Annotated in this window: 32 protein-coding genes (1 of these 32 only partly in view); 14 read left to right on the top strand and 18 right to left on the bottom strand. The window is 72.6% G+C overall.

Going from position 1 to position 50,782, the window contains the following annotated elements:
* From ACIQ9E_RS24205 to ACIQ9E_RS24180, 6 genes are all read left to right on the top strand, one after another.
* Positions 1-924 (top strand): beta-ketoacyl reductase (locus tag ACIQ9E_RS24205; RefSeq protein ID WP_403710238.1); only part of this gene is annotated, 924 nt, incomplete at its 5' end.
* A gap of 101 nt (positions 925-1,025) precedes the next feature.
* A complete protein-coding gene (locus tag ACIQ9E_RS24200; RefSeq protein ID WP_403710237.1) occupies positions 1,026-2,063 on the top strand; it encodes an ornithine cyclodeaminase family protein in 1,038 nt (345 codons plus the stop codon).
* A complete protein-coding gene (locus ACIQ9E_RS24195) occupies positions 2,057-2,935 on the top strand; it encodes a 3-hydroxyacyl-CoA dehydrogenase family protein (protein WP_403710236.1) in 879 nt (292 codons plus the stop codon). The genes ACIQ9E_RS24200 and ACIQ9E_RS24195 overlap by 7 nt, the downstream gene beginning before the upstream one ends.
* Positions 2,932-3,192: an acyl carrier protein gene (locus ACIQ9E_RS24190; RefSeq protein WP_403710234.1), complete on the top strand. Its 261-nt coding sequence runs from the start codon at positions 2,932-2,934 to the stop codon at positions 3,190-3,192. The genes ACIQ9E_RS24195 and ACIQ9E_RS24190 overlap by 4 nt, the downstream gene beginning before the upstream one ends.
* On the top strand, positions 3,185-4,285 hold the full coding sequence (locus tag ACIQ9E_RS24185) for an acyl-CoA dehydrogenase family protein (RefSeq protein ID WP_403710233.1): 1,101 nt from the start codon (positions 3,185-3,187) through the stop codon (positions 4,283-4,285). The genes ACIQ9E_RS24190 and ACIQ9E_RS24185 overlap by 8 nt, the downstream gene beginning before the upstream one ends.
* Positions 4,286-4,295: 10 nt before the next feature.
* Positions 4,296-5,384: an HAD-IIIC family phosphatase gene (locus ACIQ9E_RS24180; protein WP_403710231.1), complete on the top strand. Its 1,089-nt coding sequence runs from the start codon at positions 4,296-4,298 to the stop codon at positions 5,382-5,384.
* On the opposite strand, the gene ACIQ9E_RS24175 is transcribed toward ACIQ9E_RS24180, so the two are convergent.
* From ACIQ9E_RS24175 to ACIQ9E_RS24155, 5 genes are all read right to left on the bottom strand, one after another.
* Positions 5,362-6,030, bottom strand: coding sequence for an O-methyltransferase (locus ACIQ9E_RS24175; RefSeq protein WP_403710230.1), 669 nt, complete (start codon positions 6,028-6,030; stop codon positions 5,362-5,364). The genes ACIQ9E_RS24180 and ACIQ9E_RS24175 overlap by 23 nt on opposite strands.
* 128 nt (positions 6,031-6,158) lie before the next feature.
* Positions 6,159-7,319, bottom strand: coding sequence for an acyl-CoA dehydrogenase family protein (locus ACIQ9E_RS24170; protein ID WP_403710228.1), 1,161 nt, complete (start codon positions 7,317-7,319; stop codon positions 6,159-6,161).
* Positions 7,316-8,653, bottom strand: a complete 1,338-nt coding sequence (gene ccrA, locus ACIQ9E_RS24165; protein ID WP_403710226.1) for a crotonyl-CoA carboxylase/reductase — start codon at positions 8,651-8,653, stop codon at positions 7,316-7,318. The genes ACIQ9E_RS24170 and ccrA overlap by 4 nt, the downstream gene beginning before the upstream one ends.
* The gene (locus ACIQ9E_RS24160; RefSeq protein WP_403710224.1) at positions 8,650-11,019 is read right to left on the bottom strand and encodes a beta-ketoacyl synthase N-terminal-like domain-containing protein; all 2,370 of its coding nucleotides are present in this window, start codon (positions 11,017-11,019) and stop codon (positions 8,650-8,652) included. Before ACIQ9E_RS24160 ends, ccrA begins: the two co-directional genes overlap by 4 nt.
* Before the next feature lie 7 nt (positions 11,020-11,026).
* Entirely contained in the window at positions 11,027-12,322 is a 1,296-nt protein-coding gene (locus tag ACIQ9E_RS24155; RefSeq protein WP_403710223.1) for an acyltransferase domain-containing protein, read from the bottom strand.
* Between the two features lie 800 nt (positions 12,323-13,122).
* Between ACIQ9E_RS24155 and ACIQ9E_RS24150 the strand changes: the two genes are divergently transcribed.
* The 4 genes from ACIQ9E_RS24150 (at position 13,123) to ACIQ9E_RS24135 (ending at position 16,854) form a co-directional block, all read left to right on the top strand.
* The gene (locus tag ACIQ9E_RS24150) at positions 13,123-13,989 is read left to right on the top strand and encodes a lytic polysaccharide monooxygenase (protein ID WP_403710221.1); all 867 of its coding nucleotides are present in this window, start codon (positions 13,123-13,125) and stop codon (positions 13,987-13,989) included.
* Positions 13,990-14,392: 403 nt separating this feature from the next.
* Positions 14,393-15,094 (top strand): hypothetical protein, encoded by a 702-nt coding sequence (locus ACIQ9E_RS24145; RefSeq protein WP_403710219.1) that lies wholly within the window; start codon positions 14,393-14,395, stop codon positions 15,092-15,094.
* Between the two features lie 185 nt (positions 15,095-15,279).
* Positions 15,280-15,975 (top strand): sigma-70 family RNA polymerase sigma factor, encoded by a 696-nt coding sequence (locus ACIQ9E_RS24140; protein WP_403710217.1) that lies wholly within the window; start codon positions 15,280-15,282, stop codon positions 15,973-15,975.
* A gap of 219 nt (positions 15,976-16,194) precedes the next feature.
* On the top strand, positions 16,195-16,854 hold the full coding sequence (locus tag ACIQ9E_RS24135) for a DJ-1/PfpI family protein (RefSeq protein ID WP_403710215.1): 660 nt from the start codon (positions 16,195-16,197) through the stop codon (positions 16,852-16,854).
* Here ACIQ9E_RS24135 and ACIQ9E_RS24130 read toward each other — a convergent pair.
* The 11 genes from ACIQ9E_RS24130 to ACIQ9E_RS24080 all read right to left on the bottom strand — a co-directional run bounded on the left by ACIQ9E_RS24130 (position 16,796) and on the right by ACIQ9E_RS24080 (position 30,349).
* The gene (locus ACIQ9E_RS24130; protein WP_403710213.1) at positions 16,796-17,599 is read right to left on the bottom strand and encodes an ABC transporter ATP-binding protein; all 804 of its coding nucleotides are present in this window, start codon (positions 17,597-17,599) and stop codon (positions 16,796-16,798) included. The two genes, ACIQ9E_RS24135 and ACIQ9E_RS24130, sit on opposite strands and share 59 nt — an antisense overlap.
* A complete protein-coding gene (locus ACIQ9E_RS24125; protein ID WP_403710260.1) occupies positions 17,596-18,561 on the bottom strand; it encodes a FecCD family ABC transporter permease in 966 nt (321 codons plus the stop codon). The genes ACIQ9E_RS24130 and ACIQ9E_RS24125 overlap by 4 nt, the downstream gene beginning before the upstream one ends.
* Before the next feature lie 74 nt (positions 18,562-18,635).
* Positions 18,636-19,664 (bottom strand): ABC transporter substrate-binding protein, encoded by a 1,029-nt coding sequence (locus ACIQ9E_RS24120; RefSeq protein ID WP_403710211.1) that lies wholly within the window; start codon positions 19,662-19,664, stop codon positions 18,636-18,638.
* 71 nt (positions 19,665-19,735) lie between these two features.
* Positions 19,736-24,004, bottom strand: coding sequence for an amino acid adenylation domain-containing protein (locus ACIQ9E_RS24115; protein WP_403710209.1), 4,269 nt, complete (start codon positions 24,002-24,004; stop codon positions 19,736-19,738).
* Complete coding sequence (locus tag ACIQ9E_RS24110) at positions 23,991-24,248, bottom strand: phosphopantetheine-binding protein (RefSeq protein WP_389892318.1); 258 nt, start codon at positions 24,246-24,248, stop codon at positions 23,991-23,993. The genes ACIQ9E_RS24115 and ACIQ9E_RS24110 overlap by 14 nt, the downstream gene beginning before the upstream one ends.
* A 63-nt stretch (positions 24,249-24,311) precedes the next feature.
* Positions 24,312-25,904 carry a long-chain-fatty-acid--CoA ligase gene (locus ACIQ9E_RS24105; RefSeq protein WP_403710207.1) on the bottom strand — a complete coding sequence of 531 codons (1,593 nt, stop codon included), beginning with the start codon at positions 25,902-25,904 and terminating at the stop codon, positions 24,312-24,314.
* A 177-nt stretch (positions 25,905-26,081) separates the two neighbouring features.
* Positions 26,082-26,618 (bottom strand): FcoT family thioesterase, encoded by a 537-nt coding sequence (locus ACIQ9E_RS24100; protein WP_403710205.1) that lies wholly within the window; start codon positions 26,616-26,618, stop codon positions 26,082-26,084.
* Position 26,619: 1 nt separating this feature from the next.
* Complete coding sequence (locus ACIQ9E_RS24095) at positions 26,620-27,504, bottom strand: TauD/TfdA dioxygenase family protein (RefSeq protein WP_403710203.1); 885 nt, start codon at positions 27,502-27,504, stop codon at positions 26,620-26,622.
* A gap of 50 nt (positions 27,505-27,554) precedes the next feature.
* On the bottom strand, positions 27,555-27,794 hold the full coding sequence (locus ACIQ9E_RS24090; protein WP_403710201.1) for an acyl carrier protein: 240 nt from the start codon (positions 27,792-27,794) through the stop codon (positions 27,555-27,557).
* Positions 27,791-28,852 carry a beta-ketoacyl-ACP synthase III gene (locus tag ACIQ9E_RS24085; RefSeq protein WP_403710258.1) on the bottom strand — a complete coding sequence of 354 codons (1,062 nt, stop codon included), beginning with the start codon at positions 28,850-28,852 and terminating at the stop codon, positions 27,791-27,793. Before ACIQ9E_RS24085 ends, ACIQ9E_RS24090 begins: the two co-directional genes overlap by 4 nt.
* A gap of 102 nt (positions 28,853-28,954) precedes the next feature.
* On the bottom strand, positions 28,955-30,349 hold the full coding sequence (locus ACIQ9E_RS24080; protein WP_403710256.1) for an MFS transporter: 1,395 nt from the start codon (positions 30,347-30,349) through the stop codon (positions 28,955-28,957).
* 784 nt (positions 30,350-31,133) lie between these two features.
* On the opposite strand from ACIQ9E_RS24080, the gene ACIQ9E_RS24075 reads away from it, so the two are divergent.
* On the top strand, positions 31,134-33,488 hold the full coding sequence (locus ACIQ9E_RS24075) for a heavy metal translocating P-type ATPase (RefSeq protein ID WP_403710199.1): 2,355 nt from the start codon (positions 31,134-31,136) through the stop codon (positions 33,486-33,488).
* Positions 33,485-34,012 (top strand): copper chaperone PCu(A)C, encoded by a 528-nt coding sequence (locus ACIQ9E_RS24070; RefSeq protein WP_403710197.1) that lies wholly within the window; start codon positions 33,485-33,487, stop codon positions 34,010-34,012. Before ACIQ9E_RS24075 ends, ACIQ9E_RS24070 begins: the two co-directional genes overlap by 4 nt.
* A gap of 53 nt (positions 34,013-34,065) precedes the next feature.
* Here ACIQ9E_RS24070 and ACIQ9E_RS24065 read toward each other — a convergent pair whose 3' ends face one another.
* The gene (locus ACIQ9E_RS24065; protein ID WP_403710195.1) at positions 34,066-34,818 is read right to left on the bottom strand and encodes an aspartyl/asparaginyl beta-hydroxylase domain-containing protein; all 753 of its coding nucleotides are present in this window, start codon (positions 34,816-34,818) and stop codon (positions 34,066-34,068) included.
* A gap of 609 nt (positions 34,819-35,427) precedes the next feature.
* Here ACIQ9E_RS24065 and ACIQ9E_RS24060 point away from each other — a divergent pair.
* Entirely contained in the window at positions 35,428-37,512 is a 2,085-nt protein-coding gene (locus tag ACIQ9E_RS24060; protein ID WP_403710193.1) for a BTAD domain-containing putative transcriptional regulator, read from the top strand.
* Positions 37,513-37,583: 71 nt separating this feature from the next.
* On the top strand, positions 37,584-39,089 hold the full coding sequence (locus ACIQ9E_RS24055; protein WP_403710191.1) for an RICIN domain-containing protein: 1,506 nt from the start codon (positions 37,584-37,586) through the stop codon (positions 39,087-39,089).
* A 48-nt stretch (positions 39,090-39,137) separates the two neighbouring features.
* On the opposite strand, the gene ACIQ9E_RS24050 is transcribed toward ACIQ9E_RS24055, so the two are convergent.
* On the bottom strand, positions 39,138-50,782 hold the 3' portion of the coding sequence (locus tag ACIQ9E_RS24050) for a hypothetical protein (protein WP_403710189.1). 2,089 nt of this gene lie beyond the right edge of the window; 11,645 of the gene's 13,734 nt are visible here — the last part of the coding sequence; its start codon lies off the right edge, out of view; it ends in the stop codon at positions 39,138-39,140.

Below are 50,782 nucleotides of genomic sequence, written 5' to 3'. Positions count from 1 at the left end.
CGCATCCACACCGTCCTCCAACCCAAAGCCGACGCCGCCTGGCACCTCCACCACCACACCCGCCACACCGACCTCGCCGCATTCGTCCTCTACTCGTCGGCGGCGGGTGTGCTCGGTACCCCCGGGCAGGGCAACTACGCCGCCGCCAACGCCTTCCTCGACGCCCTCGCCGAACACCGGCGCACCCTGGGGCTGCCGGGGCTGTCCATCGCCTGGGGCCTCTGGGACCAGGCGACCCGTCTGACCGGTGAGCTGACCGATACCGACCGGCGCCGTATGCGCCGAGGAGGGGTGAGCGCCCTCACCGCGGAGCAGGGCATGCGGATGTACGAGGGAGCAGTCCGGGCGGGCACGGGCAGTGTCGTCGCCGTGGCGGGCGAACTCCCCTCGGATCTGCCACTGCTGCGCGGACGCCCCAAACCGGTACCCCGCCGGGTCACCCGGGACGAGGACCGCACGGGCGATCTGCTGACGCTCGTACGGCAGAAGGCGGCGGCCCTGCTCGGACACGCAGGGCCGGACGACATCCCCGAGGGCGCGGCCTTCCGGGAACTCGGCGTCGACTCGCTGATCGCGGTCCAACTCCGCAACGGCCTCAACGAAGCGACCGGCCTGAAGCTCGCCGCCACCCTCGTCTTCGACTATCCGACGCCCCGCGCGCTGGCCGGCCGCATCCGCGAACTCCTCTCCCCGGACGATCCGGCGACCGCGGCGACCGCGGCGCTCGCGCAGCTCGACCGGCTGGAGGCGCTGGTCGCCGGCGTCGACCCGGGCGACCGCAGGGCCGACCCGATCGGAACCCGCCTCGCGGCCCTGCTCGACCGCTGGCAGCGCGCGGCCCGCCCGGCCGCACCGGCCGGCGTGCTGTCCGCGGAGGCGACCGCGGACGAGATCTTCGACCTCATCGACCGGGAGCTGCGATGAGACGTACGGCGGCCCCCCACCCGGCAGCCCCGGCCGAAGGCACCACCACAACACCCGGACCGCAGAGAAAAAGAACCCTGACCAAGAAAGGAGGGTGACCCATGCAGACCAAGATCCTGCGCCAGCGCGACATCAAGCAGATCCTCTCCGTGGTCGGCCGCGACACGATCATGGACCGGCTGATCCAAGAGCTGTACGACGGCTTCGCCGCGCTCGGCCGGGGCGAACTCGCCGAGGCGCCGCCACGCAGCGGCTTCGCCCGGAGCGGCGAGATCCCCGGCGTCATCGAGTTCATGCCGTACCGGGTGCCCGGTGTCGCCGTAACCATGAAGACCGTTTCGTACAGTCCGCACAACTACCAGCGATTCCGGCTGCCGACGGTCGTCGGCACAGTGTCCCGCGTCGACGACGACAGCGGCAGTCTGATCGCGCTCGCCGACGCGGGTGTGATCACCGCGATGCGGACCGGCGCGGTCTCGGCCGTCGCGAGCCGGCTGCTGGCCAGACCCGACAGCTCCACCCTCGCGCTGGTCGGCGCCGGAGCCCAGGCGGTGACCCAGGCCCACGCCCTCAGCAGGGTCCTGCCGGTCGAACGGATCCTGGTCAGCGATATCGACGCGGCCCACGCGGCGTCCTTCGCGGGCCGTATCGCATTCCTCGGACTGCCCGTCGAAATCACCGGCCCCGCGGAAGCGGTCGCCGCCGCCGACGTCCTCAGCACCGTCACCTCGGTACCCGCAGGCCAGGGCCCCGTGCTGCCCGCCGAACCGCGCCTGGAACATCTCCACGTGAACGCGACCGGCGCCGACGAACCGGGCAAGACCGAACTGCCGAAGGCCCTGCTCGACGACGCGTTCATCTGCGTCGACCACCCCGGGCAGGCCCGTGCCGAAGGCGAGTTCCAGCAACTGCCCGACCGCCCGCTCGGGCCGTCGCTGGCGAGCCTCTGCGCGGACCCCTCCACAGCGGCGAACCACATCGGCAGCCTCAGCGTCCTCGACTCGACCGGCAGCGCCTACGCCGACCACATCGCGTTCGATGTACTCCTCGGCTTCGCCGACGAACTCGGTCTCGGCCGCAAGGCCGCGATCGGTGCGACACCGGACGACGTCCTCGACCCCTACTCGCTGCCGTGGTGACGCCGACCGCGGGCGCCGGAACGGAACAACGGATCCTCGTACTCGGCGCGGGAGTGATGGGCACCGGGATCACCACCCTCGCGCTGCGCCACGGCGTCCACGTGACACTCGTCGACACGTCGGCCCCCATTCTGACGGAGGCGCGGAAACGGATCGCCGCCGAACTCCGCATGGCTCACCTCCTGACGGGTCCCGCCGAGGCCGACCCCGGCGAACTGACGACGGCGACCTCGGCGGCGCACGCGACCGGCACAGCCACCGCGGTGATCGAAGCCGTCGTCGAAGACGCGACGGTCAAAGCGCAGGTGCTCGCCGCCGTCTCGGCTGCGGTACCGCCCGGCACCCCGATCATCACGAACACCTCGTCGATCCCCGTCGACGAACTCGCCGACGCCGTCGCCCGGCCGGAGGACCTGCTCGGCACGCACTTCATGAACCCGTCGTACGCGATCCCGATGGTCGAAGTGGTCCGGGGGCCCCGCAGCGGCGATGCGGCCATGGCCGCCGCGGCGGATCTGCTCGCCGTCCTCGGCCGCAAGGCGATCGTCGTCCGGGACGCGCCCGGTTTCGTCACCAGCCGCCTGCTCCACCCGATGATCAACGATGCGGCGCGGGTCGTCCAGGAGGGCACGGCGTCCGTCGAGGACGTCGACGCGCTGATGACGGGCTGCCTCGGCCACCCGACCGGCCCGCTGCGCACTGCTGACCTCATCGGTATCGACAACCTCGTCGACGCACTGCGGGTGCTGCACAAACGCACCGGCGACGAGCGCAGCCGCCCCTGCGACCTGCTCCTCGGGAAGGTCCGGGACGGACACCACGGCCGGAAGACCGGCCGTGGCTTCTACCACTACGAAGAGGTGTTCCGGTGACCGTTCCCGTCCAAGACGACCCTGTCGCCCACGAGCTGGTCGCCTTCCTGGAGAAGAAGACCGGTTCGCCCTGGTCGGTGGAGCGCGACCTGTTCGCGGAGGGCGGCCTCTCCTCGCTGTTCGCCCTGGAGCTGGTGGTGTTCCTGGAGAAGACGTTCAGCGTCACGATCAGCGGACCGGACCTCCAGCTCGTGAACTACCGCAGCGTCGTGTCCATGGTCGGCCTCGTCCACCGGCTGCGGACCGGCGATGCCTGATCACCAGGCGCTGCTGACCGGCCTCGTGGGTGACCGGGCCGCCGGCTGGGACGTCTCCGGCGAGCTGCCGCGCGACCTCCTGGTCCGGCTCGGCGCCGAAGGCCTGCTCTGCGCGGAGGTCGAGGCCGGATACGGCGGCCTCGGCCTCGGCAGCCGCGGCAACGGCGAGCTGACCGCCCACGCCGGGAGTCTCTGCAGCTCGCTCCGGAGCGTCATGACATCGCAGGGGATGGCCGCGTGGACGGTCCTCCGGATCGGTGACACCGGCCAGCGCGAGGCCTATCTGAAGGAGCTGACCGGCGGAAAACTCGCGGCCGTCGGCTTCAGCGAGCGGCAGGCGGGCAGCGACCTGTCGGCGATGCGGACCCGGGTGCGGACCGAAGGAGACACCGCCGTCGTCGACGGCCACAAGGTCTGGACGACCGCGGCCGCCTACGCGGACCACCTGGTCGTCTTCGGCCTCCAGGACGACGGCTCAGGCGCGGTCGTGGTCGTACCGTCGGACGCCGAGGGCGTACGGATCGAACGGGTCCCGAACCCGTCGGGATGCCGCGCCGCGGGCCACGCCGACCTGTACTTCGACGCAGTGCGGGTGCCGGTGGGCGCGGTCCTCGCCGGCTCCGGGGCAGCCCTCCCGATGCTCGTCGCCGTATCCCTCGCGTACGGCCGTACCTCCGTCGCCTGGGGCTGCCTCGGGATCCTGCGCGCCTGCACCGCCGCCGCGACAGCCCATGCCAAGAGCCGGGAACAGTTCGGACAGCCCCTCGCCGGCCATCAGCTCGTCGCCGGGCATCTCGCCGACCTGTGGACCGCCGAGCAGATCGCGGCGCGCCTGTGCGAGCACGCCAGCCGCCTCTGGGACGAAGGTTCACCCGACGCGGTCACCGCGACGGTCCTCGCGAAGCACGTCGCCGCGGAGCGGGCCGCCGCGGGCGCCGCGCTCGCCGCCCAGGTACTCGCGTCGGCCGGGGCGATCGAAGGACACATCGTCGAGCGGGCGTACCGCGACGCCAAGCTCATGGAGATCATCGAAGGCAGCAGCGAGATGAGCCGGATGATGCTCGCGCGGCACGCGCTGGCCCTCCCGGCCTGAGAGGACGGCCATGACCACCACGACCATCGTCAAATGCCTGGTCTGGGATCTGGACAACACCCTGTGGCGGGGCACCGTGCTGGAGGACGCGGACGTGGTACTCACCGACGCCGTCCGCGAGGTCGTCCGCACCCTCGACGGCCGCGGCATTCTCCAGGCGGTCGCCAGCAAGAACGACCACGACCTCGCCTGGAAGCAGCTGGAACGGCTCGGCGTGGCCGAGTACTTCGTACTGCCGCACATCGGATGGGGGCCGAAATCGCAGTCCGTCCGCGAGATCGCGGAACGGCTGAACTTCGCCCCGTCGACGCTCGCGTTCGTCGACGACCAGCCCACCGAACGCGCCGAGGTCGCGTTCCACCTGCCCGAGGTGCGCTGCTACCCCGCCGAGCAGGTGACCGCGCTCCCGGCCCTGCCGGAGTTCAGCCCGGCGGCGTCCACGGTCGACTCGCGCCGACGACGCCTCATGTACCAGGCCGGATTCGAGCGCGACCACGCCCGAGAGGCCTGGTCCGGACCCGACGACGACTTCCTCCGCTCCCTCGGCCTGAAGATGACGATCGCGCCCGCGGGCCCCGAGGAGATCACCCGGGTCGAGGAGCTGACCCTGCGGACCAGCCAGATGAACGCGACCGGGGTGCACTACTCCGACGCGGCACTGCGGGCGCTGCTCGCCGACCCCGGACACGAGGTCCTCGTCGTCACTCTGGGCGACCGCTTCGGCCCGCACGGGGCCGTCGGCATCGTCCTGCTGGCGACGCGGCCGTCGGTGTGGCACCTGAAGCTGCTCGCGACGTCCTGCCGGGTCGTGTCGTTCGGTGCCGGTGCGGTACTCCTCGACTGGCTGACGGACCGGGCCGCCCGCGCCGGGGTGCACCTGGTGGCGGACTTCCGGCGCACGGAACGCAACCGTCTGATGGAGGTCGCCTATCGGTTCGCCGGGTTCATGGAGAGCGGCTGTGCCTGCGCGTCGGCCCTGGGGAATCCGGCCGGTGGCGTGGAGCGGCTGCATCTGGAGCCCTCGCCACGGCCGGGGCCGAGGACGATGACGCTGACCGCCGCGGACGGCATCCCGTTCACCGCTTCCGCAGCAAGGTGATGCCGTCGGCCGACGCCAGCATGGCCAGATCCACCCGATCGTCGTCGCGCAGCCCCGCATTGAGTGCGCGGATCGCCTCGGTCTCCGGGTCCGCCACCGTGTCATCGGCGACACGCCCGAAGAAGAGCGTGTTGTCGACGACGATCAGGCCGCCGCCGCGCACCAGCGGCAGCGCCGCCTCGTAGTAGGCCGGATAGTTCGCCTTGTCAGCATCGATGAACACGACATCGAACGACTCCGGCCCCGCGCCGGTCTCGTCGAGCAGTCCGGCCAGCACGTCCAGGGCCTCCCCGATCCGTACGTCGATCAGCTCGGCCACCCCGGCCCGCTCCCAGTAGGGCCTGCCCACCTCCGGCCACTTCGCCGTGAGGTCGCACGTCACCACCCGGCCCCCGGGCGGCAGCCCGCGGGCCAGACAGAGCGTGCTGTAACCGGTGTACGTCCCGACCTCCAGCACCTGGCGGGCGCCGGTCAGCCGCACCAGGAATTCGAGGAACTGGCCCTCTTCGGCGGAGACCGGCAGAGCACTGCCCCCCGGCAGCCCGGCCGACTCCGCCCGCAGACCGCTCAGTACCCCGTCGTCCCGCAGCGACACCTTCCGGACGTATGCGAGCAGCGCGTCGGACACGGTCACCTGATTCGCCATGCCCGGAATGCTAGGCGGGCATCCCGCCCCCCTCCCGGCCCGGACCCTCGGCCCAGGGGGATCCAGGGGGGTGGAAAGGGGGGTCGCGGTACGGCGCCGGGACACCCCGGCGCCGTACCGGACAGGGGTCAGGTGCGTTTCGCGGCGGGGACGACGAAACGCTGGTAGACGAGATCGCGCAGGACGTCGTCGCCGCCTTCGATGATCGAGGCGTGCCGCACGTCCCGCAGCAGCTTCCCGATCACCATGTCGTGCGTGTACCCGAGGCCGCCGAACATCTCCGACGCGGTGGACGCGATCTGCCAGGCGGTCTGTCCGCAGAACATCTTCGCGGTCAGCGCCGACTTCTGGGCGCCCTGCCGCAGCAGCACCCTGGCGGCGTCCGGCCGGGCCGCGGTCGCGTCATAGACCCGCGCGGCCGCCAGACACTGGTTCGCCATCACGTCGATCTGCATCTCGAACTGGCCGAGCCGCCCGCCGAACACGCCGTCCTTGACGAGCGCAGCGCCCTTCAGGGACTTCGTCTTCGCGTACTCCATGCACACGTCGCGGATCCTGCGGGCGACCCCCAGGGCGGATGCGGCGATCAGGATCCTGCTGGCGTTGAGGCCGATCTCCAGCAGCCGCAGCCCATGGCCGTCGAGCGCGTTACCCCCGGGCACCCGGCAGCCGGAGAACGACACCTGGTAGGTCGCGGAAGCACGCATCCCGATGACGTCCCAGCGTTTGTCGACCCGCAGCCCCGGCGCGTCCCGCGGTACGGTGACCGCCGTGTACCGGCCCGGGTCGTCCGCCGAACGGGCGATGACGACGAGGAACCGGGCGAAGTCGGTGCTGGTGGAGAAGGCCTTGGTGCCGTCGAGTACGAGGGTGTCGCCGTCCCGGCGCACCGTGGTGGAGATCCGGGCCAGTTCGCTGCCGGCCTCGTGCTCGCTGCCCAGTGTGGCGCAGAAACCCCCTCCGGCGGCGAGAGGGCCGAGGAATCTCTCCTTCAGTTCCTCGCTGCCGTACCAGCCGATCATGCTGGTCGTCAGGATGGGCAGGAACAGGGTGAACGCCACCCCGGCATCCCCGTAGGCGAGTTCGGAGACGATCCGTACGCTCTCTTCGAGGCCGAGCCCCGGGCCGCCGTGTTCCTCGGGCAGCCACCAGTTCATCAGGCCCGTCTCGGCGAAACGCCCGTACAGGGCCAGTGGCGCCTCCGCCAGCGAGTCGAGATGGCGTTCGCGGCCCAGGATCTCCCGGGCGACGAACTCCTTGACGGTGTCGAGTCGTTCGGATGCGCTCATCGGGGCTGTCCCTTCCGGAACAGGTCGATGCTGTCGAGCTTGCGGGCCCTCAGCTCGGGATCGCGTATACCCATGCCGGGGCGGTCGGCGAGGCAGAGCACACCCACTTTGCCGTGGTGGCTGTTGTTGGCGACGGCATGGGTGGCGTCGCCCACGGCGTCGAGGGGGTAGGCCCGGGAGAGCACGGGGTGGATGCTGCCCCGTGCGACGAGTTCGTTGGCGGCCCAGGCCTCCCGGTAGTTCGCCATATGCGAGCCGATGATGCGTTTGACGCGCATCCACAGATGGCGGTTGTCGTAGGTGTGCTGGTAGCCGGTGGTCGACGCGCAGGTGACCACCTTTCCGCCCCGGGCGGCGATCATGACGCTGACGCCGAAGGTGTCCCGGCCGGGGTGCTCGATGACGATGTCCGGGTCGTCGCCCGCCAGGGAGCGGACGGCACCGCGGAAGCGGCTCCACTCACTCAGCCGCGGGCGGTCCCGCCCCGCCCAGAAGGAGAAGCCTTCCGCGGCACGGTCGATGACCAGCTCGGCGCCCATCCGGCGGCACAGGTCGGCCTTGGCCTGCGACGACACGACGCAGATGGGGATGGCGCCGCCGTTGAGGGCCAGTTGGGTCGCGTAGGCGCCGACGCCGCCGGCAGCGCCCCAGACCAGGACCCGTTCGCCCTGCTTCATGTCGGCCCCGTGGTGGGACACCAGCTGACGGTAGGCCGTGGAGAGCGCCACACCCAGCGAGGCGGCTTCCTCCCAGGTGAGATGGGCGGGTTTCGGCATCAGCTGGTTCGCTTTGACCAGGGAGATCTCGGCGAGGCCGCCGAAGTTCGTCTCGTAGCCCCAGACCCGCTGGCCGGGGTCGAGCAGGGTGTCGTCGTGTCCGCCCGGTGTCTGGAGGTCCGGTTGCAGGCAGTGTGCGACGACCTCGTCGCCGGGTTTCCACTCCCGTACGCCCGGTCCGGTGCGCAGCACGACTCCGGACAGATCGGAGCCGAGGACATGGTAGGGCTGGTCGTGGCGGGCCGCCTCCGGCGAGGTCCGGCCGAGGGTGCGCAGGAAACGGAAGGTGGGAACGGGCTCGAAGAGCGCCGACCATACGGTGTTGTAGTTGATGGAGCTGGCCATGGTGGCGATCAGCACCTCGCCGTGGTCCGGCTCGGGGGTGGGGACCTCCTGCACATGGACCGTCTTGCGGGGGTCCCGGTCGGCGACGGGGGTCCCGGCGAGTGCCTGGTGATCGGCCGCGAGGACGACGGCGGCCCGGTAGTCGGCCGGGACCTCGCAGGCGGCGATGGCCTGCGGGTCGTCGGTGGCCGCGACATCGCGAACGTGGGTCATCGGCTGGTCCTTGTCTGCCGAAGAGGTGAGCCGTCGGCGGGGGAGAGGGTAATGACCGGGCCCGGTCCGCCGTCCCCGGGCCCCACGGTGACGCCGGACGCGGCGGAGGGCAGGGCACGGATCACGGCGAGGACGCCGTCGGCGCCGAGGAAGGTCCGCTCCGGCGCACCGGGCCCGCCGAGAGCCGCCCGGGGGCTGCTGTTCCAGGCTGTACGGAGGCGGACGAGGGGGGTCAGGCCGTGCGCGCGGGCGACGGACTCGCGGCTCAGCGCGAGGAGGAAGGCCCCCTCCACGATCCGCTCGGCCTCGACGCCCATGAAACGGGCGAACTCGGGCCGGCCGGTCGCACTGACACCGAGGACGAGTGCCATGTCGACGCCCCCGGAGGCGAGTTGGCGGACGGCCGTGTGCACTGCGGTGAGCCCGCTGGTGGTGCCCGTGTCGACCAGCATGGTGGGACCGCCCAGGTCGTAGCGGTTGGCGATACGCGCCGGGATGATGTTGGGCAGCAGTCCGGGCAGCGTGTCCTTGGTGGTCGCCGGGGTCGTGGACCGAAGATCGGAGAGCCAGTCGGTGAACGCCGCCCGGTCCGGTCCGTCGAGAATGCGCTGCACATCGTCGGCATGGCAGCGCACCAGGTGGTCCATGGAGGACGGCGGCGGACCGGTGGCGGCCGCGAAGACCCCGGTGGTCGCCCGTACCGGCGCCCACAGCTCACCGTGCTCCGCCGCGAACAGGCCCGCCGTGCGCAGGGCCATGAGCTGGCCCGCGTCCGTGGCCCGTACGGTGGGCGGCGGGAGACGGACGTCCTGGAACGGGGGCGCCGGATAGCGGGGGCCGAAGGTACGCGGCCCCGGGAAGCGGCCTTCGCGCACCAGCCGTTCCGCGGCCGCGGGACCGGGGTCGCCGGGCAGATGGGCGGTCCAGGCGAGGACGACCACCGGATCGGGCCCGGTGCGGGCGGGGCGCGGGCCGGTCCGCGCGGGCTCGCGGTCGGTGATCAGCAGATGGGCGTTGGTGCCGCCGAAGCCGAAAGCCGAGACGCCGGCGGTCCTGGGGCGCGGGCCGCCCGCCCGCCAGGGCACGTCGGCGGTGGGTACGCGTACCCGGTCTCCGGTCTGCGCGGTGAGCCCGGGTCCGGTGAAGCGCCGCTGTGCCGGTATCGTGCCCTGCCGCAGCGCGGTGAGCGCCTGGACGACCGAGACCACCCCGGAACTCCATCCGGTATGACCGAGCAGGGACTTGTTGGATCCGCACCAGACGCCCCCCGGACCGGTGGCGGCGGCGAGGGTCCGGAGTTCCACGGCGTCACCGACGGCCGTGCCCGTCCCGTGCGCGATCACCCAGTCGACGGCGTCCGCGGTCAGACCCGATGCCTGCCGGGCGCGGTCCAGACAGCGGCGCTGACCGGCGGGATTGGGGGCGTAGATCGCCGTACCCCGGCCGTCCGACGATCCCCCGAATCCCGCCAGGATCCCGAAGACCGGGTCCCCGTCCTCGACGGCCCGGTCCAGGCGCTTGAGTGCGACCACGCCCGCTCCGTCGGAGAACAGCGTTCCGTCGGCACCGTCGTCGAACGCGCGGACGTCCCCGCCGCGGCTCAGCCCCTGCAGTTTGGAGAACGTGACGTTGTAACGCGGGGTCACTGCCGACACCCCGCCGCAGTAGGCGATATCGCAGGCGCCCGCCAGCAGGCTCGTCACCCCGAGACCGATCGCGTACAGGGAGGACGAACAGGCCGCGTCGACCACGGAGAACTCGCAGCCGTCCGGCAGCAGCCCGGCGGCCGCGGCCCGTGCGACCCGGTCGGGCAGGGTGTCCCGCGGCTCTTCGGCGCCGTATCCGTGGTGGCGCCCGAGGAGGGCGCGCAGCCGTTCCTCGGCCCGGTCCCTGCGGGCGGGCTCGTCGGGGTGCAGGCGCTCCGCCACGGCCCGGGGAACGCATTCGGCCAGGACCGCTTCGTCGGTGCGCTGTCCGACCAGGGTGCCGGCCCCGACGTAGTAGGCGTACCGGTCGGTGCCGCGGGCGGTGACGGTCTCCCGCGCCTGGAGCAGGCAGTGCCGCAGCCAGAACGGATTCTGTGCGGCGGCCGGGACTGCTCCGGCCGCCGGCTCCGCGGGATCCGGCCGCAAGCCGTGGAGGAAACCCGAAGTGCGGACATAGGCGCGGTCCTCGGCGGCCGGGTCCGCGGACCAGAAGGAGTCCAGCCGGAAGCGGTCCATCGGCTCCTCGAACACGGGTCTCTCACCGGACAGCAGCTCCCACAGCTCCTCGGGGTCTCCGGCGCCCGGCACGGCGACGCCCATCCCGACGACGGCGATCGTGTCGTCGCGCGGCTCCTCCTCGTCCGGAGCACCGGCGGTCACGACCGGATCACCGCTGCCCGGAGGCGGTACCGGCGCTCTCCCCGAGCAGGCCCGTGATGTACGCGGCCAGACCGGAGACCGTGCCGTACGTCCCCGTATCCGCGTCCTGCAAGGTGTCCTTGAGGCCGAACCGCTGGAGCGCGTGGGCCTGCAGTTCGGTCATCGCCAGGGAGTCGACACCGAGATCGGCCTGGAAGTCGGCGTCGTCGGTGATGACGTCCAGCGGATACTCCAGAACCTCGGCGCAGGCGGCGCGTACCCCCGCCAGGACCTCCGGGTCGACCGGAGCGGCCGGTGCCGGGCCCGCCGGCGGGCTTCCGCCGGTCACGGCCGAGGGGCGGACGGGCTCCAGCCGCGCGGACAGATCCGGTGCCGTCACGGCCTCCCGGAGCGGCGCCACGGTCGCGGCGCGGGGCAGCGATCCGGCCACGATCCGGGTGAGGACGTCCAGCGCACCGCACTCCACGAAGGTCGTGACACCCTCGGCGTTCAGCGCCCGTACCGAGTCGTGGAACCGCACCGGCCGGGTCATATCGTTCACCATCAGGTCGACGACATCGTCCTGAGCCGTCAGAAAGCGGCCCAGACCGTGGGAGTAGAAGAAGCGCTCCCGGGGCGCGGACACCGGTACGGTCCGCATCGCCGTCGCGTACAGGGCACTCGCGTCCGCGAGCTGCGGGACGTGGAAGGGACCGGGGACATGCAGCCGGGAGGTACGGATCCCCTCCTCTTTTGCCAGCTGCCGGATTCTCACCAGATCCGCTTCGGCGCCGCTGATCACCGTCTGGCTGGGGGAGTTCAGCGCCGATACGGCCGCGCTCCCGGCGTCCGCGGCAGCGATCAGCTCCCCGGCGCGGGCCGCGTCCGCCTTCACCGCCAGCATCCCGCCGGTGGGCGGCGGTGCCTTGCGCAGCGTGGCGTGGCGTTCGCAGACCGCCCTGGCCGCGTCGCCCGGGGTGAAGACGCCGGCGACGGCCAGGGCACCGAACTCCCCGAGACTGTGCCCGGCGACATGGTCGGGACGCATCCCGTGCCGGGTCTCCAGCAGCTCCGCCAGGGCGACGGAGGTCGCCAGGATGGCCACGTCGAGCCGCTCGTGGTCGGATTCGAGCAGTTCTGCCAGCCCCGGTGCGTCCGGGGAGAACAGAAGCGGCCGGACCGGCTTCAGCCGGAACTCCCCGACGGCCGCGTCGATCTCCGCGACCAGGGCCGCCACCCGGTCGGCATCGGCGCCGATACCGGCGAAGACACCCGGTACGTAGGACCCTTGGCCGGGGAAGAGGAACGCCACCCCACTGGTCATGTCATCGTCCTTTCGTCGGGATGGCCCGGGGCCGGTCCCGCCCGGGACAGCTCGGGCCGGCACTTCTCCTGCCGGGCAGGGGGAACCGTCGGACCTGCCGCCGGACCTGCTCGGGCCGGACAGGAGGGGCACGATCGGATGGAGGTGCGGTAGCGCGGGACGAGGGGACGCGTCCGCCGCGTACCGGACCCGCCGGTGGCCGGAGAGCGGCCGCGACAGCTCCCGCGACGCCGTCTCCCCCGCAACGGAACGCCTTGAGCATAAGGAGGGCCTCGCCGGCCCGTCAGCCCCCTAGGACGGCAGGGCGCACCCCCTAAGCGGCCATGGGGCGGGCGCCTAGGGGGAGTGGCGGCCCCGGTCGGGAAACGGGTCACGGCCGCCGGGTGGCCCGCGCCGTCGGGGCGTCGGGCCGGGGCGTCGGGCCGGAAGGGCGCGGGTCCGTGCCGGGGCGCGAGCCGAGCCGGAGTGCGACGGCCGCCCTGCCGGGGGGAGTTGCATCACGCGGGCGATATCCGCCCGCGCCGCCGCAGTCCGCCGGGCCCGCGGCTCGACGTCCCCGGTCACGGACCGCAGCGGCCCCCGAAGGGCTGAGGCGGTACGGAAGTCTGCGATACGGCTCCGAGGCCGCCCCGTACGCCCACCGGAAAGGCTGCCATTTCGGGGTAGATCGGGCGCACCCTCTTGTGATTGGTGTGTACCAATGCGATCCTCTGGTTCAGACCACCGCCCCAACCCCCCACGGTCGGGCCGGTGTTACCCCGTTACTCCCGACGGCCCTACACGTACGAGAGTGAGCCACTATGTCTTCCGCACGCCGCCGCATCGCCGCGGCCTCCATGGTCGCTTCCGCCGCGACCTTCGTCTCCCTGGCGCCCACCCCCGCGAGCGCGCACGGTTCCGTCTTCGGCCCCGTCAGCAGGGTGAGTGCCTGCTTCGCCGAAGGCCCGGAGACCCCGAAGTCCCAGGTCTGTAAAGACCTCGTCGCCGACTCGGGCACCCAGCCGCTGTACGACTGGAACGAGGTGAACATCGCCAATGCGAACGGCAAGCACAAGGAACTCATCCCCGACGGGAAGCTCTGCTCCGCCAACCGCGTGAAGTACCGGGCCCTGGACTGGGCCCGCGCCGACTGGCCCGCCACGAACGTGGCCGCCGGTTCGTACAACTTCAACGTGCGGATCACCGCGGCCCACCTGGGTACGATGACGATGTACATCACCAAGCCGGGCTTCGACCCCACGAAGCCCCTGAAGTGGTCGGACCTCGACCCGGCCCCGGTCGGTACGCACGCCACGCCGCGCGTCAGCGACAACGGCTACTACCGCTTCACCGGCAACCTGCCCGCCCGTACGGGCCGCCACATCATCTACAAGGTCTGGCAGCGCCACGACAGCCCCGAGGCCTTCTACGGCTGCTCGGACGTCGTCTTCGGCTCCTCGGCCGCCACGGCCAAGGCACCGACCCAGGCGAAGATCGACGCGGGCGCGTCCCTGTCGACCGTGAGCCACTCGGGTCACGGCGGGGACGAGCAGGCGCCCGCCCTGGCCTCCGCCGCCTCGCAGCCCGCAGGCTCCTCGACGGTCGGCGCCGTGACCTGGGCGGGCGGCGCGGCGGTGTTCGCCGCGGGCGCCCTGCTCCTCAACCGCAGCCGCCGCCGGACCAACTGAGACGGCATCCGCAGCGCGCCCGCGGGAGGCTGTGACCGAGCCCGGCCAGCCGACTCCCCGGGAGCCTGCGGAACACAGCAGTACACGCACTGAACAGTGACGAGTTTCGGCGCGGGGCAGCAGCCCCGCGCCGAAGCCGTTTCCGGAGCACCCCGGAAACCGGCCCACCACTCCACCGCAGATCCGACCCCGACAGCGGCTCCCCGGCCGACCCGAGCCCGTACCCCCTCCCGCATCCGGAGGTCCACGGGCAGACTTCCCTTGATGAAGTCGGCTCGACGGGGCGATCGGTTCCCCGGAAGATCACGTGCTGAATCACACCGGTCCCCTTGAGCGGGGCACCCCGTGAGTTTGGATACTGATCCATAACGACCGCAATTCGGGTGCAAGGATGAAGCCAGTCATGGATGCCGGTTGGTATGTGCGCACGGTACGGGCCGCGTTGTTCGCGGCCGTCTGCGTGCTGCTCGCTGCCGTCGGGCACACCATGATGTCGTGCTGCGCCGTGCCCTGGTGGGCCCTGGTGGCCGGGGGCGCGGCAACGGGCGGTGCCGGCTGGGTGCTGGCCGGCCGGGAACGCGGACCGGCGCTGATCGTGACGCTCGTCGTCGGGGCCCAGAAGATGCTCCACTGGGGGTTCTCGCTCGCACAGTCGGCAGCGGCGCCACCCGCCCCGGGCGGGATGCCGGACGGACCCCCGGAGCACGGCGCGGGCTCGGCGCACACGGGCGGCAACCACGCGCACTCCCTGCTCATGAAGATGCCCATGGGCCACTCCGCCCACACGAGCCCGGACACCGGCACCGACATGGGGCACTGGCTGGTGAGCGGCATGCCGTCGCTCGGCATGTCCGGAGCCCACCTGGTGGCCGCCCTGCTCTGCGGTCTGTGGCTCGGATACGGCGAACGGGTCGCCTACCGGCTGGTGCGCGCCGCCGCCGGATGGCTGGCCGCCCCGTTGCGGCTCGTGCTCACCCGGCCCGCGCTGTCGCGCCGCCCGCGCCGGCTGGTGCGCCGTAACCGCTCGCACTGGGCGCCGTACCATCTGCACCTCGTCCACGCGATCACCACCAGGGGACCGCCCTTGAGGACCGCTGTCGGCTAGTCGCCTCTCTTGCGGAATCCGCAAGAGGCGATCCGGAACAGCAGGTCTTCCCGGGGCCTTCGGGTGTCTTCGGCACCCCCGCCCCGGTTCGCGGTCGTGCCCGCGCACGGCCGCCGTCCCCACTACAGCCGGAACCGGCAGCTCCGTATGCCGCCGTTCCCTGTGCGATTCGCGAAGGACCCCAGGTGCTTGCTCCTGCCCTGCCCGCATTACGCGGGCCGCGCAACAGACCCAAGAAGCACGACAGAACGGAGGAGGCCGATCAACTGATCACCGGCTGGGCGCTGGCCGCCCGGGGCGGCGATCCGGATGCCGTCGAGCGGTTCATCCGCGCCCTGCACTACGACGTACTGCGCTACGTCGCCTATCTGAGCGCCGACCCGCAGTCGGCGGACGATCTGACCCAGGAGACGTTCATACGCGCCCTGGGCAGCCTGCACCGGTTCGAGGGCCGCTCCTCGGCCCGGGCCTGGCTGCTGTCGATCGCACGCCGGGCCGTCATCGACGATTTCCGGCGGGCCGCGGCCCGCCCCCGCCTGGCCGACCGCCAGGACTGGCGGCGGGCCGCCGAACAGACCCAGCCGGTCGGCGTGCCCGGGTTCGAGGAGGGCATCGCACTCCTCGACCTGCTGGCCGCACTGCCGGACGAGCGCCGCGAGGCGTTCATCCTCACGCAGCTGCTGGGCCTGTCGTACGCGGAGGCGGCCGAGGTCACCGACTGCCCGGTCGGGACCATCCGGTCCCGGGTGGCCCGTGCCCGCTCGATGCTGCTGGTCCTGCTCGCCGAGCCGGAACAGCCCTGCACCAAGGGCGACGGCCTGATTCCGGCCGGTCCCCCGCCCCGTCATGCGGCGGCCGTCCTGGCCGGCGCGGCAGCATGACGCCGAGGCCCGGTGCGCGCCCCGCCGCGGGCACGCACCGGGCCCCACCCGGGTCCCCCCGGCCCGCCGGGCGGACCCGGGCCGATGCCCTGCACCGCCACGCGCCGGGACCGCGGCGCGCAGTTCATTCCTTCGGGTTCTCCGGCTCGCCCGCCCGGGACGGACGCCGCCTCCCGTGCCAAGGTGATGCCCCAACTCTTCGACGTGCAGGGGAAATCAGTGAACTCACCGGATCAGGGGTCGGCGCTGACCGTAGGCGTGTTCGTGTTCGAGGACGCCGAGGAACTCGATGTCGTCGGCCCCTGGGAGGTCCTCGGCTTCTGGGCCGCCCATATCGCCACGGCACCCGTCCGCCTGGTCACGGTCGGCCCGGAGGAGGGCTGGGTGCGCTGCGCCAAGGGACTGCGCCTGGGCGTGGACCACGACCGGGCCGCGGCTCCCGCCCTCGACGTGCTGATCCACCCCGGGGGCGACGGCACGCGCGCGCTGAAGGACGACGGCGCGCATCTGGAATGGCTGGGGGAACTGCACCGTCGCGGGGTGCTGCTGGCGAGCGTGTGCACCGGTTCCCTCGTCCTGGCGGCGGCCGGGCTCCTCCGGGACCGCCCCGCCACCACGCACCGCGACTACACCGGGAAACTGGCGGCCCTGGACCCCACGATCGACGTCCGCGCCGCCGAACGGTACGTCGACGACGGCACCATCGTCACCAGCGCGGGTGTCTCCGCGGGTATCGACATGGCCTTCCACCTGGTGGAACGCCTCGACAGCGCGGAGGCGTCGGCCGAAGTCCGCCGGGGGACGCAGTACGACCGCCCCGTCAGCCGACCCCGGCCTCCGACAGCCGCTCCAGGGCGAGGGGCTGCGCCGCATAGGTGATCCGTACGATGCCGTCGGCGTGACGGTCCGCGGTGCCCGCCACGCCGAACACCTCCCGCAGCAGACCGGGCGTCAGCACCTCCAGGACCGGGCCCGCGGCCACCACCCGGCCCGCGTGGAGCGCCACCAGATGGTCGCAGAGCCGGGCCGCCAGATCGAGGTCGTGCAGAACGGCGAGGGTCGTGATGCCGGTCGCTCGGATGAGGTCCAGGAGTTCGAAGCGGGCACGGACGTCGAGATGGTTGGTCAGCTCGTCGAGGACGAGGAGCCGCGGCCGTTGGGCGAGGGCGCGCGCCAGCAGCACACGCTGGCGCTCGCCGCCGGACAGGGAGGTGACGTCGCGTCCGGCCATGTGCTGGATGCCGCACAGGCCGAGGGCCTGGTCCACCGCCTCGTGGTCCTCGGCGCTGTCGCGGCCGACGAGCCCGTGGTGCGGGGTGCGGCCGAGGGCCACCACCTCCGTGACGCAGAGGCCGGACGGATTGCTGCCCGCGTCCTGGAGGACGGCCGCGGTGCGGCGGGCGGCGTTCCGTGCGCTCAGCCCCCAGACGTCGTCCCCGTCCACGCGCACCACACCGCGGTGGGGACGCAGCGAACGGTAGACGGTGCGCAGCAGCGTGGATTTGCCGCTGCCGTTGGGGCCGATGAGGCCGACGATATCGCCCGGCCCGGCCTCCAGGTTCACATCGTGGAGGATCGGCCGCCGGCCGAGTTCGACGTGGATCTCTTCGACGGTCAGCTTCATGCGGTGTCCAGGCTCTTGTTGCGGCGCAGCAGCCACAGGAAGAAGGGGGCCCCGAACAGGGCGGTGAGGATACCGAGCGGCAGTTCGTTGGGGCGGTGGACGGTGCGGGCGAGCAGATCGACGACGACCAGGTAGATGGCGCCGACCAGGGCAGCCTGGGGGAGCAGTCTGCGATGGTCGGCGCCGGTCGTGAGGCGCACCAGATGGGGGATCATCAGGCCGACGAAGCCGATTCCGCCGGCGACGGCGATGACCACCCCGGTCACCAGTGAGGACAGCGCCAGCAGCACGGCGCGCAGCCGGTGTACGTCGACTCCGAGGGCGGTGGCGGACTCGTCGCCGACGAGGAGGGCGTTGAGCCGCCGGCCGAAGAGGGCCAGGACCACGGTGGTGGCGATGACGACGGTGGTCACGAGGGGAAGCTGCCCCCACTGCGCACCGGCGACGCTGCCCAGCATCCAGAACATGACCGTGCGCAGTTCGGTGGGGGTGGCCTGGAGCTGGAGGTAGCTGGTGGCGGCGAGGAACAGATAGCCCACGGCCACACCGGACAGGACCAGACGGGTCGGCGCGAGGCGCCCGTGTTTCCGGCCGAGGAAGAAGACCAGCGCGGCAGCCAGCGCGGCCCCGAGGAAAGCCGCCGACGACACTCCCAGGCCGCCGAGCGCGCCGCTGGTGAGGGTGATGACAAGGACCGCGCCGAGCGACGCACCGGAGGAGACGCCCAGCACGTACGGGTCGGCGAGCGGGTTGGCGACGACGGCCTGGAGCACCACTCCGGCGATGGCGAGCCCCGCGCCGACCAGCGCCGCCAGGACGACACGCGGAGTACGGAAGTTCCAGACGATCTGGTCCATGGCAGGGTCGGTGACCGTCCCGCTGCCGGTGAGGCGGTGCCAGATGATCCGCCATACGTCGCCCACCGGTACGGTCACGGCACCGATGCTGATCGCCAGGACCATGGCCACCAGAAGCACGGCCACCAGCACCACCAGGACGAGGGCGGGATTCGGCCGCTTGCGCCGTCCCGGCCCGGTCAGGAGCCCGTCGGGTGCAGCATCTTTGCGATCTCCGCCACTGCCAGGTCGTTGCTGGGCCCGAGGTAGATCGAATCGGACAGCACCAGGGAGCGTTTGTTCTTGGCGGCGGGCCACTGGGGGAACTCCTTAAGCAGTTTACGGGCGTACGCCTCGGGATCCGGGTCGTTGTAGCTGATCACCACCAGGGCGTCCACCTGCTCGGCAGCGACCTTCTCCTTGCTGAGGTCGGCGAAGGCGGTCGTGGAAGCGGTCGCGAAGGCGTTGCTGCCGCCCGCCTTGGCGAGGATGTCGTTCCAGATCCCGTGGGCCGCGATGGAGCTGAAGTCGTTGCCGCCCATGCTCATATTGGAGAAGACCACCATGACATTGGGCTTCTTCTCGGCCTTCACCCGCGCCGACACCTGGTCGATCCGCCGGCTCGATGCGGAGATGAGCTTCTCGGCCCGGTCGCCGACGTTGAAGATCTTCCCGAGGTCGCGCAGCAGCTGATAGCTGTCGTCGATCGTCATACGGGAGGTGTCCTGGTCACAGCCCTGCGGCGAGACATAGGTCTGGGCGCCCACCGTTTTCAGGTCGTCGCGGGTCGCGAAGCCGTTCTTGGCGTCGAAGCCGTACGACGTGGTGGACAGCACCAGATCCGGGCCCAGGCCCAGCATCGCCTCGCGGGGAACGTCGTAGGCGTCGTTGAGCTTGATGCCGCCGTTGGACAGCTTCTTGATGGCCGCGGCCCGGCCCGGGACCTCGGAGCGGCCGTAGGACTGCTGGTTCGCGACGATGCGGTCACCGAGTCCCAGCGCCAGCAGCGACGAGACCTCGGCGACCGAAGCGCCGTTCATGACGACCACCTTGTCGGGCGCCTTGGTGTAGGTGGTCGTCCGGCCGCAGTTCTCCAGCGTGACCGGATAGCCGGGGGCGCTCGCGCCCCCGGCGGACTTGGCCGCCGGGGCCGACGAGGCCCCGCACGCCGTGGCGGCCAGGCACAGGACGCCGGCCAGGACCACGGCTGCGGGCCGTTTCGTCTGCACACGATCTCCTTGGGACGGGAAGGACTCCGCTCAAGTAGTCGGTGCGGGGCGGGCCGGAGTTCCCGGAAGGATCAGACGTTCCGTCCTCCGGGGGGTGGCAGGATTCCGTTTTTCACGCAGTGGTCCAGATATCGGAACACCAGTGTTCGATCGGCTTCCCGGCAGGCGATACCGGTGCCTTCGAGTCCGCGCAGCACGTTGTCCGCCCGGACCCGGCCGAGACCCAGCTCCGGCTCGGCGGCGTCGTCGTCGGCGGTGAAGGAGTCGAAGAAGGCTCCGGTCGTCGCCGCTACGTCGGCCGAGCGCGGCAGCTCCCTGCGCCACTGCAACAGGGGTATCTGCTTGACGGCGTAGCCGTACTCCTGCACCCAGTCGTACACGTCGGCCAGCCGGACGGGGGCGACGGGCGCATGGTTGAACACGGTCCCGGGCGCTGCCGTCAGAGACAGCCGTACGACGGCGCGGGCCACGTAGTCCGCGGGGGTCCACACCTCGGCGTCGAACAGTTCGGGCACGATACCGGCGGGGATACCGGACGCCAGCACGCTCCAGAGGAAGTCCCGCCGGTTCACCTGGCCGGTGTCCGCCGCTCCCGTCACCCGCCCCAGCCGGTGCAGGGTGACCGGCAGACCGCGTTCGGCGGCCTGCTCCAGCAGGCGCTCCGACGCCCACTTGGACTGCTGGTAGCCGCTGATCAGCCCCGGATGTGCCGGGAAGAACGCCTCGGGCACCTCCGGACTCCCGCTGCGGGGAGGGGCCACCGACAGGGTCGACACCAGATGGACCGGGATCGACCGTACGGACGCCAGACGCAGCAGCAGCCGGGTGGAGTCGGTGTTGGCGGCGCGCAGGCTGCCGTAGTCGCGCATGATGCTGACCGTCGCCGCATTGTGGACGACGGCGTCGCAGGTCTCGGCCAGCTCCGCCAGTCGGTCCGCGCCCATTCCCAGGTCCGGGCGGGACAGGTCGGCGGGGACCGCGGTGATCCGTCCGGCGCCCGCGGGCAGCGGGATCTCCTGCGCCGCCAGGGCCTGCCGGATCCGGTCCGCGGCCTCGGCCGGGGTCGCCGCCCGTACCGGGCAGACGATCTCGGCGTCGGTGGCCCTCAGCAGTTCGGCGAGCAGATGGGGGCCCACGAAACCGGTGGCGCCGGTCAGCAGCACCCGGCGTGGTGCCCCGTCCGTGCGGCGCGCGGCACCGGGCCGGATGTCGTCGTCCAGTACGGCATCGGCCACCAGGGTCGCGAACTGCGCCGACTGAGCGGCCGCGGCAGCCGGAGCATCCTCGCGGCGCTCCAGACGGTGCGCGAGATCGGCGGCCGTCGGATGTTCGAACAGCCAGGCCACGCGGACCTCCTGCTGCAGCTCCGCACCGAGCCGGTTGGCCACCTGGATCGCCTGGAGCGACTGGGCACCGAGGTCGAAGAAGTCGTCCTCGGGTGTCATCCGTTCCACGCCCAGGATCTGCGACCAGATACGGGTGATGGCCGACACCAGGCCGCCCGTCTCCTCCGCCGGGCCCGACTGCTCCGCCACGACCGTGCTGAGACTCTTCCGGTCGATCTTCCCCGTGCTGGTACGGGGCAGCCGGTCGGTGAACTCCACGGCCGACGGGACCATCGCCGCCGGAAGGACCTTCCGCAGCTCTTCCCGTACCTCGCCGGCCGTGGGCCGGGGCTCCTCCGCGACGATGTGCGCGGCGAGCCGGCGGGTGCCGTCCGGCAGGACCTGGCCCACGACCGCGGCTTCACGGACCCGCGGCAGGGCGAGGAGGGCGGCCTCGACCTCGGAGGGGTGGACCCGATGTCCGCTGATCTTGAATTCGTCGTCCGCCCGGCCCAGGAACCGCAGCTGCCCGTCCTCCCCGATACGCACCAGATCGCCAGTACGGAAGGCCCTCGGACTGCCGGGGAGCTGGGGGAGCAGGGTGAACCGGGCGTCGTCCGGGGCGTCCGCGCCGCGGTAGCCCAGGGCCAGCGCGTCGCCGATGAGGTGCAGCTCGCCGCCGACGACGGCCGCGCGCATACCGGGCAGCGGCCGTCCGATCGGTACGTCACCGGGCTCTGCGGGCACTTCGTGGAGTGCGGCGACCGTGGCGACGACCGTCGCCTCGGTCGGACCGTAGGTGTTGAACAGCCGTACCGAGGTGCCGACCGCCTTCCGCCAGCGGTCGACCCGTTCGGGCAGCGCGGCCTCCCCGCCGATGATGACGGTACGCACCCCGCCGGGCAGCGGAGCGGTACCCGTGGAGAGCGCGTAGGCCAGCTCGTGCCAGTACGCCGTCGGCAGGTCCAGGACACTGATCCGCAGCCCGTCGACCGCCCGCAGGAACTGCGGTACCGACTCGGTCATCTCGGGGGTGCGTACGACCAGGGTGGCGCCCGTGCAGAGGGTCAGGAAGATCTCCTCGACGCTGGCGTCGAAGTGCAGGGGAGCGAACTGCAGGACACGGTCGTCGCGGCCCAGACCGTAGCGGTGCGTGCCGCCGGAGACGAACGCGGCCAGCGCGCCGTGGCTGATCTCCACGCCCTTCGGCCGGCCGGTGGAGCCCGAGGTGTGGATGAGATAGGCGAGATCGTCCGCCGTCGCGGCCGGGGCGATCGGCGCTTCGGCGTCGTCGCCGGGGGCGTCGAGCAGCAGGGCGGGCCGGCCCGCGTAACGCGTTCCGTGCGCCGTGTCGGTGAGGATCAGCGCGGGCCGGGAGCTGTCCAGGAGCGACTGCGTCCTCGCCTCCGGGGCACCGGGGTCGAGCGGGCAGTACGCGGCGCCCGACAGCAGGACGCCGAGGACGGCGGTGACGGCGTCGATACCGCGCGGCAGGGCGACGGCCACGACCGCACCGGGGCCGACGCCGCGGGCGGCGAGTCTGCGGGCGAGCTGCCGCGCGGAGCCGAACAGTTCGGCGTAGGTGATGGTCCGCCCGTCGTACTCGACGGCCGTGGCACCACCCCGCCGGGCCGCGTGGTCCGCGATGAGGCCCAGCACCGGACGGGCCGGTCCGGGCAGCGGCCCACCGTCCAGAACGGTGCACGGGCGCTGCCCGATCGCCCGGTCGGGTGCGGCCAGGGCCTCGCGGAGCAGCGCCAGCAGCCCCCGCTCGTGCCCGGCCAGCTCCGCCTCGTCGTAGAGGCCGGGGTTGGCGTCGAACGCGATGCGCAGGCCCGCGCCCTCGGCCCGGTCGTACACATTGACCGCCAGGTCGTCGACGGGCCCCGCGGACACGTTGTGGACCGTGCTGCGCAGACCGGCGAACCGGAGGTCGTACTCGAACGGCATGATGTTCACACCCGGCCCGGACAGCCGCCGCTTGCCGCCGACCAGCTTCAGGTCCCGCCGGAGCTGCTCGTAGCGGTACCGCTGGTGCGGCCGGGCCGCCCGCAGCTCCGTGGCCACCCTGACGGCCAGGTCCCGCAGCCCGTCCTCCTCCCCGACCGCGATACGCAGGGGCAGGATGTTGCGGACCATGCACGGCACCCGCAGGGAAACCGAACCGAGTCGTCCCATGGACGGCAGGCTCAGTACGACCTCGGGGGCGCCGCTGACCCGGTGGATATAGGCGGCGGTGACGGCGAGCAGAACATCGGACCAGGTCACCGAGAGTTCGCCGGCGACGGCACGGAGCCGTTCCGTCTCCGCGGCATCCAGATCGACGACGCGGCGCAGGAAGGTACGGGCCGGCAGGGCCTGCCGGGAGGTGAGGCTGGGGACCGCCGGGCGGTCCGCGAAACGCTCGGTCCAGTAGGCGCGGTTCTTCGCGATCCGCTCCGAACCGCGGTAGGCGGCCTCCTCCTCCCGTACCGACTCCAGGGTGCCGAAACCGCTCTCGCCGAGCGGAGCGTCCCCCACCAGGGCCGTGTACACCTCCGCCACACGGCGGGCGACCAGGGAGAGGCCGAAACCGTCGAGGGCGATGTGGTGAACCCGGTGGTACCAGAGGAACTCGTCCGGGGCCGTGCGCAGCAGGGCATGCCCGAAGACCGGGTCGCGCTCCAGGTCCAGGGGGCGGTCGAGGTCCTGCGCCATCCAGGCGAGGGCGGCCCGGTGCGGGTCGGCGGCGGTGGTGAGGTCGACGAGGTGCGGATCCCACCGGAGATCGGGGGCGCTCACCTGCCAGGGCCGGCCCGTTTCGTCGGTGACGAAGCGGACGTTCAGGGCCTCGGTCTCGGCCACGGCGTGGCGGAGGGCCTTCTCGAACACCGTCGGGTCCACCGGGCCGTGGATGTGCACATATTCGGCGGTGTTGTAGGCGGGGCTCTCGGGATCCAGGAGGTGTCCGGTCCAGACGCCTTCCTGGGCCGCGAGGAGGGGACGGCGCTCGGCGCTCGGATCAGGCGTCGGCATGAGCCGCTCCCCCCTGGCGTTCGGAGAGGAGCTGCCACCACTCGCCGAAGGTGGTGCGTTCGGCGAGTTCGACGAAGCTCACCTCCGCACCGGCGCTCCGCCATCGTTCGGCGAGGGTGGTGATGCGCAGCGAGTCCAGGCCCGCGTCCAGGGGGCTCTCGTCCAGGTCGACTTCGTCGGGGTGCTGATGAAGGAACTCCGCCAGGTCCGCGCGGAAGGCGGCCGGCGTCAGGGGCTCAGGCATGGTGTTCTCTCTTGGTAGCCGCAGGGGAGGGCGTCCTCGAAGGCCGCCCGGACGGGACAGCCCTTAGTTGACCTTGCGGTCGGCGTCGCTCCAGAAGCGGTCGCGCAGTTCCCGGCGGAGGATCTTGCCGCTGGGATTCCGCGGGACGTGCTCGATGAACTCGTAGGCCGCGGGCAGCTTGAAGGCGGCAAGCCGGTCGACGAGGAAGCGGTGCAGGTCCCGCGGGGCGGGCCGGTTCCCGGGCACGGGCACGACGAAGGCATGGACCTTCTCGCCCCACCGTTCGTCGGGCGCGCCCACGATCACCGCCTCCGCCACCCCGGGGTGGCGCTCCAGGACGTTCTCGATCTCGGCGGGATAGACGTTCTCGCCCGCGACGAGGATCGCGTCCTTGATGCGGTCCTGGATGAAGATATAGCCGTCGTCGTCGATGTATCCGGCGTCGCCGGTGTGGATCCAGCCGTCGACGAGGGTTTCGGCCGTCTTGGCGGGCAGACCCCAGTACTCGGTCATATGGGCCGGGGTGGCGAGGCAGATCTCACCGACGGCGCCCGCCGGCAGCTCCTTGCCGTCCCCGTCGACGACCTTGCTGCCGAGCCCCGGGTACGGATGTCCAGCGGCCTTCATCCGGGGATGGCCGGGGATATGGTCGGCGGGCGGCAGGCAGACGGCGGTGTTGCCGGTCTCGGTCAGGCCGTAGATCTGGGCGAACTCGCTGCCGAACAGGGCGAGGCTCTCTTCGAGGAGGGATTCGGAGATCGGGGACCCGCCGTAGACGATCTTACGGAGGGTGGTGAAGTCGCCCGGTTGCACACCGGGCTCGGCCAGCATCATGCGGAGCATGGCGGGGACCACGCACGCGGTGGTGATGCCCCGGTCGCGGACGAGGCCGATCGCGTCCCGGGGCGAGAAGGTCCGCATCGAGACCACGGTCACGCCCGCGTTGAAGTTCTGGGTGGCCCACCACAGGCCGCCGACGTGGAATCCGGGGATGCCGACCAGGGCGACGTCGCCGGCCCGCCAGTCGATCCAGTCGAGCCGCTCGCTCGCCAGGGCGTTGCGGATGGCGAAGAAGCTCCGGTGGGCGAGGACGACTCCCTTGGGCAGGCCGGTGGTCCCACTGGTGTAGAGCTGGGCGACCGGGGTGTCCGGGGTGGGGGAGGAGGCGGGTTCGGTGTCCGGGTGGTCCGCCTTCCAGGCGGCCAGGCCGTCCTCCGTACCCAGCCGGACGACGGTTTTCGGCGGGGCGGTGGGCAGCCGGTCGAGGACGCTGCCGAACTCGTCCTCCAGGAAGAGCAGGTCGCTGCCGGAGTCCTGGAGGATATGGCTGACCTCGGGAGCGGTCAGCCGCCAGTTGATGGGCACCAGAACGGTCCCGCTCTTGGCGCAGGCGAAGAGGATCTCGTAGTAGTGCTCGGACTCCTTGCCCAGATAGGCGACCCGGGCGCCGGGCGCCGCTCCCGCCGCCCGGATGGCATGGGCGATGCGGTTGCTCTCCCGGTGCAGCTGGGCGTACGTCAGCTCGCGTTCCTCGCAGACGACCGCGGTGACCTGCGGGCTCCGGGCGGCGTGGAAGCGCGCGGTGTCCACGAGGGTTTCGAGCTGGGGGTGGTGCAGCCTGTCGCCGGGTGTCCCCGGCGCGGACGGTTCGGCCATGGGCGGGTCTGCCTCTCGGTGCTGTCGGTCTGGTCGGTCTGGTCGGTCTGCCGGGCGGCGTGCCGCCACCGGATGGGGGCGGCGGCACGCCGGGGTGAGGTCGTCCTGCTGCCGGGGCGGGTCCGGAGAGTGACGCCGTCCGCCCGCGGGCGGACGGCGGGGCTTACCGGACGGGGCCTACGGAGCGTTGACGAATGCGAGCTTCACCGCGCCGTCGCAGCGCCCGCCGGCGTCGTCCCAGTACCGGTATGCGGTTTCGGCGAGGAGCAGCGGCTCGCCGCCCGGCGAGCGCCGCTCCACGGACAGGAACTCGATCTCGCCGAAGAACGAACGCGCGTTGATGGGGCGGCGGAAGCTGCCGCTGAAGCGGGCGATGAGGATATCCGGCAGCTGATGGCGCCAGTAGTCGTCCATCGACCAGCCGGCGAACTCCTCCAGGAGTCCTTCCTGCACCGCCTTGGCGACGGTGTAGTACATCATCTGGTTGTAGCTGATGTTGACTTCGACGGCGTTGAGATGGCCGGTGTCGTCGATGTAGCAGGACTCCGGGATGGCCAGTTCGCAGCGCGCCGACACCAGGCTGGACCGGGTGCTCACCGCAGCGGATTTCAGGTATTTGCAGTGCGGCTTGTACGGCCGCAGCACCAGGGGCAGCAGTTCTTCGTCGTTACCGTAGTCCTGCGCCGGAGGTTTGTGCCGGACGGGCGCCGGCATCTCAGACGGCCTCGTCGTACAGCTTGCGTGCGTCGTGCACGGTCAGCCGGAAGGAGACGACGGGCTCCGGGGTGGTGGTGTGCCGGGCGCGGTGGATCAGACTGCGGTTGTCCCAGACCAGGAGGTCGCCCTTCTCGAAGGTCTGGAGGTGGATGTTGGCATGCTCGAAGTCGTCGTCGAGCTGGCCGGTCGCCTCGAAGAGCCGGTCGAGGAGGTCGGTCTCCAGCGGCCTGCCGTGCTCGTCCTGCATACCGACGGTGAAGCCCTCGCTGTTGTAGAGAATCGTTTCGCCGGTCATGGGGTGGACGAAGGTGCTGGGCTTCAGCACCGGCGGGGTCTTGGTGTCGACCTCCTCGATGATCTCCGAGAGGGGCCGGTAGACGTCCGTCGGACGGATCTTGAAGTACTTGCGCACCGAGTGCTGGGAGTAGGTGCCCGCGACCTCCTTCTTGAGGTCGTCGGAGAGCTGTTCGTACGCCTTGCCCATGTCGATGAAGTACGTTCCCCGGTTCTTCTCCGGGATGACCTGCGGGTAGATGAACGTCAGACCGAAGGGGTCGGGCATGAACTGGTAGTCGGCGTGCCAGAACTTCCCGGTCTTGGGGACGCCGATCTGCTTGCCGTCCTTGGGTACGTTCGAGGAGACGAATATCTCCTCGACCTCGGGGTGCTTGTACATCGGCTCGTAGTAGGTCTCGGGACGGCCGAACGCCTGGCCGAGCTTGAGGAACTGCTGGGGCTCCAGGTGCTGGTTCTTCAGGACGACGATCTTCTTGGTGTAGACGGCCGTCTTGATGGCCTCGATGTCCGCCGCGGAGGCGGTGGCGTAGTCGAACCCTTCGACCGTGGCGCCGATTTCCTTGCCGGTGACTTCCTTGATCTGCATGATCCCTGCTCTCGGTAGAGGTGGTGGCAGCGGTGCCGGGGCAGTGGCGCTCAGGCGGCGAGTTTCGCGTCGATGAGCTTGGTGGTCGCGTCGAGCGTGAGGTCGGCCTCCAGCTCGTTGTCGTCGATGTGGACGTCGAGTTCGCGCTCGATGCGCATGCTGATCTCGACCATCGTCAGAGAGTCGACGTCGAGCTGGGCGAAGGTGACGTCCGGGCTGATCCGGTCCTCCGGAGCGTCGTGCAGCTTCGTCACGATGTCGACCAGTCGGTCGTAGGTGGTGGCGCTCATGGCTTCTGCGTTCCTCCTGTGTCGTACGGATGATCGGTTCCGGCGAGACCGGGCCACGTCAGGAGGCAGGACCCCCAGGTGAGACCGCCGCCGAACGCGGTGAGCAGCACGTGTTCGCCCGCGTGGATGGTGTTCCGGGCCACCGCGTCCGCCAGGGCGAGCGGAATGGACGCGGCGCCGGTGTTGCCCACGGATTCGACATTGGTCACCAGTCGTTCCGGGGGTAGTCCGAGGTCCTCGGCCACCGAGCGGAGGATCCGCAGGTTGGCCTGGTGGGGGACGATGCGGTCGATGTCCTCGACCTTGCGGTCGCCCAGGGTCAGGGTGGCGCGGGCGGAGGCCGTCATCCGGGTGACCGCGTGCCGGAAGACCTCCTTGCCGCGCATCGCGAAGTAGTGGTCCTGAGCGGCGGCGAGACGGGAGGCCGAACGCTGCCGCGAACCACCGGCAGGCACCATGATCAGTTCCTCGCCGGTGCCGTCGCTGCCGAGGTCGAAGTGGCCGACGGCGCCGGGCTCACCGGCGTGACCGGCGCGCAGGACGACGGCTCCGGCTCCGTCCCCGAAGATGATCGCGTTGGTCCGGTCGTCCGGGTCGACGATCGTGGAGTAGGTGTCCGCGCCGATCAGCAGGACGCGTTCGGCCACCCCTGCCGCGATCAGACCCGCGGCGGAGGCCAGTCCGTAGACGAATCCGGTGCAGACGGCGCTGATGTCGAAGGCCGCAGCTCCCACCAGCCCGAGCCGGTCGGCCACGAGCGGGGCGGTCGCGGGGCAGGAGCGGTCCGGGGTGGTCGTGGCGACGACGACCGCGTCCACGTCCGTCGCACCCGCGGACCGCAGGGCCCGCCGGCCCGCCTCCACGGCGAGGTCCGAGGTGGCCTGGCCGGGTTCGGCGAAGTGGCGTCGGCCGATTCCGGTGCGGGTCCTGATCCAGTTGTCGCTGGTGTCGAGCCGCTGGGACAGCTCTTCGTTGGTCACGACACGCGGCGGAAGCCAGCCTGCGAGCCCGCAGAGGACGGCGGCCCGGCCATGGGGCGGGGCAGGGGGTGCGGGCAGGCTGAATGGTCGGTCAAGGGTGCTGGACACAAGGGCTCCTAGGTCTCCGGGCATGGTGGCGGCAGGTCCGGAACAGGGAAGAAAAGAGGGGGACCGGCCTGCTCAGACGTTCGCTTGCCGGCGCACGGCGAGCAGGGCCACGGCGCCCAGACAGATACCGGCGGTGATGACGTAGACGGCGTCCCGGATCCCGTTCAGGAGATCGGCGGACGTCAGGTCCGGGCTGCCGGTGCCGGCGACGGCCACCAGGACGGCGAGGCCGACGGCGCCGCCCACCTGAAGTGTGGTGGAGGCCAGTCCCGAGGCAATGCCCTGGTCCTCGGCGGGGATACCGGTCGATGCGACGATCCACATCCCGGTCCAGGTGGCACCCTGCCCGAGGCTCATCAGCACGATCCCCGGCAGCAGCCGGAGATACGAGCCGTCGGCGTGGAATGCGAGGCCGAGGAGGAGCGCGCCGACGGCGCCGGTCGCCATGGCTCCCAGCAGCATGGACCGCACGCCGAGCCGGGCCACGGCTCTTTCGCCGGCCTTCGTCCCGGCGGCGACGACGACGGCGGGCACCAGGAAGGCGGCGCCCGTGGCCATGGCGCTGTAGCCGTGCACCGTCTGGAAGTAGAGGGTCAGGAAGAACGGCAGCGAGCTGAATGTGGCGCTGAACAGCGCGGTGAGCGCCATGGCGCCCAGCAGACCGCGGTGGCGGAACAGATGCCCCGGCGTCAGCGGGGCCCGGGTCCGGGCCTCGACGAGGACGAACAGGGACAGCGAGATCACCGAGAGGGCCGTGCAGACGAGGACGCTGCGGCTGCCCCAGCCGGCCTCCGGCGCATGGATCAGGACGAAGACGAGGAGCGTGATGCCCGCCGTGGCGGTCAGGGCGCCCGGGAGGTCGAAGTTCCGCTGCCGGGGCAGGGGGCCGTCCGCGGGGAAGAGCAACGCTCCGGCCACGGCTATGGCACCTGCCAGCGGGACGTTGACGAGGAACACCGCGGGCCAGCCGAAGGCGTCGACGAGCACCCCGCCCAGCAGGGAGCCGAAGCAGAGCCCGCCGGCCCCGGCGGCCCCCCACGCGGCCAGCGCCCGGTTACGGACGGGGCCCTCCTCGTAGAGGGTGTTGACGAGGGAGAGAGCGGCGGGGAAGAGCAGTGAACCGCCGATGCCCTGCACCGCGCGCACCGCGATCAGCACGCCTGCCGACTCGGACAGGCCGCCCACCAGCGAGGAGACCGCGTACAGCAGTGCGGCGACGATGAAGATCCGGCGCCGGCCGAGCAGATCGGTGGCCCGCCCGCCGAGGAGCAGGAATCCGCCGGTCGTCACGACATAGGCGCTGACCACCCACTGGAGGTCCTGCCCCGAGAAGCCGAGCGCGCTGCCGATGCCGGGCAGGGCGACGTACACGATGCTGAAGTCGAGGGAGATGACCAGCTGCGCGGCGGCCAGGACCACGAGGGGCCAGCCGAGACGCTGACGGGACGGAGCGGACGGCGAATTCATTGCAGGCATTGCGGAACGATTCCCCCTAAGAATCCGCCCCCTGGAACAGGACGGTGATCACTCCGGGATCTTGGCTCACCGGCCGCACGGGCCACAAGCGTTCGGCTTCCACTTTCGGACTGGCTTGCGAGTTGGTTGTGAAGATCCTTCGCTTCTTCGTAGGAGGTTGTGGCGTCCGGGAGGGTTGTTCGTGCAGGTGGAAACGGAAAATAGCAGGTGGATGGGGGTGCGGGGCGGTCGAAGTGCGTGCCGGAGGCATATGCGGACAGTTCGGAGATGGTTTCCCTGATCAACAAGTCGGGCGGCGGTGCCTGCTAGTTCCAGCCTTTCCTGGCGAATCCGAGCGCGCCCCGGATGGCTGGTTTCGGCATCCTTCCCCACCCACTGTCTCGGCCTTCGATATCGTTGAAAACGATATGGAGTGCAGCAATTGAAAACAGCGGATGAACTCTTATCCAGAGAGAGTCGGACGGCGAGGGTCGCTGGTTCCCGGCGGTGGGAACGTTTTTTGTCACACGCCCGGGTCGGGCTATCGGCCGCGTACCCCCCTACCGTATGTGTGCATGGAGAAGTCGAAGCGCGGTCTTTTCGTTCCGCCGGCCTTACTGGGGTTCATGGTCCTGCTCGTGGTATTGACGGGGGTGTCGTACGCCGCGGGGCGTATGGCGGGCCCGGTGGCCCCGGGAATGCACCGTACGGATCCGGCGTCCGAGGACTCGCAGAAGCCGGGGATGCCGGGGATGCACGGTCTCGGTCCGGCCGGCGCCGAAGTGCGGGTGGGCCGATGACCACCGCCGATCACCTCGGTACGGCCGACGAGACCGGTGCGACCACCGATCTGCTGGTCGGCGGCATGACGTGCGCCGCATGCGTGAACCGGGTCGAGAAGAAGCTGGGCCGCGTGGCAGGTGTGACGGCGACCGTCAACCTGGCCACCGGGTGGGCCCGTGTCTCCCACCCCGAGTCGGTGTCGCCCGAGCAGTTGATCTCCGTTGTGGAGAGCGCCGGTTACACCGCCGAACTCCCGGCGCCCCTGGAGGAACAGGGCGCGGACGGGGACGGCGAGCAGCGGACGGCCGGTGCGGGCGCCGGCGAGCGGGGCCGGTTGCTGATCACGGCGTTGCTGTCGGTGCCGGTGCTCCTGCTCTCCATGGTCCCTTCCCTCCAGTTCACCTACTGGCAGTGGCTGTGCTTCGCCCTGACCGCCCCGGTGGTGGCGTGGAGCGCGTGGCCGTTCCACGAACGGGCCGTGAAGGGGCTGCGGTACGCCACGGCGACCATGGACACACTGGTCTCCCTCGGCGTACTGGCCGCCTTCGCCTGGTCCACGTACGCCCTGTTCTTCGGAGGCGCGGGCGAGCCGGGCATGAGCATGCCTTTCAGCCTGATCCCCGAGGCGGGAGACGCGGGTGCGCACCTGTATCTGGAAGCCGCGGTGAGCGTGCCGCTGTTCGTCCTGGCCGGCCGCTGTCTGGAGGAACGCGCCAAGCAGGGCACCGGATCGGCGCTGCGGGCGCTCGCCGAACTCGGCGCCAAGGACGTCGAGGTCAAGGACGGGGACCAGGGCCGTCGGATCCCGGTCTCCGAACTCCGCGTCGGACAGGAGTTCCTGGTACGGCCGGGGGAGAAGGTCGCCACGGACGGCGTGGTCACCGACGGCAGTTCCGCTCTGGACCTGTCCCTGGTGACCGGCGAGAGCGTACCGGTGGAAGTCGGGCCGGGATCGGCCGTGGTGGGCAGCGCCGTCAACGCCGGCGGGCTGCTCGTGGTCCGCGCCACGGCGGTCGGCGCCGACACCCAGCTCGCCCGGATCACCAAGCTGGTGAGCGACGCACAGGCGGGCAAGGCCCGTATCCAGCGGCTGGCCGACGCCGTCGCGGGGGTCTTCGTACCCGCGATCGTGACCGTCGCCTGCACGGTCCTCGGGTTCTGGCTCGGTGCGGGCGCCCATGCGTCGGCGGCCGTGACGGCGGCGGTCGCCGTCCTCGTCGTGGCATGCCCCTGCGCCCTCGGTCTGGCCACCCCCACCGCCTTCATGGCCGCCACCGGCCGGGGTGCCCAGCTCGGCGTCCTGCTCCGGGGACCGGAAGCCCTGGAACGGCTGCGGCATATCGACACCGTGGTCTTCGACAAGACCGGCACCCTGACCACCGGACGGATGACCCTCGCCGCGACAACGGCGGTCGCCGGGGAGGACGCGGGCGAGATCCTCCGGCTGGCCGGGGCGGTCGAGTACGGCTCCGAGCACCCGATCGGCCGGGCGGTCGCCGCTGCTGCCCGCCAGGCGGCGGACGGCAGTCCGATGCCGGCGGTGACCGGCTTCCGGGCCGTTCCCGGAGTCGGTGTCCAGGGCCGGGTCGGCGGCGTCGGCATCGTCGTGGGCCGCCCGCGACCCGACAGCACGCTCCCGGACGTCCTCCGGCAGGCCCTGGACGAGGCCCGTACCGCCGCCCGGACCGCCGTGGTGGTCGAGAAGGACGGCCGCCCGGTCGCCGTCCTCGCGGTCGGCGACACCCTGCGGCCCTCCAGCTACGCCGCCGTACGACACCTGCGCAAGCTCGGTATCGAGCCCATTCTGGTGACCGGCGACGGCCCCGCCGCTGCCCGGGCGGTGGCCGAGCAGGTCGGCATCGACGAGGTCCACGCCGAGATCACCCCGGAGGGCAAGACCGCCATCGTCGCCCGGCTGCGGGACGAGGGCCGCCGGGTGGCGGTCATCGGCGACGGGGTCAACGACGCCGCGGCCCTGGCCTCCGCCGATCTGGGCATCGCCATGGGCGGCGGCACCGACGCCGCGATCGGCGCCGCCGACATCACCCTCGTACGGGAGGACATGCAGGCGGTGGTGGCGGCCGTACAGCTCACCCGGCGGACCCTGAGCACCATCCGCGCCAACCTCGTCTGGGCCTTCGGATACAACGTCGTCACCGTTCCCCTGGCGGCCACCGGCTGGCTCAACCCGATGTTCGCCGCCGTGGCGATGTCCGCCAGCTCGGTCATCGTGGTCGCCAACAGCCTGCGGCTGCGGACCTATGCGCCCCCCGGAGGCGGCTACCGCGCCGCCGGCGGGAAGGGCGGCCCGGCACCGGCCCCCGCCGCGGACAGCGGCACCGTTCCCTCCCTGAAGGAGATCCGATGAGCAGCGCCCCGTCCACCGGCCCCGGCGAAGACACCTCGCCGCCCTGGCGCCGTGCGGCCGGCGGCGCGCTGAGCGCCGCCTACGTACCCGTGGTCACCTGCGTGACGGCCCTGATGCTGCTGACCGCCTACACCAAAACGGGTGCGGCCGGTGAACCACCGGCGCGGATCAGCGTCAGCAACGCCCGTATCTTCGTGCCCCCCAACCCGGAGAGCACCGCGGCCTTCTTCGACATCACCAACACCGGGCCCACCGGCGACGTGCTGACGTCGGTGTCCTCCCCGGAACTCCGGTCCACCATGCTGGGCCAGCGGGTCACGGAGGACGGAGCGGGACGCATGGAGCCGCTCGACGCGCTCACGATCCCGGCCCGGAGCCGGGTGACCATGACTCCGTACGACGTGGACGTGATGGTGATGGACCCGCCGAAGCTGAAGGCTGGGGACCGGGTCCGGTTCGAACTGTGGTTCCGCAGCTCCGGCCGGGTGGTCGTCGACGCGGTGACCGTACCGCTGGGGGTATGAGGAGGGGCGGACACCACCGGGGGCGGGGGCGTCGCCGCGGCGCCCTCCGGCCCCTATCCCTCGCCCATCAGCTTCCGGATCTCGGTGATGGCCACCACGAGCGCCTTGCGTTCGGGAACGGTGGTCTCCGGGTGCCACAGGTCGACGAGCAGGCAGGTACGCGGACGCGTACCCCGGTTCCACGCCTCGTGCTCGAAGGAGTAGTCGAAGAGCAGGGTCCTGCCCTCCTCCCACGACCGCGTCTCGCCCGCGACGGTGATACCGCACTCCTCGGGGATGTCGACCGCCAGGTGCAGGTTGATGCTGAAGTTCCACAGATCGGAGTGGGGGGCGATCGCCGCGCCGGGCAGCAGGGTCGAGAAGTGGCACTCCAGCAGCGGGCAGAGGGTTCCGGTGTCGACCGCCTCTTCCTTCAGGATCCGGAAGGCGGTCGGCACCGTATCGGCCGACTCGTTCACCAGGCCGCCGTTGCGGAAGAGATAGAGAGCCTGCCAGTCCGACTGGCGCGAGAGGTAGTGCTCGTAATCGGAGAAGGCCTGCCGCCGGGCTTCCCAGGCGGTCTCCAACTCCTTTTTGATCGCGGTGTGGTCCGCTTCGAGGGCGTGTACCACGGGCGCCAACTCGGGATGGCCGTAAGGATCGTGCCAGGGCTGCTGGGAAATCCCCGGCAGGATCCACTTCGCCCCCTTCTGCAGCGGATGGCGATCACCTTTTCCCGCCGCCAGCATCTGCTCGACCCGGACGATGGAATCCGGTCCGTGCTCACTCCTGATGGCGGCGAAGGCGTCGTCTATCTCGGGGGTCATTACCTCTCCAGAATTCGGGCACAGCGGTGCGTGCATACCGTAGGAAGGCTACCCAGGGCCCACCCTTCCCGCCCCCGGGAAAAGGGGCGCGGCGAAGGGCCGCCATGATCCGGTGCGCCGGTCGTGCTTCCCGTACCTCCGAATTCTGTTCCCCGCCGGGAACCAAACGGCCGGACGAGCCGACTTGTCCGAGGTGGCATCACCGGCTCCGCGGCCGGAAGCCGGCGGCGGGGGAGTTCCCGTTCGGGCGCACCCCCGGCCGGTCCGTGTCACAGTTCTGTACCCACCCGGGGAGAGCCTGGTCCCGAGCGGGGTCACTACCCGACAGTAAGGGGGTGGGGCGGGGTGGAACCGGCGGCCGTCCGGACGGGGCGGGAACGACCGTTCCGCGGGACGGTCCACGGCGTCCCCGATACCGCCGCACCAGCAACGATTCCGTTCCGAGCCCGTAACCCGGATGACGTAGGCTGCCGGGGCGCGACGGTGGGAACAGGGGTTCCGGCAGGGAACTCCCGTACTCCCGTTGCTCCTTGACCGCCTGCCCGTCTGCTCGTCTGCCCGCCGTACGCTCCGCTCCGTACGGCGCCATCTGGAGGTGGCCGGATCTTCATGGACACCCAGGACGGTTCCCCGCTGCGGTACGGCCTGCTCGGCCCCGTCGAGGTCGTGCGCGGTGCCACCGTGCTGGACCTGGGTCCGCGGCAGCGCCGGGTGCTGCTGACCCGGCTGCTCATCCAGGACGGCCATCCGGTCTCCCTCGGCGAGATCTGCCGCGACCTGTGGGAGGGCGACCAGCCCACGGCCGCAGCGTCGTCGGTACGCGCCCATATCAGCCGCCTGCGGTCGGCACTCGACCCGGGCCACCGGGGCCGCTCCGGAGTACTGGTCAGCAGCCGGGCCGGATACGCCCTGCGGATCCCCCGCGAGGCGCGGGACACCGCCGTCTTCGAGGAGGCGGTACTCGCGGCCCGTACCGCACTGCACGAGGGCCGTCTGGACCCGGCCCGGCAGCGGATCGACCGGGCTCTCGGACTCTGGCGCGGCCCGGCCCTCGGCGAGGCCGCCGATCACGCCTTCGCCCTGCGGGAGCGAACCCGGCTCGACGCCGCACGCCAGGACGCCCGCGAACTCCAGGTCACCGTACTCATCAAACAGGCCGACCCGGACCGGGCCGTGCCCGCCGCCCTGCGGCTCACCACCGACGCCCCGCTGCGCGAGACGTCCTGGGCCCTGCTGATGCGTGCGCTGTACACGGCGGGGCGGCCCGTGGAATCACTGCGCCAGTACGAGCGGTTCCGCTCCCTCCTGGCACGCGAACTGGGCCTGGACCCCAGCCCCGGACTGCGCGAACTGCACCTGGCCGTGCTGCGTCACGACACCGGCGTCCTGGGCCCCGTGCTGGGGACCCCCGGCCCGCACCGGCTCACCGGTACCCCGTTGTCCCGGACTCCCCCCGCCGGACCGGCCCCCGCGGGACTGCCACTCGTCGGGCGGGCCGAGGAGACCGCACGGCTCGAAGAACTGCTCCGGAAGGCGGCCGCGGGCGCCACCCGGTGGGCGGTGGTCTCCGGCGAGGCGGGCACCGGCAAGACCCGGCTGCTGGACGAACTGGCCGCGCGAGCCGCCGAGTCCGGGATCGCCGTGGTCCGCGTACACGGCGACCGGTCGGGTGCCGGGGGGCCGGATGCCGCGCCGTCCTGCCCCGTACTCCGGCTGCTGGACGCGCTGGAGCGGCGGAAGCCGGGACCCGGCTGTCCCGGTGGTTCCGGTGGTTCCGGTGGTTCCGGTGGTTTTGGTGGTTTCGGTGGTTTCGGTGAGAAGGATGAGAAGGACGAGAGGGGCGAGAAGGGAACGGCGGGTCCGGATCCGGTGGAGGCACTCGTCCGCGAACTGCACCGCGCGCCCGTACTGTGCCTGCTCGACGATCTGGACGGGACCACACCGGAGTCCTGTGCCCGGCTGCGCCGGCTCGCCGCTCTGCTGCGGAACACCCCGGCCGCCGTGGTCTGCGCGCTCCGCGACACCGGGACACCGGAGATCAGCGGACTGCTCGCCGATCTCGCCAGACTCGGCACCGCCTGGCTGCATCTGGAGCCGCTGGCCGCCGGGGACGTGGCCCGGCTGCTGACGGAGCGCGGGGAGGATCCGGGCGAGGCGGGGGCGCTGCACCGTCGCGCGGCGGGCAATCCGTTCGTCCTCGCGGAGTTGCTGGCGCTCGCGCCGGGCCTGCGGACCGGGCCGGGTGCCAGGGTGCCTGCCGCGGTCGGCTCCATCGTCCACGACCGGCTGGCCGGCCTGTCCACGGAGGCCCGTTCGGTCCTCGCCCACACCGCGGCCGACGGCGGGCGGCTGGACCTCGGACTGCTCGCGGACCTTCCCGGCCTGGCCGCCGACCGGCTTCCGGTGCTCGTTGATAACGCTGTCACCGCGGGGCTGCTGCTCTGGTATCCGGACCACGGCGACCCGCTCGCCGGGCACTACCGGCTCCCGGAACTGGTCCACGACGTACTGCTCGGCACCCTCACGGTGTCCGGGCGGCAACTGCTGCACGCGACACTGGCCCGGGCCCTCACCGGCCGCGAAGGCACCGACCCGGCCCGGCTCGCCGGACATCTCCGGGCGGCGGGCCCCCTGGCACCCGTACCGGCCCCCCTGTCCGGGCCGCGGCGGGACCCCGGCCGGAACCGGCCATGACCCCGGCACCAACCGATCCCTCGTACCCGCATCGCCCCGGAGCAGCGACTCCGGGACCAGAGGAGAAGCAGATGTCCGACCAGAACAAGGCATCGGGCGAACCCGCCGGCCGGCCGGCCGGATCCGCTGCGGCCCCCGATGCCGAAGCCGTCGCGGCCGGGCTGATGGGCGAGGGGAAGCCCTCCGCCGCACCTGCCCCGGGAACGGCGGAGGAGGAGTCCGCACCCGTCACCCCGGAGGCCGGTACCGGAGAAACGGCCCGCTCGGCCGAACCCGAGGGGGCCACGCGGGCCGGCGGGACTGCCGGGGCTACGGGGAGTACGGCGTCCCGCAGCGCCGGTCCCGGCGCCGAGGAGGCCGCCGCCGAGGAGAACCGGGCCACCGAGCCCACCGCGTCCGGTGCAGCCACCACGGCCACCGCGGCCACCACCACCGGGACCATGGCGACTTCCGGGACCACCGGGGCCGCCGGAACCACTGCGACGGCGGACAACTCCCGGGCCGGGAGCGCCGAGGGCAGCGGACGGGCCGGGGCCGCGAGCGGGACGGGCGGCGAAGCCCGGTCGGCGGCCGCCGCCGCCCCGGCACCGGACGCCCGCCGTGGTGTCGCCGCGGCTGCCGGGTCCGGCGGGGACACGGCGGGACCCGGGGCCGCCGCGCCCGGACGCCCCGGCAAACCGGTCCTGGCCGGTGCCGCCATGGTGGGCGTCGTTCTGGTCGCCGTCCCGCTGCTGGTGATGGCGCTCTCCAAGGACGAGGAGAAGAAGACCGTCACCACCGGAGCGGCCGAGAACGTCCTCATGGACGAGGACGATCCCGCCGGCGCCTTCGTCGCCGAGTCGCCCGCCCACTCGCCGCGGAAGCCGAAGCCCGCGCCGAGCGCCGAGCCGGAGACGAAGAATCAGGGCGCCGGGCCGGAGAAGGCCGCCCCGGCCGCCCCGCCGGACCCCGCGCCCGGCGCGAAGACGGCGGACCCCGGCAGCACCGGGGGCAAAGGCGGCACGGGCGGCACGGGCGGCACCGGAGGCACGGGAAGCGCGAAGACCACGGACCGGGCGGGGACCGCCCCGCAGAAACAGAAGAAGACATCCGGAAGTCTGCCCTCCGTCATGACCCGGGTCCTCATCAAGAACAACACCAACGGCACCTGCGTCGATATCCCCGGCTACTCCAGCGGCCGCCCCGATACCGAAGTGCACCACTTCACCTGCAACAACACCAACAACGACAACCAGTTGTGGACCGTGGAGCAGCGTTACGCCACGGCGGGACCCGGCGGGGTGCCGCTCTTCCAGATCCGCAACGTCATGGACGGCATGTGCCTTGACCTCCCCGGCAACGGGGGCGTCGGCGGGGCCACCGGGGTCACGGAGTACCCCTGCAACGGCACCACCGGGGACAACCAGCTCTGGTGGCTGGACAAGCGGGCCGACGGCAAATTCTGGATCCGCAACGCCGCCAGCAACAACCAGTGCCTGGACTCCTACAGCAACAGCGAGAAGGAGCGCCAGCTCATCATCTGGCCCTGCGCGCCCGAGAACCAGAACAACCACGAGTGGACCTTCACCCGCTCCTGAGCGGACGCCGTCCGGCCCGGGGACCGCGGCGGCCCCGGGCCGGATCGGTCACCGGGGGTCCGGCACCGGGCCGCCGTCGGGCTCGGGGGCCGGGGCCCGTACCGTCCGCGGCCCTACGAGCCACCGGTCACCGTCGCGGAGCAGCAGGGCGTACGGCGGCACGGCGGCCGGGGCGCCGCCGAGGCGGACGACCCTGCCGTCCGCTTCCGCCACCGCGACCGTCACACCGAGGGCGTTCGCGGCGGCGGTCAGCAGCGGGACCAGGGGGAGTTCGGTGCCGGGGTCGGCGAGGGCGGGGTCGGCCAGCAGCAGCCGCAGCCGTACGGCGGGATCCGCGGCGACCTCCCCCGCCGGGAGCACATCGCCGAGCAGGGCGCCCTGGGCCCGCTGGGAGTCCGTCAGATCCTGTCCCGCACCCTCCAGCAGACGCACCGGGACCATCACCGACCGGTCCAGCGGCGGGACGCGGGCGTCGGTGAGCCCGTCGCGGTCGAGGACATCCGCCGGACGGTTCGGGAGGCCGCTGCCCCGGCCGGGGAGCGGTCCGGCCGCCGCCGGCAGATCGCGCAGGGCCGCCGACACGACGGCCACGGCCCGGCCGGGTCCGGCCGGTACGGGACGCAGGGCGTAGGCGACACCGTCGAGTACGGCGCCGCCGCCGGTGCGCCGCAGCCCGGCCGGACCGGGCGGGGCGTCCGAGGCGGGACCGGGCCCGCGGTCACCGGGGTCCGGGAGCGCGTCCGGGTCCTCCGCTCGCGACGGCTCCGGCCCGGTGCCGCCCGCCGGGGACACCGGGGCGCCGCGCCCGGTGCGGCGGCCGGGCGCGGCCGGGGGCGTCGCGGACAGCGAACCGAGCAGTGAACCGGAATCACCCGTGCCGTCGGTACGGCGCGCGGTGTCCAGGGCCCGGGTGTGCCGGGCGAGCGCGCGCAGGGCGGCGGTCTGGCGGGCGGCCTGCGCGGGCTGTTCGGCACGCAGTTCCCGCAGGGCGAGTTCGGTGTCGCGGACCCGGGCGAGGGCGCTGTCGCGGAGGTGGATCCGCCGGGTGGCGGTGTGCTCGGCGGCGCTCCGCGCGCGGGCTGCCCCGGCCACCGCGGCCTCCCCTTCCCGCCGGACGCGGTCCGCCTCGGCGCGGGACCGGCCGAGAGCCCCGGCGGCCTCGGCCCTCGCGGTGTGCGCGGCGGTGACGGCCGCGGCCCGGCCCCGGTGCGCGGCGGCAATGTCCCGCCGTGCGCGGTCGGCGTCGGTGGCCCGTTCCCGGAGCCCGGCCGTGGCGGGGGCGTCCGGAGCGTGCCGCTCCGCGCCGCGCGCCTCGGCGTCGGCCTGCCGCCACGCCACCCGGGCCCGGTGGGCCTGACGGGCCGTCGGCAGCGCTTCGGCGTCACGTACCGCCGATTCGGCACGGACGAGGACCTCTTCCGCCTCGCGTACGGTACGGGCCGCGGCCTGCCGCGCGGTTCCGGCGGCGGCGACGGCCTCGTCGTATGCGGCTTGTGCGGTCTCGTGGGCGGCGCGCGCGGCGGCCAGCGCGGCCTCCGCGTCCCGCAGCGCCCCGCCGAACGCCGTCAGCTCCTCGGCAAGGTCCCGTTCCCGGGCCGCGGACTGCTCCTGGGCGGCGACGGCGGCGTCGTGCCCGGCGGCCGCCTCCCGCCACTCCCGCCAGCCGGCCCGGGTGCCCGGGGTGGTATCGGCGGGGGTGCCGTCGGCGGCGAACGGCCAGTGCCGGGGGCCGTCGGCGGTACGCACCACCACTTCCACCGGGCGCCCGGCCAGGACGGCGGTACGGGAAGCGGCGTACACCGCGTGGGCGAGCCTGCTGCCGTCGGGATCGTCACCGAGGCCGAGCCACAGCCGGGCGGCCGGGTCCGCCGCATCGAGTCCGGCGGCCAGTGCGCCCGGCAGATCGGTGACCGGATGCCGGGCCCAGTCCCGCAGATCGTCCGCGGGCTGCCCGGCGAGCAGTGCGGGTACGTCGTACACCCCGGCCACAGGGCGTGCGGGCGTCACGCCGAAGCCGAACAGGTCGTGCTCGCCCAGCCGGACGGCGGCGGAGCCGGTGACCCAGCGGACCCCCTCGGGTCCGTGCACCGTGATCACGACGTCGACCAGTGTCTCGTGGCTGCGGGTGCCGCGCCGGTCGGCGGGGGCGGTGGAGCGGCCGGTGCGCAGCCGGTTCAGCCCGGTTCCGGTGACGGTGCCGCCGTAGCCGGAGGTGTGCGGCTGCTGTGCGACGAGCGGTATCGAGAAGGCGAAGAGCTGCCGGTTTCCTTCGGTCAGCGCATGGGTGCTCTGGTGGGTGAGGGCGAAGCCGCTGCCCGCGGACGCGGTCGCGGTGGTGCTGCGGCCCTGGCGGCGGACCCGGTCCACGGCGACGTCGTCGCCGGAGGTGACCGGCCGGGGATCGTAGAACGCGAGGGAGAGGAAGGGCGGTTCCGCGGCGTCCGCCAGGGGCCAGCTGCCGGGCAGGTGCGGGGTGAGCCCGGCGGCGGTACGGGGCCCGCCGATGCCGATCCGCCCGGTCTGGAGGAGTTCACCGAGACGGGTGGCGACGGCTTCGTCGGGGCGGTCGGCGGAGAGGCCCCATGCGGCGGTGGTGCCGGGGGCGACCTCCCGCAGCGCCCGTACCAGCTCCTGGGCGCCGTTGAACCGGTGGACGGGTACCGGCCCGGTGGGTGTCAGCCGGAGTGCGCCGGGTGCCGGGGCCGCTGTGGCCGGGCCCGCGCCGGGGAGTATGGGGTCGCCCGTGTGCAGACCGGGTGGCAGCGGGCCGCGGTGCCCCTGCGGCGGTGCCGCCTCCGAACCGGCGAACCGCAGGACGGTGGCGGCCGGTACCGAAACGCTGCTGACGGGGCGTCCGGCCAGCAGCCGCCCCGCCCAGGCGGTGAGACGCGTGGTGAGGGGGCCTTCGAGTCCGCTGAAGGACAGCAGCCCGGCCTGGAGCAGACCGCCGGGCAGATGGGCCGGCCACTCGGGGAGCAGCCGGGACCGCACCGAGGCGGTGAGCAGATAGTCCACCCCGTCGAAGTCGGCGACGGTGTCGGTACGGGTCCACAGCCGGTCCTCGCCGGTCCGGTCGTTGCGGACGGTGCGCGCCCGCTGGTGGCCGAGGGCGAGGGTGGGGCCCTCGCGGTCGGTGCGCCCGCTCACATGGGGGCGGGGGAAGCGGGAGACGGGCGCCGCTGCCGTCTGGTGGGTGCGGGTGACCGTGCGGGTGACGGACCGGTTCTGCGGCGCGTGCGTCTGGACCAGCTCCAGACCCGCCGTCTCGACGGGCCGGCCGAGCCGGCCGCGCAACCCCGTGGTCCTCAGCACCGGTTCCGCGGTGAGGACCACCTCGACGAGCCGGGCGCCGCCGTAGGCGACGTGCACGAAACGGAGTGACGAGCCGGCCGGTCCGAGACCGGGCAGCGCCCGCAGCGCGGCGGGTTCGGTGCGGCGGGCGAGTTCGGGGGCTACCCCGGGCAGATGGGAGGCGTGTCCGGGGCGGGTGGCGCCGGGTGCCTCGTTCTCGACCAGCCGGAACAGTTCGGTTCCCAGCCGGTCGCGCCGCTCGGCCCGGTGCCGCAGATCGTCGAGCTGAGTGAGCGACAGGACGGTGCCGAGGCCCAGCACACCGGTGCGGGCGAAGGCGTCCGGCAGCGGAAGGGACGGCGCGGGCAGCGCCGGGAGCGGGGCACTGCCCGGGAGGGTGTACCAGCGGGCGTACCGGGCGAGGACCGCGTCGGGCGCGAGGAAGGTCACCGCGCGGGGCAGATCCACGGCGACGGTGACGGGTGCCCACTCGCCCAGGCCGACGGCGTTGCCGAACGCGTTGCGCATTCCGCGGCGTACGGTGACCAGCAAGGTGACGTCGCTGCCGACCAGATGGTGGCTGCCGGTATGCGTGGCGACCCTGGTGACCTTGGTGTTCGCGGTGTGGGCGGTGGCCGTGTCGCCGCGCCGGGTGGAGGAGTGGCGCAGGCTCGGATTGAACAGATGGGGCGCCTGGTCCGGGTCGGCCGGTGCGGTCTGCAGACCGGTGAGGACGCCGGTGAACTGGTGGGACCGGCCGGTGCCGTGCTGCTGGGCGGCGGAGACCGCGGAGAGCACGGACTGCTCGCTGTAGACGGTGGTGCTGCCCAGGTACCGGGGATGGTGCAGATAGCCCTGGACCGTCACCTGGAGGACCTGGTCGGCCGCTGTTCCGGGCAGGGTGAGTCCGTCGAGGACGTACTGTCCGCCGAGGATCTGTCCGGCCCGCGCGAGCAGCAGACCGGGCCGGATGCCCGTATGCCGGGTTTCGGCGGCGAGGGTGCCCGGTGCGTTGCGGGCGGCGCCGAACGCGCCGGCCGAAAGCCTCTTGTAGACCGCGGCGCCCCAGAGATGGGAGGTGCCCGCGGCCCGGGACAGCGGGGAGCCCAGCAGCCGGCCGGCCACGGTGGTCAGCTGGTTGACGGGGCCGGGAAGGCCGGAGGGCAGCGAACGGCGGGCCAGATCGAGGGCGCGCCGGGTGCCGTCGCCGAGCAGCCCGGCCGTACCGGACAGGGCGGTGCCGGTGGACCGGACGGCGCGGGTGAGGAGCCACGGCCCCGGACTGCCGGGATGGGTTCCGGCGACGATCCGGGCGAGGACGTCCGTGAGGGCGGCGGTGCCGCGGAAGCTGTCCACGAGGGCGCCCGCGGGCAGCGGGACGACCCCGGGCAGCGGGTGCCCTCCGGCGTCGGTGAGACCGAGCCGCCGCAGATCGTCGGCCGCCGAGCCGTCGGTGACCGGCCGGCGCACCGTATGCCGGGGCCGGTCCCCGGACGGCAGGGCCTGGCCCGCCGGGAGGGTGATGTGGTGCCGGACGAACAGCGAGACGGTGCCGGAAACACCGGGCGGCGGCGGGCCATCGGCCCCCAGGGGCGTCAGGGCAACCGCTTCGGGGTCCTCGGTCCGCGGGGTGTCGGCCCGCTCGGCTGCGGGCAGTTGTGTGCCGGTCCTGTCGGTATCCGTGCCGGTGCCGGTGCCGGTGCCGGTGCCGGTATCCGTACCGGGCAGTGGTGTGCCGGTGGTGGCGGGCCCGTCGGCGAACCGGATCAGGGGGGTGCCGTCGTCGCCTTCGTACAGGTCGAGCCGGAAGCGCGCGGGCACGGTGAAGACGTCGCCGCCGTCCGCCGTCGTCAGCAGCAACTGCTCCAGGCCCGTGACATCGCCGACCGACATCAGGTCCGTGCTCTGTGCGGTGCCTGTGTACTCGGGCCCGGTGCTCACCGTCCCGGCACCCTGGGCGACGGGGAAACCGAAGAGGAAACCCCCTCCGCCGGACCCGCTGAGCGCAGTGCCGCGCCGACGGCTGCCGCCCGCCTCGTAGCTGCTGAAGCCGAGCGGATGGGCCTGCGGCAGCCGGCGGACGTGCTCGCTGGGGCGGCCGGTGTCCCGGTCGACGGAGAGCTTCAGCCGCACCCGCCGGGTCGCGGCGACGGTGGACGGCCGCTCCAGGAACGGCAGATGCCCGCCGTCGACCGCCTCCGGCACCGCCAGGGCGATGCCGTACCGGCTACGGAACCGGCTCCAGTGCGTCAGATTGGCCAACTGGGCCCGGCGCAGCGGCTCGTCCAGGCGGACCGGCAGCCGTCCCGCGGCGGGCGCCGCCACCGGCGGCAGGAAGCCCTCGGCGCGCAGCCAGATCTCCGCCCGGTCCAGCGCGGCCGTCAGACCGGGACTGTCGACGCGGAACGGCAGCTCCCCGAGCCCGATACTGCCGAGCCGCTCCAGACGCTCGGGCAGCGTCCGCAGCTCCCCGCCCCGCGGGCGGTGTCCCGTCATGGCGTCGCGCGGCGGCACCAGCAGATGCAGCCCGTCGGTCCAGGGGCCGAAGGCGGCGCCGACCCGCCCGCCGCCCGCCCGGTGCAGGACGACCTCGTAGGTGACGGTGGCCGGGGTGAGGAGCTGGCCGCCGGTGGTGAAGCCGCCGTGCAGCAGGCTCGCGTTGACGGTGCCGGCCAGGCTCTCGTCGACCTTCCACGCGCCGCCGGCCCGGCCCAGGAGCCCGATGCCGAACCCGGGGGCGGTGGACCGGTCGCCGGGCGCGCGGCCGGGCATCAGGGTGGGGCCGCCCGCGACTTCCACCCCGATACCGCTGCTGAACTGGGCCGACTGCTCGACGGCGGCGCCGCGGCCCAGGAAGTTCTCCAGGGAGAGCTTGCCCTCGGGGGCCTTCAGCAGGGGCCGCTGCGGGGTGATGCGGGCGATGAGCTGGACCACACCGACGGCTTGGCTGCCGGTATCCGCGAGGACCGTGGAGAAGACACCGCCGTCGGTCTGCGGCAGCGCGGTGCCGCGACGGACCCGTTCGGCGAAGAAGTCCTCCAGGGCCTCCGCGGAGCCGGGGCCGAGGGTACGCAGCTCCGCGAAGGCCGGTTCCGCGAGCACCTCGGAGAGCAGCCGCCGGGGATCGGCGACGGACTCGACGCCCCACAGCGGCAGATCGTCCAGCGGGCCGGGCTCGGGCAGCCCGGCCGGATCGGCACCGTCCGCGACCACGCGGTGCTCCGGGAACCAGCCGGTGAGTGCGGAGTGCGACTGCTCCGGCTGCCACTGGCCGTGGGCGTTGCCCGGCGCGTCCACCCGGACCTGCCACAGCCCGTCGAGATCCAGCGGACGGGCCGGATCCTTGGCGTTGTGCTTGCTGAGGGTCTGGAAGGCCTCACCGACGCTGAGGCTCTGGGTGAGCTGGCTGTGGGTGAGGCTGGTGATGACCGTGACATCACCCCAGCGCACGGGGCCCGAGCCGACCGAGTGGCTCAGCGACCAGGGGAGGACGACGGTCCGGTGGGTGCCCCAGCTCTCCGTGCCGGAGAACACCTGGGTCCCTTCGGCACGGCGTTCGACCTGGACGTCCGGCGGGTTCGCCGCCCCGCCGCCGTAGTACCGGGCCGCATGCCGGGGGTTGCGGTGGGCGAGCCGCACGTCGACCGTGCGTTCCCGGCCCCCGTGGGCCACCGTGATCCGGTGGCCCCGGCTGCTGCGCAGATCGGCGCGGTGCTCCTCGATGTCCTCGGCGGACAGCAGACCGGCGACCCGGGCCCGCAGCGCGGCGGCCTCAGGGGTGCCGTCGGGCACGCCGAGGGCATCGGTGATCTGCCGGTACAGGCCGTCGAGCACAGGCTGCGGGGTGCGCTCGAAGAGGACGAGTCCGATATGGCCGTCGTGCCGCTGCCCGTAGGAGCGGGCATAGGCGGACAGTTCGGGGAGGTCCGCCGGTGCCGGTGCCGGTGCCGGTGCCGTTCCGGTCGGCGGCGGTCCGTCGTCGCTGCGGCCGGGCCGGCCGGTGCCTGTACCGGTGCCCTGGCCGGTGTCCGCGGCGGTGGCCCGGCCGGCCCTGCGGTGCGCGACGGGGGAGGGCGGAGCGGCCGGATGGCTGCTGCCGGTGGCCGCGTGCCAGAGGGCCCGCGCTGCCCGGTACCTCTTCTTCCCGCCGCCCGGCGCGGGTTGTGATGCGACCGGGTGGTCCTGCGGCCGGTGGGTGCCGGTGGCGGCGTGCCACAGCGCGCGCACCGCATCGTACTTCCCCGCCTTTCCACCCGGTGCCGGTGCCGGGGCGGACGCAGGGTCCTGCGCCGGGCCGCTGCCGGCCGTACCGTCCCACAGGGCGCGCATGTCCTCGTAGGCTTCGCTCCCGTCGTCCGGCGCGCCCCCGGCGACGTCCCACAGGGCGCGGGCGCGGGCCAGCGCCTCATGGGCGGTGTCCGTGGCATCGACCGGGTTGACCCCCGGGGCGACCCGGGGACCGGGGCCGTACAGCCGAAGCAGCAGGGGATGGAGACCGGGCTGATTCTCCTCCACCCACTCCGGCCCCCCGTTGTTGCGGGGCAGACCGGTGTACTCGTCGGTACCTCCGTTGGCCCGCAGATAGACGTTGGTGAGCTGGGCGAAGAATTCGTACTCGTTGAGACTGCTGTAGTTGGGCGCGCTGCGCGCGCCCGTCTCCTCGTCGTAGGAGTACAGGGGGCCGTCGGGCCAGGCACCGTCCTCGCCCAGCCGGCCGGTGGCCCGGTGGGCGTCGAGGATCAGCTGCTGGTCGGCGGCGTCCAGACCGTGCATATGAAGGGTGTGGGCGACCTCGTGGATCGTGGTCGAGTAGCCGTCGTGGTAGGGCTGCGCGTCGGCGATCCCGTGCTGCTCCCCGAGCAGGTTCTCCTCGGTGACGGCGGCGCTGTGCAGACCCGCGCCGCGTACGTCGTCCCAGGACCGCTGGTCGGCGGTCGTCAGCCCCTTCAGATGCCGGAAGGGGCCCAGGGACGTCATCGGCTCGTCCCGGGGCACCACCACGACGCGTGAGCCGCCCTTGACCAGCCGGGCGGTGACCTCGGGGTCGCGCAGCAGCAGGGCGATCTCGGTCCGTGCGCTCTTCCGGGCGCTGACCGGTTGGTGGACTCCGGCGGGGATCTGGATGATCAGGTCGGCGGCGGTGGTGGCGAAGTCGGCCGGGGTGAGGGCGGTGCGCAGGGCGTTCACCAGGGCGGGTCCGGAGGCGAGCCGTTCGCGCTGGTCGGGTGTGAGTCCGGCGATGGCTCCGGTGCGTTCGGCGGCGGACATGGCGGGCAGCCGGGTGGCGAGCGTACGCACGGGGTCGGCGACGACCTCGGGCCGGGCCCGCAGTTCGGCCGCGAGCGCGGTCAGCTCGGCGCGCAGCCCCGGCAGATCGGCTCCCTCGGCCCCGAGATCCTGCCAGAGCTGTTCGTGTCCGGCGAGGGCGTCGGGGTCCAGCGCGGCGTCGAGGAGTTCGCTGAGCTGTACGGAGAGGACGGGGGCGGCTCCGGGAGGCGCGGCGGCACGGTAGGCGTCCGCCCCGGCCCGGATCAGCGCCGTGGCCCGGGAGCTGCCGGCGGGGGTACGGCCGAGCGCCCAGAGCAGGTCGAGGAGTTCCTGCCCGCGCAGCTCCCGGTCCGAGCCGGTGGCGAGCGCGAGGGCCGCCTCGGTGACGGATACGGCCGGTACGGGCAGCGGGAATCCGTCGGCCGTGACCGTTCCCACGGGCGGGCCGCCCGAGGCGATCCGGACCATGATGCCGTCCACCGAGAAGGAGACGGTCCCGCCGCCGTCCCGGCCCGGCAGCGGCGTGATGCGGGCGTCGGGCAGAACCCGCTCCAGGGCCCGGCCGATCTCGTCGGCCGGGAGCGGTCCGGTCGAGACCACCTGGAAGTCGACGGCGTCCAGCGGGCGGGGATTGCCGAACTGCACCACACCGCGCGCGGCCCCGGCCAGTACCGCCGGACGGCCGAGGCCGTCCAGCGCGAGGGCGACGTACTGTCCGACCTCCAGAACGGGGTCGGGGTGCGGATCGGCCGGCAGCTGCGGCTGCGCGGGCACGGCGAGCGGGGGGAACGCGGCGGCTCGGGGCGCGGATGCGGCGGTGGTGCCTTCGGGTCCGGAGTCCGGGCCGCCGGCACCGCCGGGGCCGGACCCGGGGCCGGTACCCGGATCCGTACCGCTGCTGTCGCCGCTGTCGCTGTCGCCGTCGCCGTCCCCGAACAGGGCGCGGGCGCGGGCCAGTCCTTCGTTGAAGGCCTGGGTGGCCTCGACCGGATTGACCTCCAGGGCGCGCCGGGGGCCGGGGCCGTACAGCCGCCGCATCAGGCGGTACAGGGAGGGGTGCTTCTCCTTCACCCAGTCGGGGCCGCCGTTCTCGCGGGGCGCCCCGGTGACCGGGTCGCTGCCGGTATTGGCCCGCAGATAGACGTTGGTGAGCTGGGCGAAGAACTCGTACTGGTTCCGGCTGCTGTAGTTGGGCCCCCTGCGCTCGCCCGTCTTCTCGTCGTAGGAGTACAAGGCGCCGTCGGGCCAGGCGCCCGCCTCGCCCCGCCGGTGGGTGGCCCGGTAGACGTCGTTGATCAGTCCGAGTCCGGCGTAGTCCAGTCCGCAGCGGTGGACGATATGGGCGACCTCGTGGAACGTGGCCGAATAGCCGTCGGGGAGGTTAGGCACCCTGCCGATCGTGGTGTGCTCACCGAGCAGGTTCTCCTCGCTGATCGCGGCATGGAGGGTGGCCACACCGCGCATGGTGTGAAAGCAGCGGCCGTCCGAGCTGGTGGCGTTCCTGAGGTCGTGGAAGGCCTCCAGGGAGGTCACGGTCCGGTCCCGGGGCACCACCACGACGCGTGAGCCGAGCCTGACCAGCCGGGCGGTGACCTCGGGGTCGTGGAACAGCAGAGCGACCTGCGCGCGCGCACTCTCCCGGGCGCTGACCGGTTGGTGGACTCCGGCGGGGATCTGGATGATCAGGTCGGCGGCGGTGGTGGCGAAGTCGGCCGGGGTGAGGGCGGTGCGCAGGGCGTTCACCAGGGCGGGTCCGGAGGCGAGCCGTTCGCGCTGGTCGGGTGTGAGTCCGGCGATGGCTCCGGTGCGTTCGGCGGCGGACATGGCGGGCAGCCGGGTGGCGAGCGTACGCACGGGGTCGGCGACGACCTCGGGCCGGGCCCGCAGTTCGGCCGCGAGCGCGGTCAGTTCATCCGTCAGCCGTGGCTCGTCGTCCTCGGAGGCGTCGTTGTCGGCCCAGAGCACCTCGTGCTGGTACAGGGTTTCGGGGTTCAGCGCGGCGTCGAGCAGTTCGCTGAGCTGTACGGAGAGGAGCGGGGCGGCCCCGGGGGGCGCGGCGGCGCGATAGGAGTCCGCTACGGGCCCGAGGAGCGCGGCGGCCCGGGGGCCTTCGACGGGGGTGCGGCTCAGCGCCCACAGCAGGTCGAAGAGGGCCTCTTCGCGGAGTGACCGGTCGGGTGCGGTGGCCACGGCGAGGGCGGCGGCCGCGAGGGAATCCTCTGCCGAGGGCAGTGTGAAGCCGGGAGCCGTGTCGAAGCCCGAGGGCCGGGGACCGACGCCGATCCGGACCTCGACGCCGTTCACCATCAGGACGAGCTTTCCGGGCCGGTCCTGCGCGGGCACGGTGACGATCGGCTCTCCTGGCATCCCCGCCAGCTCCCTGCGGATGTCGTCGGCCGCGGGCAGACCGGTTGCGACCAGGTCGAAGTCCACGGAGAGCAGCGGGCGGGGGTTCCCGAACTGCACCCGGCTGCGCGCGTCCCCGGCGAGCACCGCCGGATGGCCGAGGCTGTAGAGGAGGCTGCCGACGCCGGATCCGACCGCCAGCATGTAGTCGGGGCTGGGCCTGACGATCAGCCCCGCCGGCTGCGGCGGGGCGGTGGGGTGGTGACCGGGCCGGGAGACCGGCTCGCCGTCGGAGGCCGAGTCCGCGTCCGCATCGGAGTCGGATTCCGAGTCGGTGCCGGAGGGCGCGGCCGCAGGCAGCCCCAGAGCGGTGACGAGCGGACGCGGGCCGTCCGGAAAGGCCGTCCAGGTCCGGTCGTCGGGGGGTTCGGAAACGGCCGGGCGGGGCCGGGCCGGGCCGAGGAGGGGCCCGTCGGACTCCAGCGTCGGGCGGACGACAGGAGGAACGGCCTCCGGCCCTCCCGTGGCCGTGACACCGGCCGCCGTGGCGCTGTCGGCGTTGTCGGTGGCTCCGGTGGCTCCGGTGGCTCCGGTTGCTCCCGCGGTGTCGGTGTTGGTGTTGGTGTCGGTGACGGACTCGGCGGTCCGGAGAGCCTGCGGCGTGAGCAAAGGACCGCCGGCGGTATCGGCGGTGGGAGTGAGGCCCGCGTGGCGCAGCAGTTGGCGCAGGACGATGACGGCGTTGTCGGCCCGGCGGCGTTCCCGATCGGCGGGGGAGCGCCCGGGGT

It is taken from the genome of Streptomyces sp. NPDC094448, assembly GCF_044763775.1.
Lineage (GTDB): Bacteria > Actinomycetota > Actinomycetes > Streptomycetales > Streptomycetaceae > Streptomyces.
This window is presented reverse-complemented; position numbering and strand designations above follow the sequence as displayed.

Coding starts and splice junctions, on each gene's coding strand:
- ACIQ9E_RS24115 (WP_403710209.1), bottom strand. CDS start 24,004: ATGCCGACGCCTGATCCGAGCGCCGAGCGCCGTCCCCTCCTCGCGGCC.
- ACIQ9E_RS24095 (WP_403710203.1), bottom strand. CDS start 27,504: ATGCAGATCAAGGAAGTCACCGGCAAGGAAATCGGCGCCACGGTCGAA.
- ACIQ9E_RS24110 (WP_389892318.1), bottom strand. CDS start 24,248: ATGCCTGAGCCCCTGACGCCGGCCGCCTTCCGCGCGGACCTGGCGGAG.
- ACIQ9E_RS24065 (WP_403710195.1), bottom strand. CDS start 34,818: ATGACCCCCGAGATAGACGACGCCTTCGCCGCCATCAGGAGTGAGCAC.
- ACIQ9E_RS24145 (WP_403710219.1), top strand. CDS start 14,393: ATGGATGCCGGTTGGTATGTGCGCACGGTACGGGCCGCGTTGTTCGCG.
- ACIQ9E_RS24090 (WP_403710201.1), bottom strand. CDS start 27,794: ATGAGCGCCACCACCTACGACCGACTGGTCGACATCGTGACGAAGCTG.
- ACIQ9E_RS24150 (WP_403710221.1), top strand. CDS start 13,123: ATGTCTTCCGCACGCCGCCGCATCGCCGCGGCCTCCATGGTCGCTTCC.
- ACIQ9E_RS24055 (WP_403710191.1), top strand. CDS start 37,584: ATGTCCGACCAGAACAAGGCATCGGGCGAACCCGCCGGCCGGCCGGCC.
- ACIQ9E_RS24080 (WP_403710256.1), bottom strand. CDS start 30,349: ATGAATTCGCCGTCCGCTCCGTCCCGTCAGCGTCTCGGCTGGCCCCTC.
- ACIQ9E_RS24170 (WP_403710228.1), bottom strand. CDS start 7,319: ATGAGCGCATCCGAACGACTCGACACCGTCAAGGAGTTCGTCGCCCGG.
- ACIQ9E_RS24185 (WP_403710233.1), top strand. CDS start 3,185: ATGCCTGATCACCAGGCGCTGCTGACCGGCCTCGTGGGTGACCGGGCC.
- ccrA (WP_403710226.1), bottom strand. CDS start 8,653: ATGACCCACGTTCGCGATGTCGCGGCCACCGACGACCCGCAGGCCATC.
- ACIQ9E_RS24175 (WP_403710230.1), bottom strand. CDS start 6,030: ATGGCGAATCAGGTGACCGTGTCCGACGCGCTGCTCGCATACGTCCGG.
- ACIQ9E_RS24180 (WP_403710231.1), top strand. CDS start 4,296: ATGACCACCACGACCATCGTCAAATGCCTGGTCTGGGATCTGGACAAC.
- ACIQ9E_RS24070 (WP_403710197.1), top strand. CDS start 33,485: ATGAGCAGCGCCCCGTCCACCGGCCCCGGCGAAGACACCTCGCCGCCC.
- ACIQ9E_RS24200 (WP_403710237.1), top strand. CDS start 1,026: ATGCAGACCAAGATCCTGCGCCAGCGCGACATCAAGCAGATCCTCTCC.
- ACIQ9E_RS24060 (WP_403710193.1), top strand. CDS start 35,428: ATGGACACCCAGGACGGTTCCCCGCTGCGGTACGGCCTGCTCGGCCCC.
- ACIQ9E_RS24075 (WP_403710199.1), top strand. CDS start 31,134: ATGACCACCGCCGATCACCTCGGTACGGCCGACGAGACCGGTGCGACC.
- ACIQ9E_RS24125 (WP_403710260.1), bottom strand. CDS start 18,561: ATGGTCCTGGCGATCAGCATCGGTGCCGTGACCGTACCGGTGGGCGAC.
- ACIQ9E_RS24100 (WP_403710205.1), bottom strand. CDS start 26,618: ATGCCGGCGCCCGTCCGGCACAAACCTCCGGCGCAGGACTACGGTAAC.
- ACIQ9E_RS24130 (WP_403710213.1), bottom strand. CDS start 17,599: ATGAAGCTGACCGTCGAAGAGATCCACGTCGAACTCGGCCGGCGGCCG.
- ACIQ9E_RS24155 (WP_403710223.1), bottom strand. CDS start 12,322: ATGACCAGTGGGGTGGCGTTCCTCTTCCCCGGCCAAGGGTCCTACGTA.
- ACIQ9E_RS24105 (WP_403710207.1), bottom strand. CDS start 25,904: ATGGCCGAACCGTCCGCGCCGGGGACACCCGGCGACAGGCTGCACCAC.